The organism is Mesoaciditoga sp. (genome assembly GCF_054006115.1).
Genome location: NZ_JBPNHS010000007.1, coordinates 1 through 57,671, shown reverse-complemented (window position 1 = coordinate 57,671; position 57,671 = coordinate 1). Strand labels below are relative to the sequence as shown.

At 39.4% G+C, this 57,671-nt stretch carries 53 protein-coding genes, 2 tRNA genes and 1 pseudogene (1 of these 56 running past the window's edge); 11 read left to right on the top strand and 45 right to left on the bottom strand.

Going from position 1 to position 57,671, the window contains the following annotated elements; all coding sequences use genetic code 11:
• A protein-coding gene (gene pelF, locus ACXJIN_RS01160; protein WP_456398812.1) for a GT4 family glycosyltransferase PelF crosses the window boundary here: on the top strand, window positions 1-225 show its end. It extends 1,176 nt beyond the left edge of the window; only the last 225 of its 1,401 coding nucleotides appear in the window; the start codon falls outside the window, past its left edge; it ends in the stop codon at window positions 223-225.
• A gap of 6 nt (window positions 226-231) precedes the next feature.
• On the opposite strand, the gene ACXJIN_RS01155 is transcribed toward pelF, so the two are convergent.
• The 15 genes and pseudogenes from ACXJIN_RS01155 to ACXJIN_RS01085 all read right to left on the bottom strand — a co-directional run bounded on the left by ACXJIN_RS01155 (window position 232) and on the right by ACXJIN_RS01085 (window position 13,997).
• The gene (locus ACXJIN_RS01155; protein WP_456398810.1) at window positions 232-1,119 is read right to left on the bottom strand and encodes a hypothetical protein; all 888 of its coding nucleotides are present in this window, start codon (window positions 1,117-1,119) and stop codon (window positions 232-234) included.
• Window positions 1,116-1,436: a hypothetical protein gene (locus ACXJIN_RS01150; RefSeq protein WP_456398834.1), complete on the bottom strand. Its 321-nt coding sequence runs from the start codon at window positions 1,434-1,436 to the stop codon at window positions 1,116-1,118. The genes ACXJIN_RS01155 and ACXJIN_RS01150 overlap by 4 nt, the downstream gene beginning before the upstream one ends.
• A gap of 33 nt (window positions 1,437-1,469) precedes the next feature.
• Window positions 1,470-1,562 (bottom strand): annotated as a pseudogene (locus ACXJIN_RS01145) (anti-sigma factor family protein); the annotation flags it as partial.
• Complete coding sequence (locus tag ACXJIN_RS01140) at window positions 1,559-2,191, bottom strand: RNA polymerase sigma factor (RefSeq protein ID WP_456398809.1); 633 nt, start codon at window positions 2,189-2,191, stop codon at window positions 1,559-1,561. The gene ACXJIN_RS01140 and the pseudogene ACXJIN_RS01145, both read right to left, overlap by 4 nt.
• A gap of 54 nt (window positions 2,192-2,245) precedes the next feature.
• Complete coding sequence (gene rpsT / locus ACXJIN_RS01135) at window positions 2,246-2,515, bottom strand: 30S ribosomal protein S20 (protein ID WP_456398808.1); 270 nt, start codon at window positions 2,513-2,515, stop codon at window positions 2,246-2,248.
• Between the two features lie 47 nt (window positions 2,516-2,562).
• Window positions 2,563-5,205 (bottom strand): TolB-like translocation protein, encoded by a 2,643-nt coding sequence (locus ACXJIN_RS01130; RefSeq protein WP_456398806.1) that lies wholly within the window; start codon window positions 5,203-5,205, stop codon window positions 2,563-2,565.
• Between the two features lie 6 nt (window positions 5,206-5,211).
• Window positions 5,212-7,296 (bottom strand): alpha-amylase/4-alpha-glucanotransferase domain-containing protein, encoded by a 2,085-nt coding sequence (locus ACXJIN_RS01125; protein ID WP_456398804.1) that lies wholly within the window; start codon window positions 7,294-7,296, stop codon window positions 5,212-5,214.
• Between the two features lie 19 nt (window positions 7,297-7,315).
• Window positions 7,316-8,728: an Rne/Rng family ribonuclease gene (locus ACXJIN_RS01120; RefSeq protein ID WP_456398832.1), complete on the bottom strand. Its 1,413-nt coding sequence runs from the start codon at window positions 8,726-8,728 to the stop codon at window positions 7,316-7,318.
• Between the two features lie 142 nt (window positions 8,729-8,870).
• Complete coding sequence (fliP, locus tag ACXJIN_RS01115) at window positions 8,871-9,632, bottom strand: flagellar type III secretion system pore protein FliP (protein WP_456398802.1); 762 nt, start codon at window positions 9,630-9,632, stop codon at window positions 8,871-8,873.
• Window positions 9,629-10,018, bottom strand: coding sequence for a FliO/MopB family protein (locus ACXJIN_RS01110; protein ID WP_456398801.1), 390 nt, complete (start codon window positions 10,016-10,018; stop codon window positions 9,629-9,631). Before ACXJIN_RS01110 ends, fliP begins: the two co-directional genes overlap by 4 nt.
• Window positions 10,019-10,028: 10 nt before the next feature.
• Window positions 10,029-10,391: a chemotaxis protein CheY gene (gene cheY, locus ACXJIN_RS01105; protein ID WP_456398799.1), complete on the bottom strand. Its 363-nt coding sequence runs from the start codon at window positions 10,389-10,391 to the stop codon at window positions 10,029-10,031.
• Between the two features lie 12 nt (window positions 10,392-10,403).
• Window positions 10,404-10,850: a chemotaxis protein CheW gene (locus ACXJIN_RS01100; RefSeq protein WP_456398797.1), complete on the bottom strand. Its 447-nt coding sequence runs from the start codon at window positions 10,848-10,850 to the stop codon at window positions 10,404-10,406.
• Window positions 10,851-10,855: 5 nt separating this feature from the next.
• Window positions 10,856-12,961 carry a chemotaxis protein CheW gene (locus ACXJIN_RS01095; RefSeq protein ID WP_456398795.1) on the bottom strand — a complete coding sequence of 702 codons (2,106 nt, stop codon included), beginning with the start codon at window positions 12,959-12,961 and terminating at the stop codon, window positions 10,856-10,858.
• 131 nt (window positions 12,962-13,092) lie between these two features.
• Window positions 13,093-13,860 (bottom strand): 16S rRNA (adenine(1518)-N(6)/adenine(1519)-N(6))-dimethyltransferase RsmA, encoded by a 768-nt coding sequence (rsmA, locus tag ACXJIN_RS01090; RefSeq protein WP_456398793.1) that lies wholly within the window; start codon window positions 13,858-13,860, stop codon window positions 13,093-13,095.
• Window positions 13,861-13,907: 47 nt separating this feature from the next.
• Window positions 13,908-13,997, bottom strand: a tRNA-Ser gene (locus ACXJIN_RS01085).
• 259 nt (window positions 13,998-14,256) lie between these two features.
• Here ACXJIN_RS01085 and ACXJIN_RS01080 point away from each other — a divergent pair.
• From ACXJIN_RS01080 to ACXJIN_RS01040, 9 genes are all read left to right on the top strand, one after another.
• On the top strand, window positions 14,257-14,778 hold the full coding sequence (locus tag ACXJIN_RS01080) for a TIGR00725 family protein (RefSeq protein ID WP_456398791.1): 522 nt from the start codon (window positions 14,257-14,259) through the stop codon (window positions 14,776-14,778).
• The gene (gene gltX / locus ACXJIN_RS01075) at window positions 14,775-16,172 is read left to right on the top strand and encodes a glutamate--tRNA ligase (protein ID WP_456398790.1); all 1,398 of its coding nucleotides are present in this window, start codon (window positions 14,775-14,777) and stop codon (window positions 16,170-16,172) included. The genes ACXJIN_RS01080 and gltX overlap by 4 nt, the downstream gene beginning before the upstream one ends.
• 15 nt (window positions 16,173-16,187) lie before the next feature.
• Window positions 16,188-17,534, top strand: a complete 1,347-nt coding sequence (locus ACXJIN_RS01070) for an 8-oxoguanine deaminase (protein ID WP_456398788.1) — start codon at window positions 16,188-16,190, stop codon at window positions 17,532-17,534.
• 4 nt (window positions 17,535-17,538) lie between these two features.
• Window positions 17,539-19,032 carry a carboxypeptidase M32 gene (locus ACXJIN_RS01065; protein ID WP_456398786.1) on the top strand — a complete coding sequence of 498 codons (1,494 nt, stop codon included), beginning with the start codon at window positions 17,539-17,541 and terminating at the stop codon, window positions 19,030-19,032.
• Window positions 19,033-19,263: 231 nt separating this feature from the next.
• Entirely contained in the window at window positions 19,264-19,587 is a 324-nt protein-coding gene (locus ACXJIN_RS01060) for an SPW repeat domain-containing protein (protein WP_456398784.1), read from the top strand.
• Window positions 19,588-19,958: 371 nt separating this feature from the next.
• Complete coding sequence (locus ACXJIN_RS01055) at window positions 19,959-20,933, top strand: LacI family DNA-binding transcriptional regulator (protein ID WP_456398782.1); 975 nt, start codon at window positions 19,959-19,961, stop codon at window positions 20,931-20,933.
• Window positions 20,934-20,983: 50 nt separating this feature from the next.
• A complete protein-coding gene (locus ACXJIN_RS01050; RefSeq protein WP_456398781.1) occupies window positions 20,984-22,225 on the top strand; it encodes an ABC transporter substrate-binding protein in 1,242 nt (413 codons plus the stop codon).
• Window positions 22,226-22,285: 60 nt separating this feature from the next.
• Entirely contained in the window at window positions 22,286-23,188 is a 903-nt protein-coding gene (locus tag ACXJIN_RS01045) for a carbohydrate ABC transporter permease (RefSeq protein WP_456398779.1), read from the top strand.
• 13 nt (window positions 23,189-23,201) lie between these two features.
• A complete protein-coding gene (locus tag ACXJIN_RS01040; RefSeq protein ID WP_456398777.1) occupies window positions 23,202-24,032 on the top strand; it encodes a carbohydrate ABC transporter permease in 831 nt (276 codons plus the stop codon).
• A gap of 7 nt (window positions 24,033-24,039) precedes the next feature.
• Here the strand turns inward: ACXJIN_RS01040 and ACXJIN_RS01035 are convergent, their stop codons facing one another.
• From ACXJIN_RS01035 to ACXJIN_RS00940, 20 genes are all read right to left on the bottom strand, one after another.
• Window positions 24,040-24,975: a radical SAM protein gene (locus ACXJIN_RS01035; RefSeq protein ID WP_456398775.1), complete on the bottom strand. Its 936-nt coding sequence runs from the start codon at window positions 24,973-24,975 to the stop codon at window positions 24,040-24,042.
• Between the two features lie 95 nt (window positions 24,976-25,070).
• Entirely contained in the window at window positions 25,071-26,231 is a 1,161-nt protein-coding gene (locus ACXJIN_RS01030) for an iron-containing alcohol dehydrogenase (protein WP_456398773.1), read from the bottom strand.
• Window position 26,232: 1 nt separating this feature from the next.
• Entirely contained in the window at window positions 26,233-26,856 is a 624-nt protein-coding gene (locus tag ACXJIN_RS01025; protein ID WP_456398772.1) for an N-acetylmuramoyl-L-alanine amidase family protein, read from the bottom strand.
• Window positions 26,853-28,115 (bottom strand): S41 family peptidase, encoded by a 1,263-nt coding sequence (locus tag ACXJIN_RS01020; RefSeq protein WP_456398770.1) that lies wholly within the window; start codon window positions 28,113-28,115, stop codon window positions 26,853-26,855. The genes ACXJIN_RS01025 and ACXJIN_RS01020 overlap by 4 nt, the downstream gene beginning before the upstream one ends.
• 18 nt (window positions 28,116-28,133) lie before the next feature.
• Entirely contained in the window at window positions 28,134-28,394 is a 261-nt protein-coding gene (locus ACXJIN_RS01015; protein WP_456398769.1) for a metal-sensitive transcriptional regulator, read from the bottom strand.
• Window positions 28,291-30,501, bottom strand: a complete 2,211-nt coding sequence (rnr, locus tag ACXJIN_RS01010; protein ID WP_456398767.1) for a ribonuclease R — start codon at window positions 30,499-30,501, stop codon at window positions 28,291-28,293. Before rnr ends, ACXJIN_RS01015 begins: the two co-directional genes overlap by 104 nt.
• Window positions 30,502-31,983, bottom strand: coding sequence for a histidine ammonia-lyase (hutH, locus tag ACXJIN_RS01005; protein WP_456398766.1), 1,482 nt, complete (start codon window positions 31,981-31,983; stop codon window positions 30,502-30,504). It lies immediately after the preceding gene.
• A complete protein-coding gene (locus ACXJIN_RS01000) occupies window positions 31,980-33,836 on the bottom strand; it encodes an ABC-F family ATP-binding cassette domain-containing protein (RefSeq protein ID WP_456398764.1) in 1,857 nt (618 codons plus the stop codon). Before ACXJIN_RS01000 ends, hutH begins: the two co-directional genes overlap by 4 nt.
• A gap of 247 nt (window positions 33,837-34,083) precedes the next feature.
• Window positions 34,084-34,749, bottom strand: coding sequence for a hypothetical protein (locus ACXJIN_RS00995; RefSeq protein WP_456398763.1), 666 nt, complete (start codon window positions 34,747-34,749; stop codon window positions 34,084-34,086).
• Window positions 34,750-34,753: 4 nt separating this feature from the next.
• A complete protein-coding gene (locus tag ACXJIN_RS00990; protein ID WP_456398761.1) occupies window positions 34,754-36,079 on the bottom strand; it encodes a flagellin N-terminal helical domain-containing protein in 1,326 nt (441 codons plus the stop codon).
• Between the two features lie 7 nt (window positions 36,080-36,086).
• Complete coding sequence (gene flgK, locus ACXJIN_RS00985; protein WP_456398759.1) at window positions 36,087-37,970, bottom strand: flagellar hook-associated protein FlgK; 1,884 nt, start codon at window positions 37,968-37,970, stop codon at window positions 36,087-36,089.
• Window positions 37,971-38,432 (bottom strand): flagellar protein FlgN, encoded by a 462-nt coding sequence (locus ACXJIN_RS00980; RefSeq protein ID WP_456398757.1) that lies wholly within the window; start codon window positions 38,430-38,432, stop codon window positions 37,971-37,973.
• The gene (locus ACXJIN_RS00975; RefSeq protein ID WP_456398755.1) at window positions 38,432-38,716 is read right to left on the bottom strand and encodes a flagellar biosynthesis anti-sigma factor FlgM; all 285 of its coding nucleotides are present in this window, start codon (window positions 38,714-38,716) and stop codon (window positions 38,432-38,434) included. Before ACXJIN_RS00975 ends, ACXJIN_RS00980 begins: the two co-directional genes overlap by 1 nt.
• 142 nt (window positions 38,717-38,858) lie before the next feature.
• On the bottom strand, window positions 38,859-40,154 hold the full coding sequence (locus tag ACXJIN_RS00970) for an ArsB/NhaD family transporter (protein ID WP_456398754.1): 1,296 nt from the start codon (window positions 40,152-40,154) through the stop codon (window positions 38,859-38,861).
• Window positions 40,155-40,175: 21 nt separating this feature from the next.
• Window positions 40,176-41,132 (bottom strand): tRNA (guanine(46)-N(7))-methyltransferase TrmB, encoded by a 957-nt coding sequence (trmB, locus tag ACXJIN_RS00965; protein WP_456398752.1) that lies wholly within the window; start codon window positions 41,130-41,132, stop codon window positions 40,176-40,178.
• Window positions 41,083-43,035: an ABC transporter ATP-binding protein gene (locus tag ACXJIN_RS00960; RefSeq protein WP_456398751.1), complete on the bottom strand. Its 1,953-nt coding sequence runs from the start codon at window positions 43,033-43,035 to the stop codon at window positions 41,083-41,085. Before ACXJIN_RS00960 ends, trmB begins: the two co-directional genes overlap by 50 nt.
• Window positions 43,032-44,372, bottom strand: a complete 1,341-nt coding sequence (gene dnaA / locus ACXJIN_RS00955) for a chromosomal replication initiator protein DnaA (protein ID WP_456398750.1) — start codon at window positions 44,370-44,372, stop codon at window positions 43,032-43,034. The genes ACXJIN_RS00960 and dnaA overlap by 4 nt, the downstream gene beginning before the upstream one ends.
• A gap of 86 nt (window positions 44,373-44,458) precedes the next feature.
• A complete protein-coding gene (locus tag ACXJIN_RS00950) occupies window positions 44,459-46,177 on the bottom strand; it encodes an ABC transporter ATP-binding protein (protein ID WP_456398748.1) in 1,719 nt (572 codons plus the stop codon).
• Window positions 46,174-46,650 (bottom strand): metallophosphoesterase, encoded by a 477-nt coding sequence (locus tag ACXJIN_RS00945; RefSeq protein WP_456398746.1) that lies wholly within the window; start codon window positions 46,648-46,650, stop codon window positions 46,174-46,176. Before ACXJIN_RS00945 ends, ACXJIN_RS00950 begins: the two co-directional genes overlap by 4 nt.
• A 10-nt stretch (window positions 46,651-46,660) precedes the next feature.
• On the bottom strand, window positions 46,661-47,329 hold the full coding sequence (locus tag ACXJIN_RS00940; protein WP_456398830.1) for a YggS family pyridoxal phosphate-dependent enzyme: 669 nt from the start codon (window positions 47,327-47,329) through the stop codon (window positions 46,661-46,663).
• A 1,106-nt stretch (window positions 47,330-48,435) separates the two neighbouring features.
• On the opposite strand from ACXJIN_RS00940, the gene panD reads away from it, so the two are divergent.
• A complete protein-coding gene (gene panD / locus ACXJIN_RS00935) occupies window positions 48,436-48,786 on the top strand; it encodes an aspartate 1-decarboxylase (protein WP_456398744.1) in 351 nt (116 codons plus the stop codon).
• Here panD and ACXJIN_RS00930 read toward each other — a convergent pair.
• From ACXJIN_RS00930 to ACXJIN_RS00885, 10 genes are all read right to left on the bottom strand, one after another.
• Window positions 48,770-49,660, bottom strand: coding sequence for a DMT family transporter (locus ACXJIN_RS00930; RefSeq protein ID WP_456398742.1), 891 nt, complete (start codon window positions 49,658-49,660; stop codon window positions 48,770-48,772). The genes panD and ACXJIN_RS00930 overlap by 17 nt on opposite strands.
• Before the next feature lies 1 nt (window position 49,661).
• Entirely contained in the window at window positions 49,662-50,825 is a 1,164-nt protein-coding gene (locus ACXJIN_RS00925) for a 2-oxoacid:acceptor oxidoreductase subunit alpha (protein WP_456398740.1), read from the bottom strand.
• Window positions 50,822-51,040, bottom strand: coding sequence for an ATP-binding protein (locus tag ACXJIN_RS00920; RefSeq protein ID WP_456398738.1), 219 nt, complete (start codon window positions 51,038-51,040; stop codon window positions 50,822-50,824). Before ACXJIN_RS00920 ends, ACXJIN_RS00925 begins: the two co-directional genes overlap by 4 nt.
• A gap of 21 nt (window positions 51,041-51,061) precedes the next feature.
• Complete coding sequence (locus ACXJIN_RS00915; RefSeq protein WP_456398736.1) at window positions 51,062-52,216, bottom strand: sodium ion-translocating decarboxylase subunit beta; 1,155 nt, start codon at window positions 52,214-52,216, stop codon at window positions 51,062-51,064.
• A gap of 105 nt (window positions 52,217-52,321) precedes the next feature.
• Window positions 52,322-54,979, bottom strand: a complete 2,658-nt coding sequence (gene ppdK / locus ACXJIN_RS00910) for a pyruvate, phosphate dikinase (protein WP_456398735.1) — start codon at window positions 54,977-54,979, stop codon at window positions 52,322-52,324.
• Between the two features lie 42 nt (window positions 54,980-55,021).
• Window positions 55,022-55,384, bottom strand: coding sequence for a 50S ribosomal protein L20 (gene rplT / locus ACXJIN_RS00905; protein ID WP_456398733.1), 363 nt, complete (start codon window positions 55,382-55,384; stop codon window positions 55,022-55,024).
• A 19-nt stretch (window positions 55,385-55,403) separates the two neighbouring features.
• The gene (gene rpmI, locus ACXJIN_RS00900) at window positions 55,404-55,601 is read right to left on the bottom strand and encodes a 50S ribosomal protein L35 (protein WP_456398732.1); all 198 of its coding nucleotides are present in this window, start codon (window positions 55,599-55,601) and stop codon (window positions 55,404-55,406) included.
• Entirely contained in the window at window positions 55,598-56,140 is a 543-nt protein-coding gene (infC, locus tag ACXJIN_RS00895; RefSeq protein ID WP_456398731.1) for a translation initiation factor IF-3, read from the bottom strand. Before infC ends, rpmI begins: the two co-directional genes overlap by 4 nt.
• A 135-nt stretch (window positions 56,141-56,275) precedes the next feature.
• Window positions 56,276-56,351: transfer RNA gene (locus ACXJIN_RS00890), tRNA-Lys, on the bottom strand.
• A gap of 180 nt (window positions 56,352-56,531) precedes the next feature.
• Window positions 56,532-57,671 (bottom strand): PEGA domain-containing protein (locus ACXJIN_RS00885; protein ID WP_456398729.1); only part of this gene is annotated, 1,140 nt, incomplete at its 5' end.

Sequence of the window (57,671 nt, the reverse complement as noted above, 5' to 3'; positions counted from 1 at the left end):
AGGGAGCTTCTCGAAGATGAAAATGGTCAAAGCGGATTTGTGGTATCGCCTAAAGATTACGTTAATCTTGCCAAAGCCATTTTAAAGCTTCACAATGATAGGGAACTTTCCCTTGTATTTTCTAAAAATGGCAAAGAAGTGGTAAGGAAGAAATACACTTTGGAAAAGATGATAAATTCGTATGAAAAACTTTACGAAGATGCCATAAACGGTTCTTCAAACTAACTCAAACTAAAATGATGATCCCTTTAAAATGGATTTCACCCACTCCTTAAGCTTTTGAACATCCTTTATTTTAGAAACAAAAACCATGTTTATTCCTTTTTCTTCCGCGCTTAAGGAAGAAAAGCCTTTCGATTTAAATTGAGAAACCAAATTTCCCATTGAAATTCTCTTTCCTTCAAACAAATACACAACAACCTCTCCCACGCTTTTGGCCACTCCTTTTACCAAAACAATAGAGATATCATTTACCCTTATTGAAGTGATACTCACGTTGTTAAGATGGTAAATCATCTTCCACACTTCTATTTCCATCGCACTTGGCGGAGTATCTATAACTTTAAATTTGTCTATAACTTTTTCAAAATAAAAAGTGGGAACTTTCTTTATCGAATTGTACGTTATCGTTAATTGACCATTTGCACGTTGAACGCTGAGTTTTACGAGTAAAAAAGATGACTTCAAAAAAATGCCAACATACGTGGCACTCTTGTTTTTTACCTCTACTTTGTAAGCTTTATTTCCGTTGTAATCAACAACCGCAGTAGACAATTCAGTTGGTGTTGAAGAGAGACATTTCATGAACTTTCTTTCCATATCAACTATCATAGCCGGAGATCTTTTCATTTCATTTTCAAAAACCACGTACGTTTTTCCGTTTAGATAAGCCCATTCAAAAAAATCAGGAGCCACAACTTTTATTATTTCGTTGTATCCTTTTCTCAAAATTTTTTCGTAACGCACTTTCGTGCCCTTTTCAGATTGCTCTACAACTATTCTCTGTCCTTCTACAACTTGAGAAGCGTAAGACGAAATTATATTTTCTCTTAAATCTCCAAACACGCTTACGCTCAAAGCAAAAAAGATCGCAACTAAAAACCACACGCTTTTACTCAAAATTGATCACTCACATCTTTTATGTGAATCATGTAAGTGAAATCGTTACTTCTATCACTTCTTTCAACACTCGAAGAGGCTGCCGAAGTGCTTTTTAACATTTCAATGCCGGTGGAAGCCACGCGCTGGTACACTCTTTGACTACTTGTAAAGGGTTTCCAAACAAAAAAAGCACCTATCACTATTACAGCTGCGGTTGAAACGCTCGCCATGTACAATTTTTTAAGTTTTTGACGCTTTTTTACTTTTGAAAGCACCTTTTCTTTTAATTCACTTGAAGGGACGTAATCAATCCTCGCCTTCATGAAGCTTTTCACATTTTCGTACCTCTCAACAAAAATGCGACATTCATTACACTGTTTTAAATGCTCTTCAAAGGCTTTTTTTTCTGCGGGGGTCATTTCGCCATGTATGAATTTTTCTCTATATTCATTACAATTCATCTCTCACTCTCCCCACTTTCGTTTCTTCTTTCCAATATAGCTCTCAATTTCTCTCTCGCGTAGTGTAATCTACTTTTCACCGTGCCTACAGGCTTTTCAACCACCTCTGCGATTTCAGCGTAACTCATATCTTCTATTTCCCTTAGCGTTATGAGAAGTCTATCCTCTTGTGATAGAGCCTCAATTGCCCTTCGTATCTCTTCCGCAGAGATTTCCTTCAAAAGCTCATCGGATGGTTTATTTTCTTCCACCGGTTCTAGAAAGCTTTTTTCGTCATCTTCTTCGAGTCCAAAACTCGTCAAAATCTCCTTTTTTCTGTGCTTCTTTGCACGCATATCTTTGCACACGTTAACAGTTATACGATATATCCACGTCGACAAAGAAGAATCTCCTCTGAACTTTTTAATGTTCTTGTAAACCCTTATGAAAACTTCTTGAACAACGTCTTCAACGTCATCAACGCCAAGATAAGATTTCGCTATTCTTCCTATCCTGTTTACGTGTTGAGCGTACAGTTTTTCGTAAGCTTCTGCCTTTCCTTTTTTTAGATCTCTTATAAGTTTTAACTCATCCAAGTGATTACCACCTATCACCACATATTGGACTAAAAGCACTTCAAATAAGTTCAAAAAATAAAAATCCCCGTCATAATTAACGGAGATCTTTAAATCAAATAGAAATTCTCACTTTGCTTTTTGAAGGGATCTTATCTTTTTTATCAATCTTGCCTTTCTTCGTGCCGCTTGATTTTTATGAATGGCTCCACTCTTAGCGGCTTTATCTATCTTGGAAAAAGCCTCACTTATCTTGTCTTGAAGATCTTCATCACCATTTTCAGCAGCACTCAAGGCCTTTTTCACTGCGGTTTTGAATTTGCTTTTTGCAATTTGATTCATAAGTCTTTTTCTCTCCGAAGCCCTCGCACGTTTCTTGGCGGATCTCGAATTTGCCATCTGCCATCCTCCTTTCATTTCACGCGTGATATTTTACCATATAGCCACTAAAAATTCAAGCCGATCTTGTAAACAAGACCATTTTTCAAGCGATCATAAGCGATCCTTACCTTAAACTTAAACTCGCTGTAAAAAAGGGAGTCAAAATTAAAATCACTTTGAAGCCCAATTTGAAAGTCGTGGTTTGTTAAGTTGAAACTCGAAAACTGCAGAAGATCTACACTTTTGAATCCAAGCGTGCCAGTTAAATTGTACCATCCAACTTCCATTCTTGGAAAGGAGATGGCTTGCATAAGATCCACACTGGAATTTTTATTTCTCATTCCGAGGCTTGAAACCATTCCAAATAATGGAAAAGAAGTGCTAATGGACACATTATAAGTTGGCGTTGACGATCTTAAAGGCGAAAAATTCATATTCCATGTGCAGGAAAGAGAATTCAATCTCACCGAATTATTTGGCACAAAAGATGGATTAAAGATGTATTCGCCGTTGAAGTTAAAGTCATCTGTGATTTTCTCTCTTTCTTTTTTTACGGTGTATTCTATTTCAGGGTAAAGAAGAGCATCTCTTCCCCACATAACAAAAGATATGGGTATGGATAAAGTCGCATCTACTCTCTGTTCGCGCAAACTCATTAAGCCTTCCAAACTTAAATTGTACTTCCCGTAATTCGCCATTCCCACTGCAAGGCTATCCTCCGTACTATCGGTTGAAAGCAATGCCAGCGCGTAAAAGTTGTTCCATCCCAGCTTATCCCTTAAAATATCAAAACCCACAACGCTGTACTTCGCTTTAAGAGTTGTGGAAGAAGCGGTCGAAAAAGAAATACCCGGTATCAATCCCTCCGCTATAGTTTCAAAAGGGGAATGATAAGCTTTCGATCTTTCTTCAACGCTCAGGTATATCTCGGTTAAATTCAAACTATTTTTATACTCTTTTCCACTCCAATCAAAATAGTCTACCTTCTTTAAAGTGGAAGTCCATCTGTCCAGAACAAAAAGATTGTATCCATTCTTCGTGTAAGATGTGTAAAAAAGTTTATTCTCGCTCAAAAGCGGTGAAAAAGCTCCGAGCTCAACATTGGTAACCTGATAAAATTCTTTTTCAACGGTATCAAAGACGTAAACGTTGAAGACACCATTTTTATTGGCGGGAGAAGCGGAAAAGAACACGTATCTTCCATCTTTGCTGACAAACGGATCCATTTTCAAATAAGGACCACTTATTATCTTTTTTACTTTTCCATCTTGGAAAAGCTCGTATATATCTTCAGAAGCTCCATCGTAAGCTGAAAAGTAAATATCGCCTTCATGAGCTGTCATAGAAGTTAACACCAGCGGCGAAAGGTGCATTAGAGTTCTAAACGTTCCATCTTTTAAGTTATACTCTCTTACTGTGTAAAGTCCCCCATCTTCTTTCGAGTAGGCCAACATATCATTCGTTACCCACACCACATCAAGTGGAGATCTTAGGGGAAGTTGAAAAACGGAATGTTTCTTCAAATTAAGCACGAAGCATACACTCTGATTGACAAATCCTTCGTCTTTTGGTACAAATCTAACGAATGCGAGCTTTTGCCCATCTGGAGATATTGCCATAGATCTTACGTATCCTCCTTCGTACAAAAAACCACCTAGAGAATAAACATTTCGTTCAGTTGAATTTGAAATATCATACTCTTTTATTCTCGGAACGTCGCTGGAAGACTCAGAGTAAAAAAAGACACTCTTACCTGAGGGCACGCTAACAAACGCGGTCCATCTACCACTGTGAGTCAATTGAGTTCCAACTATCTTTTCGCCTACTCTTGAAAGCTGTGAAGTTACTTCCTTTTTCACATCGCTTATCCAACTGTTAACCAATTTTGAAAAAGGAAGTTTCGTGGCCTTTGAAAAAGCGTTCGCCACTCCGAGAATATGATGAGATGAAAGAATATCTATTGCTCTTTTTAAAGTGGTGCTTCCAAAGGTGGAGGAGATGTACCTGATAAAACTCCCCCCAATTATGTAGGGAGCGCCCATCGGGTACCAACCATCCGCATTGTAAGTGGCGGCGCCTCCAAAACCGTTAAACCTTTTGGAAAGCACTAAACCTTTGAGATACATTTCAAACATAGGATCGTTAAGACGTCCCTTTTCTTTGTTGAAATGCGTCTCTGAATATTCTGCCAATCCCTCCTGAAGGTAAGCCGGTATAAATGCCGAATTGTAGATGGTCGAAAGCGGATTTCCATAGACTCTGACTTGAGGAAGGCCTCCCATTTGAGTGAGCAAGATGTGGGTAAGTTCATGTGTGAAAACAAAATCAACCCAATTTCCAACGCTTTGCGTGAAAAAGGCCCTTTGGGAAGAGTTGAGAAATATGTATATAACGTTGTCCACCGGATCGGCAACTGAATTCACCAAACTGGTGTCATTTTCAAAGACAACGGTTAATTTGGAAAAAGGTTGAACGTTGTAAAAATCGGTGATTTTTTCATATATGTTGTCACAATTCTTCAAAAATTGGTAAACAGCCCACTCGCTGGATGGTTCGTACACAACGTTAAGGTATTTCGTTGAAACGACCTTGTATGATACATTTGGATTGGAAACAAGAGGAACAAAAGGGTTCATCGCTCCATAAGAAATCACCATACTTCCAATCAAAAACGCCGCCAGCGTTAACGATCGTCTCAACATTTTCATTCTTCTTCACTTCCTCACTTTTAGAGAAATTTTAAAGGTCTTACTTTGATGAGGACCAACGTTGAACTTCCAAGCAGGTGTTAACGATGTTCCCTGATAGACTTTTTCAAATCCTCCTTCTGAATATGAAATGGTGTACACCGGATAAACGAAAAATTCGGCTTTTTCACTTACCTCTAAATTAACGTGAACGCCTTCATATTCCGCGTTAATTCGAACCTTGTTTGCACTGAACGTGCCTGTGTAAGAAGCGTGATGTTTTTCTCCACTCCACTCTAAATACCTATCATCCGCAGATGGAGCCATCAAATTGCACATCATTTCGCTTCCAAAATGAAGATCCACAGTTTTTGAAGAGTCATTCGTTATTTCGTAAGAAACTTCGAGGGAGTTCCATTTTAATTCAAATTCCTTTTTCACGCTTATTGGTACCCAATCTGTTCCTATCCAAACGTGTCCATGCCTTAAAAAGACGTTGTTTTTTACCAATTCGTATGGTTGGTTAACGAAATCACCCTGTTCAGGATATCTTGAATTCGAATAACCATCTAGGGTGAAATTCTTCCCAAAAAAATGATCAATATAGGAGAATCTCTCGTACCAATCCGTGCTCAAAAACTCTTCCAACCCCTTTTCTTTTGTTAGAATCACATCGTGAATCGTCTTAGATTTTCCCTCTTTTTCCATTTCTTCATGTGTTATCGCTTTGGAAATCCATTCGTGGTAAACTTCGTATCTTCTGGTCAAAGAGTTTATCAAATTAAACTCAGCCTTTCTGAGGTCTATTTCCAAAACTCGTGCGCCGTAATCCGCATCCACTACCACGCTTATATCTTCATTTTTAAGCAAAACCTCATCAAAGCCATCTTTGTCATAATCAAGCACTTCTATTCTTTCGCCGCTTTCACTGCTCGATTTTTCCAATTCTTTTTCAGCTTTTATAAGATGTTTGTAAACGGCTGCTCTAAGATGGGGAAGATAAAGACCTCCAAAGACACCGTGCCAATAAACGTCATTGCATTGCCCTTTCCAGTATTCGTCTAACACTTTGGGAGGCACACTTTGAACTTCTTTCATCTTTTCATGAATGTGAAGAAACTTCTTGTGCATTAAATTAGATTCGGTGTACTTTGCTAAGAACGTTCTCCATATTCCACCCTTTAAAAACATTTCCATCTTTTCGTACTTCTTTTCTTCTTTGAGTGATGAAACAAGCGATTCAAACTCAGCTTTTGCCCTAGTTGGAAGGGCCCATTCCATCATTTCACTGTAGGAAGAAATCGGAAGGTAAACTCTTCCTTTAGAAGGAAATTTATCAACGTATTCAGAAAATGTAATTGTTTTAAGCCATTCTTCATTTTCCTCCAAGGCTGAAAAGAATTCATCTAACCAGCCTTCGTTGTAAACCCGTTCGTAAGTTCCAGGCCAAACTCCAAATTTTTCTCCATCGTCAAACATGACCATAGCATTGCTTCCATCTTCTGTTGAAGAGCTTTTAAGCAGTTGCAAACTATCTTGTATTCCCTCAAATGGAATTAGGTAACGCATTTTTTGGGAAATGGGAAAGATCTTCAAAGTGTATCCTTCTTCCTCAGTTACGAAATAACCCGTAAGCTCGTCTTCGTAGTACCCGGCATTTTTGAAATGATTGTCATCTACCACGATGTATTCCACACCAGCTAATGCCAAAGATTTTGCGATTTGCGGTTCCCAAACACGCTCTGCCAACCACATGCCACGTGGCCTTTTACCAAAAAGCCCTTCAACGTAATCGGAGAGTTTATTTATCTGCCCTATTCTGTCTTCTTCAGGAATAACCGGTACTATTGGTTCGTAGAATCCTCCGGTAAACACTTCAATTTGACCTTTTTGAACAAGATCGCGTATTTTGTAAATGTAATCGGAATGACTTTGAACTATTCTTTCAAGCAACCATCCCGTGAAATGTACTGCCATTTTCACTTTAGGATGTTTTTCAAGCACATCTATAAAAGGTTTGTAAGATCTTTCAAAGGCATCCTCAACCACAAAATCAAAGTTTCCAATCGGCTGATGATTGTGAATTCCAAAAAGAAAATTTATCTTTTCCATACTAGCCTCCAATAACACCCTATTTTTTCGCTCTTTTGTTCTTATTTCTTTTCTTTACATGTTTGTAAGCGATCGTATAAGTGAAAGGAACGGGATTATCGTACGAAATATTTATGCTTATCTTCAAATCTTTGGAGAGCTCTTGCATTCTTTTATCATCTATGAACGCCTTTAACGCTTCGTGTGCGCTGATATTAACGGCATTTATGGAGTTTTCTTTTTCCAATTCTTCCAATTCATGGATCAAATTTCTAGCCTGATGTATTGGGGAAAGCACGCTTCCCAGACCATTACATGAAGGACATTTCATCTCGTAAAATTCTCTCAATGGCGGAGAGGTCCTTTTTCTCGTCATCTCAAGAAGACCCAATTTTGAAAATTCAACTATTGACGTTTTAACTTTGTCTTTTTTCAATTCTTCTTCTAAAACGTGCATAACCAATTGCCTTTCCGATTCTTGAGCCATATCGATAAAATCAACTATTATGATTCCACTTTCATTTCTAAGCCTTAACTGTCTCGGAATTTCCCTGGCGCTTTCTATGTTCGTTTTCAATATCAAATCTTCAGAATCCGCTCCAGAAATGTTGGAACCACTGTTAACATCTATGACCAACAGCGCTTCTGTTGCATCAAAATAAAGCACTCCTCCACTTGGAAGCCTTACAACTCTTGAAAGAGCGCTCATTATTTGCTTTTCTACACCCATCTTTCTAAATGCGTCTCCAGCTATGAGACGAATTATGGGTTTGTGCTTTGGCTTGTAAGATTCGACAACTTTTTTTATCATCTCATACGTTCTTTCGTCATCCGTTATTATCTCATCAACGGTATCATCAAGTCGTTCTCTTAATATGTACTCTATCATTCCAGGATCTTCATACAAAACCTGTGGTTTTCTTGCGTACTTAAAGCGCCTTTGAATATGTTCCCACTTTTTTCTTAAATTTTCTATCTCTTCTTCCAATTTTTCTTTTTCAACACCTTCGGCCACAGTTCTAACGATAACGCCCTGTCCTTTTGAAATTTCTCTGGCAATGTTGTGAAGTCTCTTCCTTTCATTTGCATCCTCTATCTTCTTTGAAACTCCTATGTTGGATATCTGAGGCATCAAAACCACATATCTTCCAGCTAGACTTATATAAGAAGTAACTTGAGGTCCCTTTAATCCCATAGCGTCCTTTTTGACTTGAACCATTATCTTCTGCTTTGGCTTTAACATTTCAACTTTTAAAAAACCACCATTTCTTGGTTTAGGCGCATAAAGATCTTTTTCCCTCAAAAAAGCGTTTCTTCCTTCTCCAATATTAACAAAAGCCGCCTGGAGATTAGGCACGACGTTTTCAACCCTTCCAAGATAAATGCTCCCAGTTAAAGATTCTTCGTCGGCCTCCTCAAGATAAACTTCAAACAATTGATCATCTTCCAGCATTGCCAATCTCAAGCCCTCAAATTCTGAATTGCTTACAACGATCCTTTTTAAAGATGTCCTACTCGTTACGATGGTTACCACCTCTTGTTTATATACTTGAGTTCATTTACTTCATCACATCACTGTGCACAGAATTATAACATTAAAAACTGTTTAAAAGGCCCGAAATTACAAGATCCCATCCATTTACCAAAACAAACAAAAGCAATTTAAAAGGAAGAGATACCATTACAGGAGGTATCATTATCATTCCCATGGCAAGCAATATGGATGCCGTGACCATATCGATCAATATAAATGGAATGTAAAGCAACACGCCAATTTTGAACGCGATCTTCAACTCACTTATCACGAAAGCGGGAATCAAAATAGAAGTCGGTATGTCTGAAAGTTTCTTCGGATACTTCATCTTTCGGTACCGAGTGAATATCATTATGGCATCACCATTTTTATGTCTCACTATTTCCTTGTACATGAACTCTCTAAAGGGTTGTATGCCATCTTTTATCGCCTGTTGATAGCTTATTTTTCCATTCATGTACGGTTTAACAGCATTGTTGTAAGCGGCCGTAAAAGTTGGCTGCATTATAAAAAAAGTCATAAACAACGCTAGTCCTATGAGAATTTGATTTGGCGGAGATTGTTGAGTACCCATTGCGTTTCTCAGCAAGGCAAAGACAACGACGATTCTCGTAAAAGAAGTCATTAGCACCAAAATCGCCGGTGCTAACGATAATACCGCTATTACAAATAGAATGGTAAGCGTGGTTGTAAGCTGACCGTTTGTCGGCGTTCCGCCGACGGTAATGTTCAAACTTGGAAGGGGAGAGGTTCCAGCCGCATTGCCCAAAGTGGCCAGCGTTCCCACAATAAGAAGGGATAAAATCGCTTTTTTCCCTTTCACTTCAATTCATCTATCCTATCTATTTGATCTTTTAAGAATCTCTTTCCCAGCTTTGAAAAAAGAATCTTCGAAAATCCTTCTTCATTTTCTCCGATCTCAATGTCCTTTATATCATCTTCATTCTCTAATTCCATCAACACTTGCGTGTTTGATGGAGTGCATGCCATAAAAAAATATCTGTTTTTTAATCTAACCAGATATATGACGGTGCCCTTTCCCACAGGCAACGCATCCAGTATCTTCATGTACTTAGATTTTACATGCTTTACACCAATTCTTTTAACAAAGTAAAGAACAAACAACAAAGCCGCTATTATTATTACAGTTGAAAAAAAGAAGATCAAACTTGGGCCTACCAAGGTGGAGGTTGGCGTGGCAGAAGCCACATCTAACACCTCACTTACTTATCTTAGAGAGCGCTTCTACCACTCTTCCTTGTTGGAAGGGCTTTACTATAAAATCTTTTGCCCCTGCTTGAATCGCTTCAACAACCATCATCTGCTGTCCCATAGCGCTGCACATTATGATGTTGGCATTTGGATCTATCTTCATAATCTCTTTGGTAGCCTCTATTCCATTCATTTCTGGCATCGTTATATCCATCGTAACTATATCGGGTTTTAACTCCTTGTATTTTTCAACGGCTTCTGCCCCATTTGACGCTTCTCCAACCACTTCATACCCTGCTTTTGTTACGATGTCTTTGAGTAACATTCTCATGAATGCCGCGTCATCCACTATAAGTACTTTCTTAGCCATTTCCATTCCTCCTTAAATTTCGTTTACTTCGTCGTTTATGAACGCAGAGACGTCTATAAGAATAAGAAGCCTTTCTCCCTTTTTTACAACACCCTTGAAGTACTTGGATTCCTCAACTTTTATTCCGGAATCAATTTCATTTGGATTTACCCACATAACCTCGGTAACCCCATCAACCAGAAAACCTATCTCGGTTCCATCTATTTTGGTAACGATAACGTTCGCATCTTTTTTGTCTTCGTAATACTCTAAATTTAAAATGTTTCTGAGATCCACGACTGGCACTATTCTACCACGTAAATTCATCACACCTTTTATGAAAGACTTAGAATTCGGTACAGGTGTAATTTGATTCTCTTCAACTATCATTTCCACGATGCTTATTTCTATCGCATATTCATGTTCGCCAAATTTGAAACCCAAAATTTCAAATGGAGCCGTCATGTCTTTTACATTCACCTTCATCACCTCGAAAGTGCTTTCTGGATTAAAGAAGGAACGTCAATAATGAGTGCTATAGACCCATTACCGAGTATTGCCCCCCCACTGAATTCTTTAACATCTTTGAACAGTTTTCCCAGTGCTTTTATGACTATATCCTGTTGGCCAAGCAATCGATCCACGATGAAACCGTATTTCTTTTCTTTGTATTTGGTAACGACCAGATCGGCTTTTTCGTTTTTAACTTCTGAATTGAATATTTCTCTCAAGTCGATAACCGGTACTATTTCACCTCTGATAAGGACGGTTTTTCTCCCTTCAACGTCTCTTATATCCTTTTGTTCAATGGCAAGTGTGCTATCAATGGCAGAAATTGGAATGGCATAAACGTTTTTTTCAACTTCAATGAGGAGCGCCTGAATTATCGAAAGCGTCAACGGTAACTTTATGATAACCTTTGTTCCTTTCCCTTCCACACTTTCAAGGTAAACATTTCCGTTTAACGATTCTATAGTCTTTTTAACAACGTCCATTCCCACTCCTCTACCGGAAACTTCCGTGGGATTATCGTTCGTTGAAAAGCCCGGTTCAAATGTCAAATTGAAGATCTCTTCTGGAGTTAAACTCGCAACTTCGTACTCTTGAATTATCCCCTTTTCCAACGCTTTTTTTATTATTTTTTCCTTGTTAAATCCCCTGCCATCGTCATCGACTTCTATTATAACGCTATCACCTTCCTGCCTGGCAGAGAGGGTAACCGTTCCCGTCGGTGGCTTGCCGGCCCCTATTCTTTCCTTTTCAGACTCAATACCGTGATCTATGGCGTTTCTTATCATGTGAACAAGCGGCTCACCTATCTCATCGGCAACAGTTCTATCGAGTTCTGTGTCTTCACCTCGAATCACAAAATTTATCTTCTTATTCAATTTCTTTGAGAGATCTCTAACCATTCTTGGAAATCTGTCAAACACAAAAGAAACAGGTATCATTCTTATCTTCATCACGATGCTTTGAAGGTCAAGCGTAATTCTTCCAAGCTGTGAAAGACTTTCATCTATTTCTTTGATCTTGTACTTCTTAAGAGTTTCTTCTATTCTGCTTCTGCTTATGACCAACTCGGCCATCAAGTTCATAAGCGTGTCCAATTTTTCAACATCAACTCTTACACTTTGAGTAAGTTTAGCCCTTCTTTTAGCGCTGTCCGTAACTTTTGGAGTCGCATTAGATTTAACTTGAGATGGATTCTTTTTTTCTTCAGCTTTCTTTGGTTCATTTTCCTTGGAAATGTTTTTGTTTTCATTTAAATCAAATGGCTTGATAATGACCTTTTCCACCTCTGAAACGTTAGAAATAAGATTTTGAAATTCTTCTATTTTCATAGAGGTTATAACCACAAGCTCCACAGTCGTGTCAAAATTCTCTTTTTCTATTTCTTCAGTTGAAGGAACGGAATGTATTATCTGGCCACCATTTTCTTCTATTCTATGAAAAATTATATACATCCTTGCCGATTTCATAACGGAATCCTTTACCAGATGAATGACCACCTTGTAAACATTTAATTTTTCATCCAATGCCTTTTGTGCGACGTCACGCACAGCTTCCAATTCGTCGTCAGCAAACTCCATTTCTTCGCTCTCGGTTTTTTCAACTTCATTTGAATTTTCTTTCACAGAGTTTTTGGCACTTTCCCCTTGTGGTTCTTCTTTAGCTCCTTCGGTTTTTTCAGGTTCAGACGAAGCAGACGCCGCTTTGCTGTTTTTGGAAATTTCTTCCATTATCTCATCAACGTCCAATTCAGAATCGTCCCCACCATTTTCTATGTTTTCTACCGTGTCGTTCAGCATATCAATTCCAGAAAAGAGCAAATCTATCAAATCTTCAGTTACCTTTTGTTTACCACTTCGCACCTTATCTAAGAGATTTTCCAAGGCATGGCACACCTTCGACATCTTTGAAAATCCCATCGTTGCCGAAGAACCTTTCAAAGTATGCATCAAACGAAATATCTCGTTTATGGCATCTTGCGAAGATGGATCTGATTCAAGTTTTAAAATCGCGTCATTTAGCCCCTGAAGATTTTCCTTTGCCTCATCTACGAAAACACTTAAGTACTGACTCATATCCATGGAGAATCGCACTCCTCCCTATTTACTTTTTTTAATATCTTCGTTGTAATTATCGGCACACGAGTCGTTGTAAAATAACTTTTAAATTTGTTTTATTATATCATTTTGACTTTTTTCGCAAAAACACAACTTTAGAATTCTTCACGTTCTTTCATACAGACAGCATTTGAAATGTGAATGAAATCTTCTAAATTTAACTCTTGAGCCCTCAAATTCGGTGAAATTCCAAGATCTGTTAAGAATGTTTTATCTATCCCAAGAGAAGAAAGATTGTTTTTCAACATTTTACGTTTATGAGAAAAGGCCATTTTTACTATCTCTTCGAATTTTTTTACATCCTTTATCATTGAAACCCATTTATTCGTCCTCTTTAATTTTATCACTGTTGAATCAACGGAAGGTGAAGGAAAAAATGATCCTTTCTCGACATCAAAAAGCTTCATCACCTCATATCTCGCTTTCACAAAAACAGTTAAAGAACCGTAATCTTTCGTTCGCGGAAGGGCTAAAATCCTATTTGCGTACTCTTTTTGAACCATTAAAGTGATATCGTTAGTTTTCCAGGAAAACAATTTCTTTATTATGGGAGTCGTTATGTTGTATGGGATATTCGAAACACATCTATCAAAAGAGAGGAATTCATCGTACTTCAAAAAATCTTGAAAGATGAATTTCACTTCTTTGCCTGTAAATTCCCTTCTTAATCTCTCAAAAAGATCCCTATCAATTTCAAAGGCGATCACTTTAGCACCAGCGTTTAAGAGTTCACGTGTTAAAATTCCCTTGCCGGCACCTATCTCTAAAATCGTTTCTCCTTTTTTAACACCAGCTTTTTCTACAATTTTTTTTGCTATTGAAGGATCGGTTAAAAAATTCTGTGAAAATCTCTTTTTTGGCACTTGGTTCCTCCCTGTAAACAAAAGATGAGGGCCTTGAGCCCTCACTCTGGCGGAGAGAGTGGGATTTGAACCCACGGAGCGGTTTCCCGCTCATACGCTCTCCAGGCGTACGCCTTCGACCCCTCGGCCATCTCTCCATAACTTGCACAAATTTGCGTTGTGATTATACCTGAAAACGCCCTTACGCGTCAAGTCTTTGCAGTGAAAATTATTACCCTTCCATGTCGTTTTTGAACATTATAGAGTTCATATTTTCTGACAAATACTTTAAGGGTGAGATTTAATCTCTTTTAAAACGATCTGTAGCATTGATACACATGTCAGGATATCCGCATTTAGTGGAACAGCCTTTGTCTCTATTGTGGTAAAATCTTAACGTAAATGGAGGTGTTACACGTGCGAGTTGGAGTTATAGGATATTCCGGAAATGTAAACGAAGAACCCGTGAAGTCTCTTGAAAACATCTGTGAAGAAGTTGGAAAGTCAATAGCAAAAAACGGTCATGTACTTGTAAGTGGAGGAAGAGATGGAATAATGGAATTAGTGTCGAAAGCGGCAAAACAAGAAGGAGGACGAGTTATAGGCATACTACCAGGGTTGGAAAGTGGGAATGATCATCTTACTTTTGCCTTGAGTACTGGTATGGATTTTTCAATGCGCTCAATACTCATGATGTACAACATCGACGTTGTGATAAGCATAGGCGGAAAATCCGGAACAGCCCTTGAACTTTTCGCTGCGTACAGTCGTTCTATTCCAATATTCCTGTTAAGAGGAAGCGGTGGATGGACCGATAGAATCACAAAAGTTCTATTAGAGGGAAAATATCTGGATGAAAGAAAAAGCGTTGAATTGAAAAGTGTATGGAGTGTTGAGGAAATAATGGAAGAAATCAGAAATCTGGAGGAGAATCCATGATCAGAGTGAGATTTGCTCCGAGCCCAACTGGATACCTTCATGTGGGAGGAGCAAGAACGGCCCTTTTTGATTGGCTATTTGCAAAGAAAAACGGCGGAAAATTCATACTTAGAATAGAAGACACCGATACTGAACGCTCCACAAAAGAATCCGAGGATTCCATTGTAAACGATCTAAAGTGGTGTGGGTTAACTTGGGATGAAGGACCAGATGTGGGAGGAGAATATGGTCCTTACAGGCAAAGCGAGAGAGTTAAAAAAGGAATTTATCAACCATACGTAGACAAACTGGTAAGTATACAAAGGGCTTATTACGCCATTTATGACAAAGAAGATACGAAAAAGATCGTAAAGAAAACTTTTTCTTTGCAAGAAGCCACTCTTTATAAAGAAAAAGGACACAGTGTAACTGTCAATTTCATCGTTGAAGAAGGCAAAACGCTTTTCCACGATCTGGCAAAAGGAAAGATGGAATTTGACAATTCTACCTTTGACGATATAGTTATAATCAAATCCAATGGTTATCCAACTTACAACTTTGCTGTGGTAGTTGATGACCATCTTATGAATATAACGCACGTTGTTAGAGGAGAAGATCATCTTACAAACACACCAAAACAGATAATGATATACAAAGCTTTAGGCTGGAAATTGCCTGTTTTTATGCATATTCCATTGATTCTCGGACCAGATAAATCGCCTTTAAGCAAAAGACATGGTGGCACATCTGTTGGTTATTTTAGAAATTACGGTATAACAAGCAAGGCATTTATAAACTATCTTGCATTGCTTGGCTGGGGAAGAAAAGAGGAAATCTTCGATCCTTTTGAAAAGATAAAAGAGTTCGAACTCGAAAAGATTTCCAAGAAGCCATCTATTTTCGATTACTCTAAATTAGAATGGATAAACGGTCAACATTTAAGAAAAATGCCTCTTGATGAAGTTGTAGAAGAGTTTAAAAAATGGGCGTTGATAAACGCAAAAGAAAGTCTTTCTTGGCTTGAAAATGAAGAGTACGCTCAAAAGGTTTTCGAAATATGCAGGCAAAAAGTGAACACATTGAAAGTACTCCACGAATTTTCATACCCATTTTTCTGTGAAGAACCTCCTTTTGAAGAAAAGGCAAGAGAAGTTTTGAAAAATGAGTGCGCTCCAAAATGTTTAGGAGTTGCCAAAGAAAACCTAGAGAAACTGGATGAGTGGAGTATTGAAAATATAGAAAATAAAATGCGAGAAGTTGCCGCAAGAGAAGATATCCCGAAAAAGAAATTCTTTCAAGTTTTGAGAGTTGCACTACTTGGAAAAACGGTCACTCCGGGTCTTTTTGAAAGCATCTACGTTCTTGGAAAAGCTCGAACCATTCAAAGGCTTTCTATTGTCATGAAAAGAATCTAAAAAGGAGATGGTAAGATGAAGTACCTTTTCAAAGATATCGCCCATTTAGAAACGTTTGGATCAATGGGAAGATTGGAAAACGCCTATGTAACAGTCGAAAAAAACGTCATAACTTACGTTGGAAAAGAAGAACCAAAGGGAGAATTCGACAGAGTTATAGACTGTTCAAATATGGTTATGCTTCCTGGATTCGTAAACACACATCATCATTTGTACCAATCTCTTACTCGAAACGTGAAAAAAGTTCAAAATTCGAAATTATTCGATTGGCTTGTAAACCTTTATGAAATATGGAAAAATTTAGACGAAGAAGCCTCTTACGTTAGCGCGGCAGTGGCAGCCGCTGAAATGGCCCTCAGTGGTGTAACGACGACAAGTGACATGCTTTATTTGTATCCAAAGGGAAGGAATGAGATCTTCGATGAAGAGATAAAAGGTGTTTCCCATATCGGTCTAAGATTTCATCCCACACGAGGATCTATGTCTATGTCTAAAAAAGATGGCGGCTTACCACCAGACTCTGTCGTTCAAAGTGAAGATGAAATTCTTTCCGAGTACGAACGGGTAATTTCGAAATATCATGATCCTTCCAAGTACTCCATGCTCCGCATAGCTTTGGCTCCATGTTCACCATTTTCCGTAACCGAAAAGCTCATGATCGAAACACTGGAAATGGCAGAAAAAAAGGATGTCCTTCTTCACACCCATCTCTCCGAAACAAAGGATGAAGACGAATTTTGCGTTGAAAAATTTGGTCTAAGACCTGTAGATTACATGGAAAAGCTTGGATGGCTGAATCCAAGGGTTTGGTTTGCACATCTTGTTCAATTAACGGATAAAGATATCGAAAAACTTAAATCTAATGACGTGGGAGTGGCTCACTGCCCATCTTCTAACATGCGTTTAGGTTCTGGAATCGCGCCCATTACGAAGATGAAAGGAATGAGAATATCGTTAGGCGTAGACGGAAGCGCTTCAAACGATACGGGAAACATGATATTGGAAGCCAGAAATGCCATGCTCCTTCAAAGGGTAAAATACGGCGCGGATGCCATAACTCCGGAAGAAGCACTGGAATTTGCAACTCTAGGAGGAGCCAAAGTACTCCGAATGGATGATTACATTGGAAGCATAGAAGTTGGAAAAGCGGCTGATATAATCGCGTTCGACATGAATAGACTTGAATTCGCCGGTGGTCTTGACGATCCGGTCGGGGCGATTTTAATGTGCGACGCGAAGAAAGTGGATTTCAACATGATTAACGGTAACGTGGTGGTGGAAAATGGTGATCTCGTTGTCAATGACATTCAAGAGCTTGTAAAACGTCACAACGAGATTTCTAAAAGATTGTTAGAGGGGTGAAAATATGGAAACGAAAGAAATGTACGACTACATGAAAGAAATCACCAAGCTTCACAACGCCGTTTCTTTGGTTGAATGGGATTTGAGAACGAAAATCCCTCCAAAAGGCGCTGCCGCAAGGGCGGATGTGGTTGGAAAACTCGCAAGAATGATATTTGAAATGTCAACAGCACCAAAAGTTGCAGAATTTGTAGAGTATTTCAATCGTCCAAGGGTATATGACAAACTTAACGAGTTTGATAGAAGAAACGTAGATCTCATGACGAAAGAATATAGGAGACAAAAAGCGATTCCTCCTGAAAAATTCGAGAAATTTTCCATAGCGTGCTCAAGAGGTGAAAGTATCTGGCAGGAGGCAAAGGCGGAAAAGAATTTTTCCAAATTCAAACCCGTTCTGAAAGAGATAGTGGATTATCTAATAGAATTCGCTGAAATGTATGGATATGAAGAAAATCGTTACGATGCTTTAATAGAAGGTTTTGAACCCTCCACCACTACAAAAGATCTCAAAAACGTTATAGAAGGCTTGAAAAAAGATCTGATTCCCTTTATAAGAAAAATTTCAGAGGCTAAGGCTCCAGACGAATCGATACTTACAGGAAATTTTGACAAATCCCTGCAGGAAAAGTTGTCAATAGAAGCTTTGAATGCCATGGGATACGATTTCGAAGGCGGGAGGTTAGATGAAACCGAACATCCTTTCACAATAGGAATAGGATTGGGAGACGTTCGAATCACCACGAAATACGATCAAAAAGATTTGCGTCCATCTCTCTTTGGTACTATGCATGAAGGTGGTCATGCCCTTTACGAACAAGGCATAAATGAAGAGTACTACGGAACCCCTGTTGGAACCGGTGCATCCATGGGCATTCACGAATCGCAATCGAGAACATGGGAAAATCTCATAGGAAGATCGAAAGAATTCTGGGAATTCTTCTATCCAAAATTCGTGAAAATATTTCCCAGATATTCTTCCATCCCAATGGAAGATTTCTACAAGGCAATAAACGTGGTCAAGCCTTCTCTCATAAGAATAGAGGCAGATGAGGTTACATACAATTTGCACATAATTCTGAGATTTGAAATAGAAGAAGCTCTCATAAACAAACGCGTCAAAGTAGATGATTTACCAGATGTATGGAATGAAAAGATGGAAGAGTATTTTGGAATAAAACCGTCTAACGATGCCGAAGGCGTCCTCCAAGACGTTCACTGGGCAGGAGGACAAATGGGGTACTTCCCCTCTTATATGCTTGGCAACCTTTACGCTGCCCAATTCTTTGCCACCGCGCAAAAGGAAATACCAGATCTTTCTAAACGTATAGAAAACGGAGATTTGAGAACTTTCAGAGAATGGCAAAGAGAAAAGATACACAAGTACGGGGCGCTTTACGATCCCAAAGATCTTATCGTTAAAGTTACAGGCGAACCTCTTAATCATAAATATTTCATGGATTACGTGACCAAAAAATTCTCCAAGATTTACGAACTTTAATTTAAAGAGCTTAAGTGCGAAAAAAAGCTACGCACCAAAAAAGCACAAATAAAAGTAAAAAGTCAACCAAGTGCGATGAATCTGTTCGCACTTGGTTTTTGTATATAGAAAATACTACGCTATAAATCCTTATTTTATAGGCATATTCATTTTTCTTAAGTTTTGGCACGCTTTTTGCTTAATCAAGATGGAAGGAAGTTCTTGAAAATAAAATTTGAGGAGGTGTTTCAAATGTCTTGGAAAGGTTGGGTTGCACTTATTCTGGGTATCTGGTTTGTGGTTGCGGCTTTCATTCCAGGAATGCTCGGAATTGGGAACCTCGTTAACGATTTGATCGTGGGTATCGTACTTGCAATCGTGGGATTCATGATGATACCATCTGGTTCCGCGTGGCAAGGTTGGATCATAGGTCTCATCGGTGGTGTGTGGATGATAATCGCGGCGTTTATACCGCAGATTACGCACAGCTACACCATCAATATGACCAACGATTTAGTCGTAGGTATATTGGTTCTCATAATTGCTCTTTTCGAAAGATCAAAGAAAAAAGCTTAACGTCAAAAATACTGATTTTTTTGAAAGGCTGGCGCATACCAGCCTTTTTGTTTACTTAATGTTTTTATGAAAACGTTTCCATAATCAACTCTAAAGATCATTTTTTTGAATTTTAAAATTAACTTTATCATCGCTCCTAAGAAACTTATTTAAAAGATGAAATAAATAGATATATGTCATAAAACGGAGATATTTAAATAAAATATAAGATATTTGTGTTTAATTATGAAAAATCATAAATAAATAAGAATAATTGTGTTTTTCATTTAAAAATAAGGCTTGGAACTTTTCAAATTTTGTGTCAAAATGTAATGTAAATGTTTTCATTAAATATGTTCGTTTTCTAAAAAATGAAAGTATGGAAGTGAAAAATGGCAAGTATAAAAGATGTGGCTAAAGAGGCAAAAGTTTCAATTGCAACAGTCTCCCGTGTTTACAACAACCCAGAAATCGTAAGCAGAGAAACAAAAGAAAAAGTTTACTCCGCCGCTAAGAAATTGGGTTACACGCCGAATTTTTTGGCGCAAAATTTAAAAAAAAGCGTGGTTGGCACAATTATCGCCGCAATTCCTGATATGTCTAACACTTTTTTCATAGACATAGTGCTTGGCATTCAAGATTACGCCGAATTAAGAGGATACAACGTTTTAATGGGAAGGTTCGACCCAGAAAAATTTGACATAAGTAAGTACGTTAAAATCGTTAAATCTAAAGCCGCGGATGGCATCGTTTTGGCTACTGGTCATAACAGATATTACAAGGCTATTTCCGAAGCGGAAGATGTTCCCATAGTTACAATAGAAGAAGAATTCATGGCCAAACCACACATATACGTGGACAACTTAGAAGCTGTAAGAAAGATAATAGATTACCTTCTCTCAAAAGGTAGGAAGAAAATGTCTTTTCTGGGTTACAAAACAGAAATTGAACGCGCTAAAGCTTTCGAATTGGTTATGAAAGAGTATGGTTTAGAATACGATAAAAAAATGATGTGGAAGTGTGATGAGAGGGAAGAAGAAATCCCAGCTCAAACAAAAGAGTACGTCGATCTTTTGATGAAAAAAGATCTTCCAGAGGCAATTGTGTGCGCTTCAGATTTGTTAGCAGCCGGCACGATAAAGTGGCTGGCAAAAAAGGGAGTTAGAATCCCCGATGATGTTGCTGTTACAGGTTTTGACAACGTAGAAATAGCGGCCATATTCAATCCCGGAATAACAACCGTTGAACAACCAAGAAAAAGTATGGGGCAAGAGGCCGCTCGTATGCTTATAAACATGATCGAAGGTCATGAAATAGCCAAGAAGATCACCTTTCAGACGAAAATCGTGATAAGAGAGTCAGCGTAACGATATCAAAAGCCCACCGGGCTTTTTAAAAATCAAAGGGAGGGATCAACGTGAAGAAAAGTGTTTTTTTGGTTCTTGCAATGATAGGGGTGTTAGTATTCGCTTCCTTTGCAACTACCATAGTAATGACGGCGGGTGCTGTTGGACGAGAATACCAAGTCCTTCAACAGCAGATAAAAGTTTTTGAAAAAGAAAATCCCGGCATCAAAGTTGTTTTAATGCCCATGCCAAATTCTTCAACCGATCGTTATAACTTGTACGTAACTTACCTAAGTGCGGGAATGCCACAACCAGATGTTTTGATGTTGGACGTTATTTGGCCACCGGCGTTTGCAAACTTCCTCGTAAACTTGAACCCATACTTCAGTAAAGACGAATTGAAGGATTTCTTTCCGGGTGCCATAAGGGCGGATACCTACAACGGGAAATTGGTGGCTGCACCATGGTTTATAGATGCAGGACTTCTCTACTACAGAAAAGATCTTCTCAAAAAATACGGTTTTGAGCCACCAAAAACATGGGATGAACTTATACACGAAGCACAAGTTATATCTCAAAAAGAAGGAATAAAAGGCTTTGTATGGCAAGGTGCCGCATATGAAGGTTTAACATGCGACTTCATGGAATACGTTCATTCTTACGGCGGAGCTATCTTAAACGATAAAGGACAGGTCGTTTCTGATTCTCCAATGGTCAAAAAAGCCCTTCAAACGATGGTAGACATGATATACAAATACAAGATCAGCCCCGTTGGTGTAACGACGTACATGGAAGAAGAAACAAGGCACATATTCCAAAATGGTGACGCGGTATTCATGAGAAATTGGCCTTATTGTTGGCCGCTGCTCAACGGAAAAGATTCAAAAGTTGCCGGAAAAGTTGGCGTTGAACCACTTCCAGAAGGAACTGGTTTCCCAGGTGTTCATCATTCTGCAACACTCGGTGGTTGGCAGCTTGGAATAAACAAAAATAGCGAACATATAGCGGCAGCCGTGAAGCTTATTAAATTCTTGACTTCACCGCAACAAGAAGCTTACAAGGCTATCAATGCGGGCCAGAACCCATCAAGATTATCCGTTTACAACAATCCAGCCGTCATCAAAGCAAATCCATTCTACAAATCCCTGTGGCCCGTTTTCAAAAATGCAGAACCAAGGCCTAAATCTCCTATATACGCCCAAATCTCCGAAATACTTTACACTAACGTCAACGCAGCGCTCACAAAACAATTAACGGTCGATCAAGCCGTTGCCAAAATCACAAAACAACTTAAAGATCTTCTTGAACAATAACGATGAAGAAGCGGGTCCTACCCGCTTCTTTGTTTATTAAATTTGCGAAGGGAGGACGAAATGTTTTCCAGAAAAGATCCCTTACACCGTAGCGATCCAATTTACGCAGCTGCCTTTATAATTCCCACCCTTGCGGTTATAGCTTTTATAGCTTTCTGGCCTTTAGGACAAACACTCTACAACAGTTTTTTCAAATTTGCCTTGATGTATCCACAAAGTAAGGTCTTTGTGGGTTTGTCGAATTACGGAAAGCTATTTCACGATCCACGTTTTCTAAACGATCTGTGGAATACAATTCGTTTCACAATTTGGTCAGTTGGAATAGAAACGATCTTGGGTATACTCATTGCTTTAATGTTGAACAAAGAATTCAAATTGAGAGGCTTTGTTAGAGCCGCAGTGCTCATTCCATGGGCAATTCCAACCGTAGTTTCTTCACAGATGTGGAGATGGATGTATAATGACAATTACGGAATAGTGAATACTCTGCTCATGGAATTTCACATCGTGAAAAATCCAATAGTGTGGTTAGGATTTCCTTCTACCTCCATGCCGGCAATAATAAGTGTTGATGTGTGGAAAACAACTCCTTTTATGATTCTTTTGATATTGGCCGGTCTTCAAATGATTCCAAAAGAGCTCTACGAAGCTGCTAGAATAGACGGCGCCAACGCGTGGCAAAGATTTTGGTCCATAACGTTTCCAATAATACGTCCAACGTTGGGAATAGCTCTTATATTCAGAACGCTAGATGCCATGAGAGTTTTTGACATAGTTTACGTTATGACAAAAGGAGCTGCCAACACTGAAACTATCTCTGTTTACAATCAATGGGTACTCTTCACAAAAGGATTCATCGCTCCATATTTTGGATACGGAAGCGCAATATCGGTAACCATTTTTCTAATTATAAGTGCTTTCGCGTTTTTGTACGTCAAAATGATGAAGATCAAACTCGACTGAGGTGTTTGCATTTATGAAAAAGAAAAAAATTAGGAAAATACTTTTCTACATTGGAGTTATCGTTGTCTTGGTTTACTTTCTTTTTCCATTTTACTGGGCGGTTGTCTCTTCCTTGAGAATACCCTCGGAATTATTTTCATCGCACCAAAGCCTCTTTCCCCTTAAAATACAATTTAAAAGCTACGTTCAAGTCTTCACAGAGCGCCCTTTTGCGCGTAATATTCTAAACAGTACCATAGTTGCTGGCGCGGCCACTTTGCTTTGCTTGGCAATAGGATCTTTAACTGGTTACGCGATAGCCCGATTGAAATTTGCTGGCAAAGTTGTGGTTATGCTGTTTATACTATCTGTAAGCATGTTCCCACAAGTATCAATTCTTGGAGCGCTCTTTCAAATTCTCAGATCGGCAAAGCTTATAAACACCTATCCTGGTCTCATAATACCGTACATAGCGCTTACAATTCCTTTGACTGTTTGGACACTCCAGAATTTTTTCAGAGAGATGCCAAAAGAATTGGAAGAAGCGGCTTACATAGACGGAAGCGGAAAATTTTCTACGTTTTGGAGAATAGTGCTTCCCCTTTCAGCACCAGGATTAGTGGCAACGGGACTTTTAACGTTTATATTCTCATGGAACGAATTTCTGTTCGCATTAACGTTTGAGCAACTTCCGCAGATGTACACAGTTCCGGTGGCGATTGCGATGTTTACCGGATACTACATCGTGCCATGGGGACAGATAATGGCAGCTTCCGTTATAGTAACCGTGCCTCTAGTCGTATTAGTGCTTGTCTTTCAAAATAAAATCATATCTGGTATGACGGCTGGTTCTGTGAAAGGATAACCAAATATCATTTTGCTTTCCAATTCAGGAATTCACGTATGGCTTTGGCGTAGACGCCACGAGTCTTTTCCTCAAGGGGCTGATACCAACCGTTAAGACCATATTCATCTATAATCGAAAGGGCATACTCGTATTCTTCCTTTGTTATCTTACGATCCAATTCTGGTATTTTTTTAGCCTTGTAAACCGGAAAGTATTGAGACATGAGCGAAATAGGTACGGACGTTGAAAGCTCTTCTGCAATAAACCTCATCGCTTCTTTGGTTCCAGAAACACCGTTTGGAAGGATCAAATGTCGAACTATAAGCCCTTTCATTTTTTCCTCGTTAAAAGCGCCAACTTGCCTGTACATCTCTCGTAAGGCTTTTTTTGTTACCTTCCAATAATCCGGCACCATTGAGTACTTAAAGGAAAATTCGTCGTTGGTGTATCTAATATCAGCAAGGTAGATGTCTACTATTCCTTCTAATTCTCTCAGAGTTTCCGCATTCACATAACTGGAAGTATTGAAGACAACGGGAAGATCAAAACCTTCCTTCAAAGCTTTTAGCAAAGCAGAAAGTATGGAACGAAGATGAGATTCAGGCGTAACAAGATCCAGCGTCTTCGCTCCAGCTTTTTGAAAGGCAAGGAATATCTCCGCCAACTCTTGATCGCTTACTTCTTTTCCGTTGTTCAAATGACTGAAAGCAAAATTTTGGCAGTACACGCATCTCATTCCACATCCGCTAAAAAAAACTGCGCCAGCACCTTTTTCACCAACAAGCGGAGGTTCTTCACCAAAGTGGAGAAGTGCTCCGCTGATCTTTGCATTCACTTTTTGACCGCAAAATCCCACTTGAAAAAGCCTATTTACGTGGCAATTTCTCGCACACATGGTGCAATCTTTTATATTTTCTTCAAAATAGCTTAAAGCCTCTTCTAAACTTCTCTCATCAAGCACGTAAGAAATCTTCTCCTTTTTAATTTTGCATGTACATCTAGAAAAATGCGCCCTCTGCGATAAGAGGGCAAAAGAGTCCATATTTTTTGCTTATTTTACATACAGAGCTTCAGAATTTCTCTCACATCATCCGGATACAACCTTTTTAATTTTCCAAAAGGCGTTCTCATCGAAGCGTTTTCAACGACTTTTTCTATCTCATCTTCAGGTATCTTCGCCTCTTTCAAAGTTACAGGAAGCCCTATAGATTTGAACCATTCTTTAAGTTCTTCTATTCCTTTCAAAGCAGCTTCCTCATCATCTTTTGCTGAAACGTTGAAAACTTTTCTGGCCAATCTGGCAAACTTTGCCACATCTTCTTTGTAAACGTACTTCATCCACGCCGGAAAAACAACGGCTAAGCCAGAACCATGCGCTATATCGTAAAGGGCGCTTAAAGAATGTTCTATGGCATGGCTTGACCAATCCCCACCATTTCTTCCCGTTCCATTTATACCATTCAAGGCAAGCGTGGCGCTCCAGACCAAGTTTGCCCTTGCATCGTAGTCTTTGGGAGACTTTATCAATGTTTCCGTAGAAGACATTATGGTTCTAATTATTCCCTCTGAAAGTTCATCGAGTACCAACGTATTTGGAGTACCGTCAAAATACAATTCTAAAACGTGAGCAATGGCATCAGCTGCGCCATTAAGCGTTTGGATTGGTGGTAAGCTGAATTGAATACTCGGATCCAATATCGACACTTTTGGATAACTGGCGTTTGTCCAAAAAGAAAACTTCTGCTTCGTTTCTTCATTTGTGATAACAGCCCCACCATTCATTTCTGAACCGGTGGCCGAAATGGTGAGAACAACGAAAATTGGAAGCGATCTTTCCACTTTGTACTTTCCCACAAACGCATCCCATATATCTCCATTGTAATAAAAACCTGCCGCTATAGTTTTACACGTGTCGATAACGCTTCCGCCTCCGACAGCGACGATTGCCTCAACATTTTCCTTTCGGGCAATTTCTATTCCCTCTTTTACCTTGCTCAAAACGGGATTGGGTTTAACTCCGGACAATTCCACAAAGGCGACACCATTGTCTTTCAGCGACTTGGTCACTTCGTCGTAGACACCATTTTTTTTCACGCTTCCTCGCCCGTAAACCAAAAGCACTTTGGAGGCGTACGATTTCACTTCTTCACCCAATTTTGAAATTTTTCCTTTTCCAAAAATTATCTTTGTGGGGTTTTGAAACACGAAATCTCTCATATCATTTCACCTCCGTCATCTCAAAATACGTAATTATCCCATAATCTATGGCTAACGCCTCTTTCCAAATGTTCAATGGGTTTCTCAACCATTTTTCTCTACTAACACATGAGATAAAGCTACTTTCTATTAACACAGCTGGAACTTTTGCAAGCCTTAAAACTTTAAAATCGTTCCTTATAACTTTCCAACGTAAGTTCAAAGCTTTTCCAACTGCGCTTGCCAATTCCTCCGCGGCAAATTTGGAAGTATCATTTTTATTCCAATAGTAAGCCTCGGTTTCGTCAAAATTGGGATACCCCTGCAGTGAATTGTGATGTATGCATACGAAAAGATCAGCGTGTTTTTTATTTGCCAATTCTATCCTATCTTGTAAGTAAACGTACTTATCACTCGTCCTTGTCATGTACACGGTTGCCTGCTGCGCCCTTAACAATTTGGCTAGATCCAAAGCCAATTGCAAGTTGATAACTTTTTCTAAAAGCCCGCCTGGTCCCGTCGCTCCGTTATCAACACCGCCATGTCCGGGATCAAGAACTATGATTTTCCCGTACAATCCTCCGCCAAAAATGGCGGTATAAAACAAAGAAGAAAAAAGCAACAAGAATGCGATTGTTCTTTTCAATGTTTCAGATCCCTTGGAAAGAAAATGTGCGATTTTATTTCAGGAATTATCACTTCTAAAGCTTTCCGCAACTGTGCGTCCTTTTTTGGATTCACCGTTGCCGTACTTTGGGTTGAACTCACAACGCTTTCTATAAGGGCCTTGTAACTCTCGCTCTTTGTCGGAGTGGAGCTTGACTCCTTAACAACGTAGTCTGGTGTTATTCCTTTCAAGTTTATGTCCTGACCGTTTGGGGTAAAGTAGTGATTGGTCACCAACAAGAGTAAACCGCCGTTTGAAAGCCTGAACTCAGTTTGAACTGCGGCTTTTCCGTAAGTCCTTTCTCCCACTAGCACGGCATAACCGTTATCTCTCAGCGCTGCTGAAACTATTTCAGAAGAAGACGCGGAACCGTGGTTGACAAGTATCACTATGGGCAGCCTCTTAAAGAGGTTTCCGTATGACCTGTATGGTCTTTCAACACCGTATCTGTTTCGCATCGTTACGATGAGATCTCCTTTTGGCAAAAAGTCACTTGCCACTTCCAAAGCCTGCGAAAATAAACCACCGGGATCGTCTCTTAAATCTATTATCAAACCGTCAATTTTTTCGTCGTAAAGCTTGTTCAAAGCCTTTTCGAATTCCGTTCCAGTTGTCTCACTGAAATTTGTTATTCTAACGTAACCAATTTTCGTTCCAGAAGCCTGCAAAGTGGTGTACTTTACCGTCTTCAATTTTATAAGAGCACGAGTTATAACAATGTCCAATGTGGCTTTCTCACTTGGGCGATAAATTTCAACTTTTACTTTCGAACCAGGTTTTCCCCTCAACGCGTTAACAGCCGAAATGTATCCCATTGCTTTAACAGACGAGCCATCTATTGAAATTATGAGATCTCCACTTTTCACTCCTGCCTTTTCCGCTGGAGAACCATACATTGGGCTTATCACTTCCACAGCATCTCTTGTTGAATTGTAGGTAACTTCCGTTCCTATTCCACCGTACTTAGAAGATGTCTGTATGTCGAATTCTTTTACCTCATCCGGTGAGAAGTAGTACGTAAATCTGCTACCTAAAGCTTTTACAATGGCCTTTATGGCGCTATCTTCCAATTTCTGGTAATTCACGGAAGTAGCGTTGTAGTAATAATTTTGAATAAGCTGCATAACCTGAGAAACCGAGTTAGTCCCACCGTTCAATACTCCTTGAGTAGCCCAAGAGACGGTTACCAGACTAGCAAGAAGTATCACCATTACCAAAGTTTTTTGGTACTTTTTCATCTTTTAGCCCTCCATTCTTCAAAGGTGCTTGAAAAGCAACCTCATGAGTTTTTCCATTCTCTCTACGCCCTCATCTGAAGACATCTCTTTAACGCATGAAACGGCGTAGTCTTTCACGACTATTCGTGCAACTGATTCCAGAGCCGCTCTCGCTGCAACTATTTGAGTTAAGATTTCAGTGCATTCCCTTTCTCCTTCTACCATTGCTCGAATGCCTTTTATTTGACCTTCTATTTTTTTTAGACGATTTAGGATCTGGCTTTTTTCGTTTTCTTTCATCTTCTTCCTCCAACACGAAATCGATCTGTCCCTTTGTCTTGTCAACGGATAAAACTTTCGCTTTTAGCTTATCTCCCAATTTGAAAACTTTGCCTTTTCTTTCTCCTATCAAAGCACCCATCTTTTGATTGTAAACGTAGTAATCATCTAAAGAAGAGATGTGAATCAAACCGCTTATTGCTTTTTCGGTTATCTCAACGAAAATACCGAATTCCGTCACATCCGTTATCACGACTTCAAAAACCTCTCTTACATGTTGACTCATGTACTCCACTTTTTTGAGAGATATCAAGTCTCTTTCAGCCTGATCCGCCACAATCTCCCTTTTTGAACTCTGATGGGCAACTATTGGAAGGATCTCCATGTACTTTTTGATTTGTTTTCTTTTGAAACCTTTGTTGTCTATGTATGTTTTTAACAACCTGTGCACAACCAAATCAGGGTACCTTCGAATTGGGCTTGTAAAATGCGTGTAATTCAACGAAGCAAGTCCAAAGTGACCAACGTTTGTTTCAGAATAAACGGCCTTTTTCATAGATCTCACCAACAAACGCTGGATTATAGATTCAAGTGGATGGCCTTTAATCTGTTCTAAAATTCTTTGCAACAAAATTGGTTGTATGTCTTCTGTGAACTTGAACTTAAGGCCTATAGCTTTTAAATATTCAGAAAGTTTTTCTAAAGCTTCAGGATCAGGTCTGCTGTGGACCCTGTAAATAAATGGAAAATGTTGAATATCGAATATTTCGGCCACCGCCTCGTTGGCCAAGATCATGAACTCCTCTATCATAGCTTCTGAAATGCTTTGCCTTCTTAAAACTATATCTTTAACATTTCCATCTTCATCAAAAATCACCTTAACATCATTGGATTCAAACTCCATGGCACCCCTTCCGAGACGACTCGTTTTAAGCGTATGGGCAAGCTTCGCCATGGTTTTCAATTCTTCTTCCAAAAATCCTATCTCTTCTCTCAACTTGTCATCTGGATCTTCCAGCAATTTGGTGACTTTTTCATACGTAAGTCTTTTCACAGATCTGATCACGCTTTTAAAGAAATCCTTCTTAACAACACGACCATATTCATCTATCTCCATTTCAACCGAAACGGTTAACCTATCTTTTCCTTCCACCAGACTGCACAGGTCATTTGATAGCTCAAATGGAAGCATTGGTACGACGGTATTCAAAAGGTAAACACTCGTTCCCCTTTTGAAGGCTTCTCTGTCTGTAGCGCTCCCTTCTTTTACGTAATACGAAACATCGGCAATGTGTACACCTAACAAATAATTACCATTTGGAAGCATTTCTATGGAAACCGCATCATCAAAATCTTTTGAATCTTCACCGTCTATCGTAAAAATGTGCTTTTTTCTTAAATCCCTTCTTTTTCTCAGCTCTTCTTTATCTATTTTCTTTGGGAGCTTTCTAACTTCCCTCAAAACAGAAGTTGGAAATTCTCCAGGAGCTGGAAGTTGGTATTTTGCGAGAATACTTGGAACATCGACTTCATGAGAATCCGCCTTGCCAAGTACAGCCGTAATCTTTGCCATTCCTTCAGACTCTTCGCTTGGATATTTTGTTATCTCTCCAACCACTTTATCTTTATCAGTTGCATTCATAGAATCATCTTTTGAAACCCTGAACTCGTATATTATCTTTGAATCGTCCGGAGCAATGTAGCCAAAATTGGTTCCCTGAGCTTTGTAAATACCCACTATCATCTTTAAAGCCCTCTGAAGAATCTTCACAACTTTGCCGTGAGGAATATCATCATTCTTAACTTCAAAGAGTTTGACGAGCACTTTATCTCCGTTAAGCGCCCATGCGGTATCCACCACTTCGACTAACGCTTCTTTTCCAGAAAAAGAGGTTACAAAAGCCTTCCGTCCCGAACGTGTGAACTTAATCTCTCCGATCAATTCGCCATCTGAAACAACGTGCCACTTCCAATTTTTTGAACGATAAATTAGATCTTCTTCTTCTAACAATTTCAAGATCTTGTTTACCTCTTTCGGATCTTTACCGATCTTTTTGGCAATCACGGATGTTGTGGATGGAACGTATTGCGGTGACTTTAGATATTCAATTAGCTCTTCTGTCTGCATTCAACCCCCTCTTTTCATTCCTTCTTTTACAAGGTTAAGAATTCTTTCAAATTCATCTCCCAAATACGCATCCCCTTCTGTTTCCTTTAAACTCAGCTTTTTAACATAATCTTGCAAAAACGCACTCGTTTTCAAAGGTTCGTGAAATTTTATAGCCCTGGCAGCGAGCATGGCTTCAATGGCGACAACCTTAGCGGTGTTTTCAAATATCATCCTCGCTTTTCTCGCAGCGATAGTGCCCATTGAAACGTGATCTTCTTGATAGGCAGATGTTGGAATAGAATCCACACTTGCGGGATGGGCGAGCACCTTATTTTCACTCACCAACGAAGCTGCTGTGTACTGCCAAATCATCATACCAGAATTAAGACCTGATTTTCCACTTGCCAAAAAGGCTGGCAATTCCGAAACGAGTGGGTTAACAAGTCGATCTATCCTTCTCTCAGTTATGTTAGCAAGTTCACTCAAGGCTATTCCAAGAAAATCGCTTGCCAAAGCTACTGGCTCGCCATGGAAATTTCCACCACTCAAGGCTCCATCATCAAAGATAAGAGGGTTATCGGTAACGGAATTCATCTCCGTGACCACAACACTCTCAACGTAATCAATGGTATCTTTGACGGCTCCTAAAACTTGCGGAGCGGCCCTTAAACTGTAAGCGTCTTGTACTTTTGAACAATTCAAATGTGAAGCCCTTATTTCACTTCCATCCAAGTATTCAAGAAGTTTTTTTGCCACGTAAGCTTGCCCCTTGTGTGGTCTCAATTCATGAATTCTTGCATCGAATGGAGTTGTCGATCCCTTTAACGCGTCTATGGCAATTGCGGCACTTAAAAGCGCGGATTCAAACAAAATCTTTGAATCATGAACCGTTAACGCTAAGACCGCAGTTATGGCTTGCGCGCCATTTGTCAGAGCCAATCCTTCTTTTGCTTCGTATTTAACAGGTTTTATTCCAGCTATCTTTAATGCTTCTGAGGCTTTCATCTTCTTTCCCTTATAAAAAGCGTATCCTTCACCCATCATACAGAGCGCTATGTGTGCCAGAGGCGCCAGATCTCCACTTGCACCAACTGAACCTTGAGATGGAACAAATGGTGTTATTCCCTTGTTCAACATGTTGAGCAGTCCATTAACGACTTCCACTCTTACGCCGGAATAACCTTTTGCCAGAGAAAAAGCTCTTAAAAGCATCATGGCCCTAACTTCGTCTTCTCTAAAAACCGGGCCCACTCCAGCAGAATGGCTTCTTACGAGATTTACTTGAAGTTGATCTATGTCTTCTTTGTCTATCTTCACATTTGCCAGAGCTCCAAATCCAGTGTTTATCCCGTACATCGGCTTATCAGAATTCAAAAATTTCTCAACTCGTTTTCTGGATTCTTCTATTCTCTTTTTTGCCTCATCGGATAGGCGAACTTCCTCAAATTCTCTCGCCACTTTTACAAGATCAGAAATATTCATTTCATTCCTTATTATCATGCTTCCTCCTCCAATCTTTTCATTTCTTTTTCTAAATTCTCTATTTTTCTTAAAAGCTCTTCCATTTTCTTTTCCACTTCTTCTCTTTCAAGGTTCAGCACGTTTAATTTAACGTGATCTCTCGCGTATCTGTGCATTTCACCTTCTAATTTTTTCAACTTTTCGTCCAGAGAATCGAAACACCTTTCGCTTTCTTTTATCTTCCTTTCAAGAGACTTTTTCTTGTTTTTTAAAGCCTTTTTCTTTTCGTAATCGTTCTCCCTTTCAAAATTTTCCACATTCCTTCGAGAAAAAGCTTCTTGCATGAATTCGACCGCTTTTTCATGTTCTTGAAAATAACTGATCTTTCCGTCTGACATAACGAAAAAACGATTTGCCGTTTGTTTTGCGAATTCAAGATCGTGGGTGCTGAAAAGCAAAGTGCCATCATATTTCTTTAAACTGTTTTCCAGAGCTTCTATCATGTAAACATCAAGATGATTTGTTGGTTCATCCATTATCAAGAAATTTGGTTTCTTCAAGAGAGCCTTTGCTATCTCAAACCTTACGAACTCTCCACCACTTAAATCACACACATTTTTGAATACATCTTCTCCTTCGAAACCAAATCTTCCCAAATATCTTCTCACTTCGTAATCGGGCCTGTCTTTCATAAATTCCCATATTACAGATATCAAAGTTCTCTTTTCTCTTTCAGAACCTACTGTATCGACGTAGGCAACTCTGGTATTAGGCCCAAACAGTACATTTGGTGGCCTTTCATTTATTTTCTTCAGCAAAGTCGTTTTCCCTACCCCATTTTTTCCAAGCAACGCCACTTTTTCCCCATTTTTTATCTGAAAAGAGAAGGTTCCTATGTACTTTTCTCCAGCCAAAACTTTAAGAGAATTAACGCTTAATACAACATCTTCCGTTGCTTTCTTTACACTCAAATTCAACCTGTTGAACTTTTTACTCGAATTTAAAACGTACCTTTCTTTCTCAATTGAAAGCTTTTCTATGAGCTTTTCTTTTGATTTTGCCTGCTTTACCGCTTTTTCTCTACCCCATTTTTTGTACTTTTCAACAACTTCATGAAGACGTTTTATTTCTTTTGAAATGTTCTTTTTTTTTGCCCTTACGCTCTTAACGTAATTCTCCTTCTGAATCAAGAAATCAAGGTATTTCCCTTTGTAAACTTTCACAGTGCCAAAATCCATGTCCCAAATCTCGTCTGCCACGCTTTCCATAAGACTCCTATCATGGGTCGCCATCAAAACTGCGCTTTTAATCGAAAGAAGGGCATTTTTTAAAAAAATCATGCCATAAATGTCTAAATAATTTCCCGGTTCATCTAAAACGAGTAAATCTGGTTCGTTTATCAACAACTTTGCCAATTGAAGGCGTGTCATCTCACCTGCACTCAAAGTGGAAACCTTTCTCCCAAACTCTTTTTCTGTGAAACCAACACCCTTGAGCATCATTCTTACTTTCTTTTCAACAGCGTAAACATCCAGCATTTCCGCTTTTTCGAGATGTTCATCGTACGATTCCAAATTCAATTCGCTTGCACTTTTTAAAGCCTTTTCATAAGCATCCAAAGCCTCTTTGAAAGTGGATAATCCTTCTTCGTACAAAGTTCTATCTTTTTCCAAACGAAATTGCCTAATATATCCAAGCCCTTTGCCAAAAAAGGCTACGTTTCCTTCCAATGGCTCTATTTCTCCAGTCACTATTTTCAAAAAAGTTGTCTTTCCACATCCATTTGGTCCAAGCAAAATGGCTTTACGTCCACTTTCCAAAGATAAATTCACATTTGAAAAAAGCGTTCTCTCTCCAAATGCCATACTCAAATTTGATATACTCATTATCATATTTTAATTATACCATCGTCCAGAGCGCGCACGCTTGCTTTGAAATGAATTTTCTTTTTTTCTCATGTTTTTGCGAACGTTTTACGAAAGATATTTTTTAGAAGTCCGTCAGAATGGATGCTCATATTTTCAAACAAGCACTTCAAAGGGTTAAAAAAGCTCATCCAGCAAGCAACTTTACCCTTTCGTTGAGTTCTTAAATTAACGCACGTTGAGAGTTAAAAAATTCGAAAGATTCATAGCGAATTCAGAAATTCTCCTGAAGCTCTTTTAAATCCGTGGAAAGAGATATCCCAAACTCAAAGATTGGCGATTTGAAAATAAAGGCATCTGAAAAATAGAAAGTACCGTTGGCCAACAAGGAAAGTCTAAAACCCTTTTGAAGCAAAAAAGAATACGCCGTTCCCATCATTACAGCGTTAACTTCTTCACCATTGGAATTGGGAGGTGAAAGGAAGAAAATACCCTTTGACAGGTTTTTTGCAATGCTTGAAAAAAACCTCGAGTAAGAAAAAGAAGCTTTTAAATTTTCTTCATGTATAGCCATCTCAGCCCAAATGTAATTTCTTCCAACTTCACTTATCTTTTGTGTACACAGAGGATACGAAATCTTTCCTATTTTTGTCTTTGCGCCGAGCGATAAAGAAAAAAAAGCATTTTTCCAAACCTTTAAGCCCATCTTCATGTAAAAAACGGGAGTTGATTCTCTGAACATAAGCTGAGCGTAATAATTTTCGCCAATTCTTAAAGAGGAATAGGGGTAACCAACATTTAAAGTGAGAATGGAGGAATTCACATTAACAGAAGTTTCAAAGTTAGAAAGATAAAAAGTTATTCCCGCCGCAAATGAACTCGCCGCAGCAAACAGCAAGAAAAGCGATAAAAGAAGTGAAAAACGTGTTTTTACCTTCATAGTATTACCTCAAAAAATCTGCAAGAGTGGGCAAAAGGGCCTTTGCACTTGATTCTAACGCAGCTTTGTAAACATTCTCTTGCATCGAAAGATCTGAAATCACCTTCACCATATCGGCATCCTGCGTTTTGGAAAGCAATTGCGTGATGTACGAGTTGAAATTTGCGTTTTCGTTTATCAGTTGGGAAATTATTTGCTCCCTCGAACCTATATCCGCTGTCACTTTCTCGAGCGAATTTTCATAGCTTTCCAGGTCTTTAAGGTCTTCTCCTCGCACTTCCTCAACGTTGTTATCATCTAGATCTTTTATTATCTTGTCCAACAATCCTTCTCTTATTTGGGCACTCTTGGTATTTTTAGACAAAGTCGTTACACTGCTTCCAGACGCTTGATTAAGAGTTACATTTGAAGAAGTGATAACGGCTTCATTTTCTCCCGATTCTCCTGACAAATCTACACTCCCACCAACTATGGTTAACGATGCCCCAGCGGAAAGTATTTTAGAACCGCTCCCCGAAGTGATCACCTTACCATTTATGACTACGGAAGTTGCTCCTGAATAGCTCACAGTTACGCTCGCCCCACTTGCGTTCCCGACCACCAAATTTATGGTGCCACCACTTTCATGAATCTTTCCCCCGCTTGATAGATCTATTTTCATGGCACCATTCAAAGTTATGGCACTATTTGTAGTCACGTTAAAAGTGCTCAAAGTGGTCCCGCCGGCGGTGGTATAAGACAACAAACTGTTTGAAACGCTTCCGTTGTAGTGAAAGAGATCTGGCAAAGTCAAATTCGTCCTCACTATAGAAGTTCCAACTTTTAGATAGTTGGCATTTGAAGTTACAGAATTGCTAACGTAATAATAAGTTTCATTTGTTCCGGACCCAGAAGCAACTATGGGAACACTTGCCTTCGAACCACTGTAAAGGTACGAATCTCCAACCTTCGTATTTCCAACTTCTACTATGAATTCCCTTATTCTCTTTATCTCATCTGCTATAGCCTTTCTATCCGCTGGAGTGTTTGTATCGTTAGACGCTTGAACTACTAAAGCGTGGACCCTTTGAATAGAAGATGTTATTTGGCTAAGCATCGAATCGTATCCTTTCAAATTTCCCTCAACCTGTTCAAGTGAGTTTTTGTAAGCGTCTAACTGCCTTAAAGATGAATCGTAAGTTGACGCGAGAAAAGCCCCGCTTGGATCTTGCGATGGAAATTCAAATTTCTTCCCAGTTGCCGCTTGATGGTGCAAATTTGCCAATCTTTTTAGTATGTTATCAACATCGTTTATAAGCATGTTTTTCATCATACTCTGGCTAACTCTCATCTTCTCATCACCTGACCATATTAACCAACGTTTGAATCATTGAATTAACCGTTGAAATAACCCTTGCAGATGCCGTGTAAGCGTTCTGATACAACAGCATTTGAGACATCTCATCGTTTATAGATACGCTTGAAACTTCTTGGCGATCGTGCTCTATTTGATTGACAAGCGAGGAGGTATTGTTGTACATTGCCGATGCGTTTTGACCTTCAATTCCCATTTGACTCACGAAATTTCCAAAAAAACCGTCCATTGAGGTAACGTTGTCGTAATCATAAGTTTTTAAATCCACTATCAGCTGCATGCCTCCTGAACCTTGTTCACCCGTTGGAGAAACCGTTCCCACGGCAGACGAAGACAAAAATTGTGGTGAAAAATCCGTAGCCACTCTGCTCGGATCGGAAAGTAAAGAAGAATTCACACTCATGTGCAAAACGGGATTATTAAAAGAAACGCTCAAAGCTTGAGTTTCATCGGCAACTTCGGCGTAATGTTTTAAATCTACAGAATAATCACTTTTCAACGTAAATCCAAGAGACTTCAGCAAGGCTTTCGCACCATCACTTACAGCTTTTATCTCTACTGGATTTTCGTTTCCATTTGCCTGTCTTAACAGATCGTAGTTATCACCTTTAGTTGCCCTAACAACCAAATTTCCACGTGGAGCGAGAGAAAATTCCACGCCAACTTTTGCGGCGTTAACTTTAGATATCAAATCATCCAGAGAATCGTCTGCACTTACCTTTATCACCGCGCCATTCACGTTTAGAGTAACATCCCCGGATATTCCGGCAAAGAGTTCTGAAAGCTTCTTTTTCGGATCGTAAACAATTCCATCTGGAGGATTAGCAGACTCTATTCTGTAAAGTGCGTTGGTCTGCCCTGGAACGCTTTCAAAGTTAAAAAGAGACTGTCCATGATTTCCGTTCTGATCGTACGATTGATTTAAAATCGTATTCACCTTGTCACCCAAATTGAGCATAAAACCATTCAAAACACTTTCGTAATTCGATACAACTTTGTCTCTCAAATGAAATAGCGCGCCTATCTTCCCTTCAGTTGGAATAAGGGGAATATTGTTAACGGATAAAAAAGATTTGTTGGGCTTCCCATTTATGCGTTGGAACTTAAGCGGTACGTACTTTTGACCTGAAAGCACGTTTATTCCATTTATCGTTATCGCTATTTCACCATCTTTGTACGTGACCATCTTGAAATTCGTTTCCTTTGATAGCTTGTCTAAAAGCAAATCCCGTTTGTCGAGCAAATCGTTTGGTTTATTTCCCAAAACCGATGATTCCCTGATCTTAACATTCAAATCCGCAATATTTTTGAGAATGGAATTAACGTTTTCCGCCTCAGCTTCAAGTTGATGGGTGTAATTGCCTTTCATGGCTTCAAGCGATTTGTAAACGCTTTGAACCTTTTCCAACAAAGCTTTCGCAGACTGAACAAACTCCGCCTTTGCTCCCACGCTCGAAGGGGTGGTGGCAACTTGTTGAGCGGCTTTCCAAAATTCATCGTATTGACTTCTTAAGCCGGTACTTCCAGGCATACCAACAAGTTGCTCTATGTACTGAAATTGAGTATTAACCTCATCCCAAAAGCCAAGCTTCGAGTTTGCCTGCCTGTATTGTAAATCTAAAAAGGAATCACGTATTCTCTGAACGTCTTTTACCTTTGAACCAGTTCCAAAGGAAATGGGCATATTAGTTTGGGTGAGTGTTTGCATTGGAAGAGGTGGCATGGTCGTTATTACGGCGCGCTGACGCGAAAAACCCGGCGTGTTGGCATTCGCAATGTTGTGCGCAACAACAGACATTGCCATCTGTTGGGTGTACATTCCAAGTACACCCGTGTTTAAACTCATGAACAAACCAGCTTCCGGCATTTAAGCCCTCCTGTTGAAAACCGTTCCGCTCTTCCCTTTTTCGTACTTATCGTAAGTTATCCTTTTTCCTCTAATTGCATCCATTAAAACGTCAAATTCCTCAAGCCTGTAAGCTATCATTTGCTGGATACCAAGATTCAAAAGGCTCACTTCGTTGAGCAATTCGGTCAGCCTCGCTGCCATAAGAGTTAGATCGTGACGCAGGGGCTCACCAATGTGTGCCAATAGTTCTGATATGGTAGGTTCCACATTGTATTCTTTTGCTATTTGCTTGGTAACATCTAACCTTTCACTTTCCATTTTGTTTAAAGCATCCACAGTCTTCTTTTCTTTTTCCAAAATACTTTTCAACGAGACTGTATCATTTTTTTCAATGGCCTCTCTCTTATCTTTTAAAACCCCTATCAATTCTGTAACCTTTTCTTTTTCCTCTTCCATCATCTTCATCAATTTTTTTTCCATCATAGCTTCCCACCCATCGCGTCGATCATCCTTCTTGCCAGCTTTTCCGTATCAACGCTATATTTGCCCGAAAGGACCAACTCTTTGATCTCCATAACGCGCTTTTGCCTATCCCCTTCACTTTTCATGGAATACTTCAAAGCCTCCATGAACGATTCAAAATCGACGCCTTTTCCACGCGTGTGTGTGAAAACCTCTCCGTTGTATTTTTCTGCTTTGGAAGAGTGTTTTCCTTTGTTGTTTTCAATAGGTTGTGGAGCAGATGGCACACCATCTATTCGCATCTCATGTCACCTCCATTTTTCTTCCATAAAGATAATCGGCACTATCGAGCTTTTCTTTACCTTTTGTCTTTTGCAAAAAACAAAACGGCCTTAAAAAAGCCGTTAGTCATTTGCGATATCTCTTTAATGTTCATGCACGACATCAAAGCACATACCTTGCGATCAAATAAGCGCTTGCCGTTGCCCCAGATAGCACAACAGCCGGAAGTGCGTATTTAAAGTAAGAACTGAATTCCAGTCTTCCCCTTTCGAGTTTCTGAGTCATTCCGGCAACAACCATATTCGCCGCGGCTCCGACTATCGTTAAGTTTCCTCCAAGGCATTGTCCCATAACCAAAGCCCACCATACTAAAGAATTAGAGCCAAATATCTTTTCAAAACCATGGATTATGGGAATCATTATCATAACCGTTGGAACCGCGCTTAAAATCGATGCCATAACCAAAGCAAGCCAGAAAACAACCATCGTCAGAACAAAATTGTTGGGAATGAGTATGGATAAAGTACTGGATATCATATCAGCTATTCCCGTTTGTTCTAAAGCGTACACCAATGCAAACATTCCAATGAAGAAAAAGATCGTGGGCCAATCTATCCTCGCATAAACTTTTTCCATGGTCTTTGAATCGGCATCTATTAAAAGGAGAAGCACAGCAGCGGCAACAATGGCAACCGTTGAAGGTGAAATGTTCCAAGATTGTGGAAGAACAAAACCCACTATCGCGCCTAAGAACGTTAAACTTGATTTAATGGCAAGCTTTTTATTGGTAATTGCCGAAAATGGATCCATATTTTCGCGTTTTTCTCTTTCAGGCATTTTGAAGTAATTCTTTTCCTTTCTAAGCCACAGGAAAAGTACCACCACCATGGCAATAATCACGCCTGGCGTAGCATTGATGGCGAAGTCAATAAAGGAAAAGTGGTTGGCAAAACCGACGATCATGTTTGGAGGATCCCCTATTAGGGTCATGCCACCACCAAAGTTCGCAGAAAAAATTATCATCATCAAAAAGGGGAATGGGTCCTTATCCAGAGATTCCGTAATGGCTAAAATAACCGGGACAAACACCATAACTGTTGAAACGTTGTTCAAAAATGCGGAAGAAAGCGCCACGGTGAAAGCCGTTAAAATGTAAAGCAATTTGAGGTTTCCTTTACTTATTTTCAGCACCAAAACGGCCAAAAATTGAAATACCCCAGCGTCACCCATAAACGGAATAATGACCATCAACCCAAGTAAAAGCGCTATCGTATCAAAATCGACAAACTCTCCGACATGATTTATGGCCAGCTTTGGAACCATGCCGGTAACGGAATTCACTCCTATGATCAAAGCACCGGCAACAAAAGAAACGCCAGCTTTATCCATTTTTCCAGTTATTATGAAATAATACGCAAAGATGAAAAGTGCCACCGTTACGAGTTGCATGGCAAGCATTTTATTTACACTCCATCTTTATCAGTTTTTTAAGGCGTTAGCAACGTATTCTATGCTCCTTTTCACAGCAGGAGTTTTGAAAACTTTTGCAACGTCATCGAGGCGAACCAACCAGCCATCTCTTCTGCGTTTCACGGTTATGTAGTACAGTTGCGGAAATTTACCATCAACTCCGATCACTCTCAAGACGTACTCATCTCTTCCCTTAAAAAAGCCTTTGAATTCAACAAACAATTCGTTTTCATGAAAACTCATGACAGAGAGCGTTTCAAGTTTCTTACTTACCGCTTCTTCAGAAATTGCTTTGATGTGAGCGTGAGGCAACTCTTGTCCCTCCAGTATCCTATTTATTTCAAAATTTTTTGGACGAGAAATTATAGACCAGCTTTTTCTGCCTAGCCTTTCCCATTTTCTTCCGTACTTGGTGGCTTTTATCGGTTTTAATGTATGGGTAACATGATCTATTTCCAGCTCTTTTAAGTTATTAACAGTCCATTTAAAATAAAAAGCGTCGTCTGTAACCGCTACGAATCTTCCAGAATCTTTTAAAATGGAAGAAACAACCTTCAAAAAATCTTTCTCAAAAAGCCTCTTTCCCTCTTGAGACTTCTTTGGCCATGGAATTGGGTAAAAGGCAAGGAACAGATCAACACTCTTATCACCAAAAAGCTCTCTTGCCAGAAACTTTGCATCTCCCCTTACAAATTTCACATTTTCAACCTTCATATCGTAAGCCCTTTTTACAGCCTTTTCGCAAGATATTTCGGAGTTTTCTATTCCTATGAAAAGATCTTTTTTTCTGGCCTTTGCCATTCTTGTGATCAATTCTCCGTTACCGAATCCTACTTCTACCACGATTTTTCTGTTTATGGAATACGAACTATCAAAGAATGGAGTTTTCAAAGTGTAAGGATCCAAAATATATTTTTCAAACGCTTTCGATATTCTCAAAGTTCTGGAGACGGTAGAGTTTTGCATAAACTCCTCCTAATTTAAGTAATTCGCTGTGACTTCCTTCTTCAACTATCTTTCCATCGTGAATAACTATTATTCTACTGACGTCTCTTATTGTGGAAAGTCGATGGGCTATTATCAATGTTGTTCTTGACGTGGTGAGCTTTTTTATCGCTCTTTGAATCATTGCTTCCGTTTCAACATCTATATTGGCAGTGGCCTCATCCATTATAACAACTTTAGGATCTCTTACAAAGGCCCGAATGATTGAAATCAATTGGCGTTGACCTGTGGACAAATTTGTTCCTCCTTCCCTAACCTTCGTTTCAATTCCATCGGGAAGAGAACTGATGAATTTTTCTAATTCCAAATCCTTTACAGCTTTTAACACCTTTTCTCTGCTTATACTTTTATCCCAGAGCGTTATGTTGTCCTCAACGCTTCCTGAAAAAAGCATCACTTCTTGAAGAACTATGTTCACTTTCTTTCTAAGCTCTTCAAATGGGCACTCTTTTACTTCTACTCCTCCAATCTTAACGCTTCCACGTTTGTACTCATACAAACCCGTTAGGATGGATGAAATGGTCGATTTACCGGCTCCCGTATGTCCAACGATAGCCACTTTTTCCCCATCTTTCATTTTGAAAGAAATGTCTTTCAAAATCCAATCATCGTCGTTGTAAGAAAACCAAAGATCTTTAACTTCTATATCCCCACTTTTAATAACAAAAGAAGTTCTTGGATTCTGAGGAAGAGGCCTATTCAGCAATCCCTTTATTCTTTCAACAGATGTCATAGATGACTGAAGATTTGAGAAATTTTCTGCCATGTCGTTTATAGGATGAAATAGCATTCCAATGTAACTTACAAACGCGAAAAGCGTCCCTATTTCCAGGTTTCCAGCGATTATGGATTTGGCCCCAAACCATATTAAAAGCGTTATGGCAAAGTACCTCGTAAAATCTATTGTTGGTCTAAAGATGGCGTAAATGAAAACCATTTTCATAGATGAATGGTAATAATCGTTGTTGATAACGTAAAATTCTCTGGACTTCTCTTTTTCTTTGTTGAAAAGAAACGTTACTATCATACCGTTTAAATGTTCTGCAAGAAAAGCGTTTAACGCTGCCAGCTTTGCCCTCATGATTCTGTAAGCTTTTCTAGAGAAAAACCTGAAAACGTAAATTATAAAAGCCACAAATCCGAAGACTGGCAGCAGTATCAAAAACAATCGTGGATTCATCATAAACATCACGTAAAGAATGCCGGCTATCAATACCGCATCTTTGAACGTGGAAGCGATTATCTTTGAGAACATATCGTTAAGATTTTGAACGTCGTTGGTAACTCTCGTAACAAGACGTCCACTTATATTCGAATCAAAGAATTTCATTGGCTGTCTGAGCACGTGCGAAAATAAAGTGTTTCTTACATCATTAACGGTTCTTATGGCAACAAGCTGTGATGTCCACTCCTGAAGATAAGTTATGATAAAGATGAAAAGATATATCAAAAACACTTCAAACGCTATAATGCTCACTTCGTAAATTCTCATTCTATCAAAAGAAGAAACGTTAACTTTATATCTAAGATTTTTCCCTACAATGTACATTTGGCCTTTCTCTTTTTCGATTTTGTACTGACCATTTTTCTTTGGCACGAAGTAATTATTCCCACATTTTACTGCGTAAGGGTTTGGATGCGAAATCATCATGTAGGTTGTAGGATGAAGATAAAAATTTATGGCATTTTTCATCAAAAAAGGCGGTATTAAAGAAAGAAGACTCACGGAAACCATCAATATTATGGACAGGGTTAACATCTTCCAATACGGTCTTATGTACTTAAAAGCCCATCGAAAAAGATCTATATTCTCAAAAAACGAAACTGTGTACTCTTCTCTTTCTCTTTGATTTGATGCATTCATCCTGCCGACTCACCGCTTTGCTTGTGTAACAATTTCTGAAGGATGAATATCTTTTCTCTGACCTTTGGATTTCCCTTTCTAAGGGATTCTTCAACCTTTTTACACGAGTAAACGACTGAAGAGTGATCTCTTCCAAACCATGCACCTATGTCGGAAAAAGTTTTATGAAGGTATTTTCTCGCGAAATACATACCAACTTGTCTGGCACGCGAAAGATTAGCGGTTCTTATCTTCGCGTCTAATTCAGCCGGCAATACGTCAAAAACGCTGGAAAGCATTTGGAAAAAAGCTTCTTTTTCAGAAACACTTTCCTTCATAGTGGGAACATTTCCAACTATGTCCCTTACCGCTTTCATGACGGTTTTTTCACTTACTCCCTCTTTCATGCTTTTAAAGGCAAGCTTCGTTACTATACCTTTAATTGTTCTGACGTTGTTAGAGGATAAAGCTATTTCCCTTGCCATTTCATTACTTAAAAGAATTCCGTTTCTCTGCGCAAAAGTTCTCGCTATCTGCATGGATGTTTCAACGTCCGGATCGTAAACTTTTACCACCAAGCCCATTTGAAATCTTGAAACAAGCCTCGGTTGAAACTCCGAAAGTTGGGTAGGAGTTCTGTCGCTACACAGCACTATCTGCTTTGAATGATCTAGAAGATGGTTTAAAGTGTGAAAAAGTTCAGACTGAATACCATTCTTTCCCATTAAAAATTGTATGTCATCTATCATCAAAACGTCTATCTTTTCCCTGAAGTTCTTTCTAAATTCTTGCGTTGAATTGTTCCTTATTGCCATGATAAGATCGTTCATAAATTTTTCGGCCGTTACATACATCACTCTCACGTCGGGAGAGTTTTGCAAAAGATAATTACCCATGGCATGCAAAAGATGCGTCTTTCCAAGCCCCACTCCACCGTAAATGAAAAAGGGATTCATCTTTCCGGGTGTCTTCGTCACTTCCAAAGTTCCGTCGTAAGCTTCCTCGTTAAAAGGACCAACAACGAAGTTCTCAAAGGTGTACTCCTTGTTGAATTCACTGTATACAACTGGCCTTTTTCTTATAAGCCTTTCAACCTTTTTTTCTCTTTTTGGTTCTTCGTTTACCAGTTCGTCTTCTATTACATAAGGAATATCTCTTCCAAAAACCTCTTTTATTGTTTCTTTGAATTGCTTATGGTACTTTTGATTCAGCCAGTCTTTTATGAATATGTTTCCAACGGAAAAAGTGATCAGCGTCTCAGAAATATCTTTCACGCTGAAGGTTCCAAACCACATCTCCCACGACTTTTTTGAAAGTTTTGACTTCAGAATCTCTATTATCTCTTCAGATTTTTCCATTTTTATATGTCCTTTTTAAGAAGAGTTGTGAAGCGAATATTATAATACCAAAAAATTCTTCTTCAAATGAAAAAATAAGATGAATTTTAGGCACCAATTTCCCTTTCAAGCTGCTGAATCATGAACAGCTCGTAGTACAACCCCTTTTTTCGCATGAGTTCTTCATGTTTTCCGCTTTCAACTATATGTCCTTCGTCCATAACGAAAATGAGGTCGCTGTTCTTTATAGATGCCAAATTGTGTGTAACAACAACTACTGTGGAATTTTTTAAAGATTTTGACAGATCTGTCAGTATTTTTGAGGCGGTTTCTGAATCAACAGCGGAAAGAACGTCATCCAATACTATCATTTCGGCTCCTTTGAATACACCTCGTGAAAGAGCCAAGCGTTGACGTTGCCCACCCGACAAGGTGACACCACGTTCCCCTACCACTGTTTCGTACGATTTATCGAACTTAACAACTTCTTCATGAAAATGAGCCGTCTTTGAAGCTTCCTCAACATCATGATAAGAAAATTCTTCAAATCCAAATGCTATGTTCTTCGAAACGGTGCTGCTGAAGAGAAAAGAATCTTGAGGAACCAACAACACTTTTTCTCTTAAGGATTTTTCATTCAAATCCACAATGTCAACATTGTTGTAAAAAATGTGTCCTCTTTCCACTTCGTACAGCTTAAGTAAAACCTTTACCAACGTAGATTTTCCACATCCCGTTCTCCCAACTATCGCAACTTTTTGCCCTTTTTTTATATTCAAATTGACATCGTCAAGAACTTTTATGCCATTACCATACGAAAAAGAAAGCGAATTGACTTTGAGCTCTTCAAACGAATTTGGAAAAAACTTTTCTCCATCTTCTTTTTCTTTTTCTTTCATCAAATCGTTTAATCTTTCGAAAGATGCTCGTCCCCTTTGAAGCACGTTAACAACGTATCCCAAAGCTATAAAGGGCCAAACAAGCATACCAAGATATGCTATAAAAGCAACGAAATCTCCCAAGCTTACAGTACCTGCTATGACCATCCTTCCACCGTAAAAAAGGGCTATTGCAGAAGTCACAGCCGCTAGAAAATCTATTAGCGGATCGAAAACGGCGGATATCTTCAACAAAGAAATGTTGTTGTTGACAAAACCGTCGCATTCTTTTGAGAACAATTCTTCAAAATTCTTTTCTACACCATATGATTTTATTGTTTTAACATTGGAAAAACTTTCCTGTGCGCGCTCGCTTATGGAAGAAAAAGACTTTTGAACCTTCTTAAATCTTGAATGAATTTTTCCACCAAAAGACCACGAGGCCAATGCCACAAAAGGAAGTGGGATTAAAGAGATCAAAACCAACCTGTAATCAACACTTGTAAGCATCCCTAAAAAAACAAAGATCGTCATTGCCACAGAATCAGTGGTCATCACGACGCCTTGACTCAATGAAGCCCTTACGGCCATGATGTCGTTGCTGAAGTAGGCCATCAAATCTCCTACCCCTTTTTTCTCAAAAAAGGCGATGGGAAGCCTTAGAAATTTATCGAAAAGCTCCTGATGAGCGAATCTCTCAAACTTTCTCGCCCCACCTATTATCAACAATCTCCAAACTAATCTTCCCCCCATAACGCCACCCGCTATTGCAAGAATGCTCATAGCATAAATAAAAATGAGATGAACGTTTATGGGAGAAATGGTCAAAAGATTAACGGTTTTTCCGATGAACTTCGGCACCAATATTTGAAGGTAATCTATGAAAACCAAGAACGCCATGCCAATGGCATATCTTATCCAATTTTTCTTAAGAAAACGCCATATCAAAGTTCTATCACTTCGTACTTTCCATTTTCAGCATTTAAAAGAACGCATGTCGATTTTCCGCTTAGATATCCACAGAGCTCGCCGGGATTTACAACAAGAGTTTTTCCAACTTTCTCGATGGAAAGTTCGTGGGTGTGCCCAAAGAAAACGTAATCGTAAATTTGAGAAGATTTGGCCGCTTCCAACGCAAATGGCTGATGCATCATAAAGATCTTCTTACCTTCAAACTCCACTTCGGCGGGGCTTCTTCTTATCTTGTTTGCCGCCTTTTCTTGAAGAAATAAAAGATCTCCATCGTTGTTCCCAAAAACGCCAAAGAATTCGTAATTCCCCTTCAACAAATGTGAAAAGACAAAAGGAGAGTTGAAATCCCCCATATGGAAAACCGCACTCACGTTGTTCTTTATCGCCACCTCCACGGCTTTATCTATCTTTTCAAGATTATCATGAGAATCGGATATAAGAAGCCACATCTTCAACCCCTCACTTTTTGTATATTCTTTCTCCAAAGATCTTTGTGCCTATTCTTACCACGTTAGCGCCTTCTTCTATCGCAATTTTGTACGAATTGGACATTCCCATTGACAAAAATTTCATGCTTACATTTGGTATTTGCGCCTCTTTTATCTCATCAAAAATTTCCTTTGTCAATTTGAAATATGGGCGCGCCTCTTCCGGTTCCCCCGTTCGCGGTCCCATCGTCATGAGCCCCAAAACCCTAACATTTTTCAAAGTGGAAATGCGAGTTACGACTTCTTTCACATCTTCCGGCATGACACCAGATTTTTGTGGCTCTCTTCCACTGTTCACTTCGATAAGAATGGGCATTATCCTACCTATTTTCGCACATCTTTTATCAACCTCTTCAGCCATTTCAAAGGAATTTATGGTCTCTATCATGTCAAAAATACGAATTATCTTGTTTATTTTGTTCTTTTGCATGCTTCCTATAAAATGCCATTCCGCTTTTTCTTTGACAAGCGGAAAAACATTTTGAGCTTCTTGAACGTAATTTTCTCCTATTATCTTCACACCTGCCCTTATGGCTTCTTCTATCTCTTCAGCCGTCCTTGTCTTTGCGGCAGCCACCAAGTGAACATACTCTGGTATTTCCGATAGAATTTCCTTGACATTATGCGTTATATTAGACATTCTTATCACCTCTCTCACATTTTCATTTTCCACTTTCATTTTTGAAATCACAAAGTGAAGAAAATCAAAAAACAGGAAAAGTTTTAAGAAATTCTCTTTCGTTCCAAACCTTGATGAAATTCCGTGCTCAATGGCATGTCTGTTCAGATCATGATTCAAATCGTCGTACTCCGCAAACTTAACCCACCTGTAAAAAGGAACTTTGTCTTCTCCGCTAACCATGTTCATGATCATCCTCATAACGGCTTCAACCGTGACGAATTTTCTATTTTGAAACTTTATCATCTCTTCCATCTCACCTTCCATCGGGTTGGTGTGAGACAAAAAATCCCACACAACTCCTTCGGTTTGTGGAAGAAGGGCGTATATTGCGAGTTCCAATTCTTTTCTCTCATAGGCGTTTATTATCGATCTTATTATCTTTTTTCTCCTGGAAAAATATTTCACATCAAACCACTTTTTGCTCATTTCAACCAATTTCTCTGAAGAAGAATACATTTTTCTGACCTTTTCGTAAATGCTCCTGGAACTGATATTAGAAGATCTGAAACGCATCTTTGAAATCACATCTGGTGAAAAAAACCACCCCAGCTTCGCCGAATTTTGAATTATTTTGATACGTTTTTCCCCATCGATCAGATCTTTGTATTCCTTTACAGCCATCTTCAATTTCTCACTGAAATTTTCCCTCCACTTTTCCACCGCATTTTGCCACATTCTCTCGCTTTCAGCGGCTCTTTTCACCCTCAACGCATTTCTGAAAGAATTGTAAAAAGGTTTTCCCTCTTTTGGTGAATAACTCTCAAAAAAACCGTTGGCTTTCGCCAGAGAAAAAGATAACTCTCTAAGATATTTTTCTTTTACATTTTCAAGTTTTTCTTTGGTTAGATAAACGGAAAGAAGTTCTACCAAACGAAAGAAAAATGCCTTTGCCTTTTTTTCCTCGTTGGCTTTGTTGTAAGAAACACTATCTATATTTAGGTCTATCGTAAACTCTCCCAAATTCGTTTTCCATACACTCAGCAGCATTCATTCATCCCTCAATGTTGATTATACACCACCGAAAGTGCTAAAATTGACGTGAAAAGTAAAAAAAGAGGTGAATTATGAAAAGATTTTTTCTTCACGCGAAAATTCACAGAGCAAGAATAACAAATAAGAGTCTTGAATACGAGGGTTCCATAACCATAGACGAAACGCTTATGAAAGCTGTTGGCATAGAAGAAGGAGAATTGGTTCAAGTTGTCAACATAGAAAATGGCAAAAGATTTGAAACTTACGTTATAAAAGGTCCGGCCGATTCCGGAGCGATCGAATTGAATGGCGCAGCTGCAAGAATGGGAGAACTTGGAGATAGAGTCATAATAATGGCTTACGGCCTCTTCGATGAAAATGAAGAACACAAAGCAAAAACCGTGGTTGTAGATGCGAAAAACAGGATCAATCGGATACTGTAAGGTCTTCTCTTCTCGCTAATCTTTCTCCGCGAATAACCCCAAACATTATAAGTGCCCCTCCGATGTAAACGATAAAAGGAGGGGAATTTTTAAGCATCAAAGAATCCGCAGCGACGGAAACAACAGGTATTAAATACAAAAGATTGTTTGTCGTGCGCGAACCTAACGTTTTTATACCGTGATTCCACGTAACGTATCCCAATCCTGAGCATAAAATCCCCAAAAACAAAAGCCACAAAAGAATATCAGGTCGAAAAGCATACGACAAATGTGGTTTAACGATCAAGTATTCTATTGTGGAAAACGGAATGAGAAAGATGAATCCCCACTTGGTCATGGCAAGGGTTGAAAGAAGGTTATCGGCCCTTTCAAGCTTATTTACGTAAAGCGTGTACATTCCCCATGAAAAAGCCGCGATGAGGATAAAAGCATCACCCACCATGCCGTAACTGAAAGTTAAACCGTGAGAAAAAACTATGAGTGCGACGCCCACAAGAGAAACAAACGACAAGAGGTATAACCTAAATGAACTCGCTTTTTTTCGTTGCACATCTTGAATTATTATGGTAAATATTGGCACGGAGCTTATGATCAAAGAAGCTTGTGAAGGAGTGGTGAACTTGACTCCCATATTTTCGAAGATGAAATACATGGTTACTCCCCAAAAACCGGCAAGAATGGCGTTTTTTCTTTCTTCTTTTGAGAGTTTTGTCTTTTTAGATGAAGTTTGAACAACTATTTTCAACACTAACAGAGAAATTAGAAATCTGAATGTTGCCAAAGTTATAGGAGGGATCTCCTTCACGACAACTTTTGTTGCCACGAAGGAAATCCCCCAGAAAAATATCGTTATCAACGCCAAAAAAAGCGCCAAATCAGTCCTCGCTTTCTCCCAACAGGTTGGTTAAAGCATTAACTATATCAAATGGAGAGATCAATTGACCATCTTCTCTTAACACCGTTTGCATCGGTACTTGACGCTTGTTTATTCTACTCACTTCATGTGAGAATTGTCCCATGTTCATCTCTGCAACCACAACACCGGAAACATTGTTTAATATCTTTTTTAACGGAACTGAAGGGAATGGCCAGATAGTTATAGGTTTGAATAAGCCCACCTTTATCCCATTTGCCCTGGCAAGTTTCATGGCCCTGTAAGCGCTTCTTGCGGTTATACCGTAAGCAATTATGACGTACTCAGCGTCTTCCATCATATATGTATCGTAGATGAGAATGTCATCAAGATGAAGTTTTATCTTGTTTATGAAATGTTTCATAAGTTGAGACGCAATTTCTGACTCTCCGACGGGAAAACCACTTTCATCGTGGAACAATCCAGAAACGTGAAATCTCGATTTTCCCATGGAAACAAGGGGCTGAATGTCATCGTACAATTCCGAATCCTCTAAAAAAGGCTGATAGACCGTTTCGTTTTTCAGCTCATTCGTTTGAATTCTTTCAACAATATCGAATTCCATAGGAGACGGAAGGTAAAAACTTTCTCGCATATGTCCCAACGTTTCATCCATCAAAAATACAACGGGAGTCCTGTAAAGTTCAGCGAAGTTGAAAGCCGTCACTATGTATCTGTAAACTTCTTCAACACTTGAGGGATACAAGGCGATAACCGCATGATCCCCATGTGTTCCCCATCTTGCCTGCATTATGTCACCCTGCGCTGGTTTCGTTGGAAGACCTGTGCTTGGACTTCCACGCTGAACGTCAACGAAAACCGTCGGAGTTTCCGTCATAGAAGCGTACCCAAAAGCCTCTTGCATAAGACTGAACCCCGGTCCGCTCGTTGCGGTCATCGATTTGACACCTGCCAAAGAAGCGCCTATTATGGCTGCAGCGCTTCCAAGTTCGTCTTCCATTTGAATGAAAGTACCTCCAACTTTTGGGAGCTCTCTTGACATAACCTCAGCTATGTCTGTCGCAGGAGTTATGGGATATCCTGCGAAGAACCTGCATCCAGCCACCAAAGCTCCCATTGCACACGCTTCATCGCCTTGCATTATCACGAATCTTTTCTCATTCATTTCTTTTCCACCACTTTTCTTTGCGTAACTTCTATGGCAAAATCCGGACACAAATTAACACATTGCATACATCCAATGCACTTATCCATATCGGATATCTTTGGAGCCTGCAATTCACCTTCTATTATTGTGTGTGTTGGACACACCCAGTAACATATTCCGCACGATTTGCATGAATCGTAGTCTATATCCACGCTAAAGAGTTTTTTCGCCATAAGCGCACCTCCTCCTCGTCTCTATTTTAACATTGAAAGGAACACTCCTGCAACCAAAGCTGAGCCAATGACACCGGCAACATTTGGCCCCATCGCCTGCATCAAAATGAAATTATGAGGGTCTTCCTTCTGAGCCACTTGCTGCGCTACCCTAGCGGCATCTGGTACGGCCGAAACACCGGCTGCTCCTATAAGGGGATTTATCTTGTTTTTCAAGAAAAGATTCAAGAATTTCACAAATAAAACCCCACCAGATAGCGAAGCCGCAAATGCTATTATTCCAAGCAGTAGCACTTTAAGGGTGCCGGGAGTCAAAAAAGTTCCAGCCTTCGTCGTACCACCAACTGAAAGCATCAACAATATTTCAACTATGTCGAGCAAAGCATGACCAGCAGTATCGGCAAGTCTTTTTGTGAGCGGGATTTCATTTAAAAGGTTACCAAGCATCAAAAAACCTATCAAAGGCAACGCTTTAGGAACCAACGTACCCGCGATTATTGTGGTGGCTATTGGAAATATAATTCTTTCTTTTTTTGAAACCACCCTCGCCTGTTTCATCCTTATTCGTCTTTCCTTTTTCGTCGTGAATAGTCTTTGAATAGGTGGCTCTATAAATGGAATAAGGGCAATGTAGGTATAGGCCGCGACTGCAACTGTTCCCAAGATATCAGGTGCAAGACGCGATGTTAAAAATATCGAAGTAGGACCATCTGCCCCACCGATAATTCCTATTGAAGCTGCTTGAAATATGTTAAAACCCATCATCTTCGCCACTATAAATGCGGTCATAATGCCTATTTGTGCCGCACCACCTATTAAGAACAATATTGGTCTGGCCAGAACAAAGGAAAAATCGGTTATGGCTCCTATTCCAAGAAATATCAAAGGAGGATAAACACCAGTGTACATTCCCTGCTGAATGTACCACATAACACCACCAGATATATGAACCCCATTTACAACAGTGGGAGGTGCGAAAAGTCCAGATGAAATAGCCGGAATATTAGAGACGATCATTCCAAAAGCCAGGGGTATAAGCAGCAAGGGCTCAGCGTGGTATTTGTACGACGCGTATATCATGAAAATGGCTATTCCTATCATAACCAGATTTCCAACCGTAAAAGTGTACAGCGCGCTTGTTGAAAAAACCGTTTGAAGTGAGGCCAAAATGTTCATAAGATCATCATCACCTCTTCGAATTATTTAAAAAAATAACTTGTTTTTTTCATGAAAAATGGCACACGTCAAAGTGTGCGTGTGCCATTTCATTTAATGAAGTTATTATCCATTTTTAGATTCGACAACCGCTTGAGCCGCTGCCAATCTCGCTATAGGAACTCTGTAAGGAGAACAGCTCACGTAATTCAAGCCTATTTCGTTCACTATCTTTATTGAAGCCGGATCCCCGCCGTGTTCACCACAAATACCCAGCTTGAGTTCTGGCTTAACACTTCTTCCTTTTTCCTTGGCCATTCTCACGAGTTCTCCAACCCCATCTTTGTCCAATGTTTTAAATGGATCCACTTTCAAGATTCCCTTATCAAGATAATCTTTAAGGAATTTACCGCTGTCATCTCTACTGAATCCAAACGTCATCTGCGTAAGATCGTTGGTTCCAAATGAGAAGAAATCAGCTTCAGTTGCAATCTGATCTGCTGTAACAGCTGCGCGAGGGACTTCTATCATCGTTCCAACGAGATACTTGAGATCCACTCCGCTTTCTTTGATAAGTGCATCCGCGGTTTCCACTATAACGTTTTTAACGTATTTCAATTCGTTGACATGTCCAACAAGTGGAACCATTATCTCGGGAATAACTTCGATATTCTCTTCTTTCTTCAATTCAATGGCAGCCAGGATAATGGCTTTTGTTTGCATGACCGCTATCTCAGGATAGGTAATCGCCAAGCGGCATCCTCTATGTCCCATCATTGGGTTGAATTCTTGAAGAGATTCAACTATTTCCTTAACCCTTTCAAAGCTTATTCCCAAGTCTTTGGCAAGTTTTCTCTGCGCTTCTTCCTCTTTTGGAAGGAACTCGTGGAGAGGTGGATCTATAAGCCTTATGGTAACTGGTAATCCTTTCATTTCCCTGAAAAGGCCTTTGAAATCTTCTTTCTGCATTGGAAGAAGTTTGTCAAGTGCCTTTTCTCTCTGTTCCTTTGTTTCAGAAGCGATCATTTCACGCACAACAGGGATCTTTTCATTATCGAAGAACATGTGTTCCGTTCTGCACAATCCAATTCCCTCTGCTCCGAAAGCCCTCGCAACTTTGGCATCCCTTGGAATGTCCGCATTGGTTCTTACACCCAATTTTCTTATCTCATCAGCCCATTCGAGAATGGTGGCGAGATTTCCTTCGAGTCCTTGTGGTTTTATGGCCTTTATATTTCCAAGGAAAACTTCTCCGGTTGAACCATCAATGGAGATCCAATCTCCTTCCTTAACGGTTATATCACCAACATGGAATTCCTTTTTCCCTTCATCAACTTCTATGGCCTCACATCCGACAACGGCGCACTTGCCCATTCCCCTCGCGACAACCGCTGCGTGTGAAGTTCTTCCGCCTCTTGCGGTAAGGATTCCCTGAGCGGCAACCATTCCGGCAACATCTTCAGGAGAAGTTTCTGGTCTAACCAACACAACAGGTTCCTTTTCACCGAGCTCTTCAGCCAATTTGGCAGAGAAAACTACCTTTCCAGAAGCCGCACCTGGAGAAGCGGGTAAGCCCTTGGCTATCAGTCTCTTTTCCTCAATCGCTTTCTTCTTTTCATCAGGAACAAACATCGGATGGAGAAGCTGATCAACGTGGTCTGGTGTTACCCTCATGATGGCTTCTTCTTTGGTTATGAGTCCTTCGTTTACCATATCTACGGCCACTCTGACAGCTGCCATTGCCGTTCTCTTGGCAGATCTTGTTTGGAGCATGTAAAGCTTTCCTCTTTCAACGGTGAACTCAACGTCTTGCATATCCCTGTAATGTTTTTCGAGGATATCGAATATTCTAAACAATTCGTTGTACGCTTCTTCTGAGACTTTCTTCAAACCTTCCAAGCTCTCAGGCGTTCTTATACCAGCAACAACGTCTTCACCTTGTGCGTTTCTCAAGAATTCTCCGTATCTTCTCTTTTCGCCAGTAGAAGGATCTCTTGTAAACGCAACACCAGTTCCACTCGTGTCACCCATATTACCAAATACCATCGAAACGACGCTTACAGCCGTTCCGAGAAGGGCATCTTCTGGAATGTGGTTGAGTCTTCTGTAGTCAACTGCCCTTTTGTTCATCCATGAACCAAAAACGGCATCTATGGCTATCCACAGCTGTTTCATAGGATCCTGAGGAAATTCTTTTCCTTCCCTCTTGTAAAGTTCCTTGTAACGTTCAACTAACTCTTTGAGATCTTCTACGGTCATTTCGGTATCCAACTCTATGCCGCGTTTTTCTTTTATCGCTTCTATTTCTTGTTCGAATTTCCTATGTTCTATTCCAAGTGCGACATCCCCAAACATCTGAATAAAACGCCTGTAAGCGTCATAGGCGAATCTTTCATTGTTCGTTAATTTTGCCAACCCCAGCACGCTTTGATCGTTCAAACCGAGATTCAAAATCGTATCCATCATACCGGGCATCGATATGGCTGCACCGGAGCGAACAGAAACGAGCAATGGATTGTTAACATCCCCAAACTTCTTTCCACTCACCTTTTCCAATCTTTTCAGATGTTCCTCTACTTCATCTTTCAATCCATCCGGATAAGTCTTATCATGTTTGTAATAATAATCACACACTTCTGCACTTATCGTGAATCCAGGTGGAACGGATATACCCAAATTCGTCATTTCAGCCAAATTCGCACCTTTCCCACCTAATATGTCTTTCATTTTTGCATTTCCTTCAGCTTTTCCTTCTCCGAAAAAGTATACGTACTTCTTTGCCATTTTTACACCTCCTACTTCAATGCGTTTCAAAAACAATACCGCTCATTTCTGAGCGGATAAATGTTCTTTTGCGATTTCAACGTACGAATTGAACATATCCGGATCCGATACCGCCATTTCTGAGAGCATCTTCCTGTTTATGGTTACGCCCGCGAGATTCAATCCGTGTATAAGATCACTGTATTTCAATCCGGCATTTCTGGCAGCAATGTTTATCCTTGTGATCCACAAGCTTCTCATATCCCTTTTCTTAACTTTTCTTCCTTCGTAAGCGTAAATGCCTGCTCTCGTTGTGGATTCTTTTGCCAGTCTGTACAATCTTCCTCTCGCGCCACGATATCCTTTCGCGGCTTTGAGAACTTTGTTATGCTTTTTTCTCTTAATCGTACCTCTCTTAATTCTCATGACAAGATCACATCCTTCGTTAAATTCCTAAAGCTCTTCTAATTCTCTTTTTATCAGCCGGTTGAAGTTCAGAACCGATGTCTAATCTTCTTTTACGCGACCCGCTTTTATGATAATTCTTATGGCTTCTATTGGCAGATGCGTGTAATATCTTTCCATTTTTTGTCACTCTAAAGCGTTTTGCCACGCTTTTGTTGGTTTTAACCTTATTTTTCATTTTTTCTCCTCCTCCTTGGCGGAAACTTTCTTAGGTCTTAATCCCATCCTCATGTCCCTACCTTCAAGAACAGGTGGTGAATCCACTTCAGCTATTTCCTGGAGATCTTTCGCTATTCTATCTAAAATTTCTCTTCCTTTATCCGTAAAGGCCATTTCCCTACCTCTGAACATGATCGTGATCCTCACCTTATTTCCACTTTGCAAAAACCTTTTAACATGTGATAACTTGGTCTGATAATCATGTTCATCGATCTTCGGCCTGAACTTCATTTGTTTTAAAACATTTCCACTTGCTTTGTTGTTTTTTTGTTTTTTGCTCTGTTCGTACATGTACCTGCCAAAATCCATTATCTTACAAACTGGAGGTTTTGAATTTGGCGATACCAACACAAGATCCAAGCCATATTCGTTTGCCTTTTTGAGGGCTTCTTCTCTTGAAACTATTCCAAACTGATTGCCCTCGGGCCCAATCAGCCTTACCGTGGAACTCTTAATTTCTTCGTTTTTTAAAGGCCCTGTTTTTTTTATGTTTATCACTCTCCCTTTACAAAAAAAATTGGATGGCGCAGCCACCCTTTTTCTTCACTTGAAGAAAATCATCTTCACTTTTACTTATACACTTACCTCTTCCCCGTAGGTGGAGGTGAGAAGCGGTGGCTTCTGCTTTTTCGCTGGTGGGCCATGCAGGGTTCGAACCTGCGGCCTACTGATTAAGAGTCAGTTGCTCTACCAGCTGAGCTAATGGCCCTATACAGACGTTATTATTCTACAACAAAACTCATATCATGTCAAGCCTTATCATGTACATCTTCAGAGCATTTCAAAAAAATTCTCTTCATAATGCTTACAAAAATGTCTTCCTTCACTTCATATAAAATTTGTAACAATCAAACAAAAGCATCAATTTAATATCTTCGCATAAGCACTTCTAAAATTCAGATGTAAAGCCTACATATCCAACATACAGAGTACCACAGCAAAACAGATTACTAAGGCTTATAGTTACATCTGGACCGATTCTGAGATTCCCAATCTTAAACATTGTCCAATAAATGTGAAAAGCCACATCAGGTCCGCTTTCCCAAAGGGCAAGTCCTCCAGAAATCCCTCTATTATCGTTTCCATATCCTATTCCGGCGTATATTCCCATACAATCATACCATGTACCCCATGGATTCTTGTAATGATCGTCTCCGACAGAATACTCTACAAAAGTGTTTTTGCTTAAGAAATGCCTATATCCAAGACCAATGTGCAATGATACATCACCTATATCTGTCATATCTACAAAGAGTTGTGGATAATATCCTCCAGTAATCCAAAAAGCGTTTTTCTTGAAACTCTGAGTTTTTTCTTTCAAAGAAGAAAGACTCTTTTTCTGTAAAAGAATTTCTATGTTCGCTATTTGAGGAACACTTATCTCTTTTTCATAATCTTCATATTCATCCTTTTTAGCGCTTATTTTACACGTGCCTACAGGTACCCTTATCGAAAGAGTGCTTTCATTTCCAATGTATTTCCTATCCACGTATACATACGCATTCAAGGGATTGTCTATCTCCAAAGAGTACATCTTCAATTTCTTTAACGTGTATGTGAAGCTTTCCGTGATTCCTTTTTTTAATTTAACCAAGATGTCGAATTCTTTGTATCCATACTTTTCTACTTTTATTTCATACTCTTTATTCACTGGACCTTCTAATGTGTACGGCGCTTGTCCCACGTCTTTCCCATTTACGTATATTTCCGCTCCCATCGGCGTTGTCAATATGTTCGCTTTTCCAGTCGCAACTTCCGCGTCTACTTCTACTTTTACAAGCTCGTTTTCGTAGTCTATTTCTATTTCTTTTTTCCACGTGTTTATTTTGTCACTGTCTATTTTTATTTCATGTTTTCCTAATGGTAATTGTATGTACGTTCCAGCCAATGTGAGTTTCCCATATGTTTTGCCGTCTATGTATATTTCCGCCCCTATTGCCAAATCGTTTCCTTGTATGGCTATTATTCCAGTTTCGTTTTTATTCTCTTTTTCTTTGTTTTCACTTCCATTGTTTGTCCGCGTGCTATT

Excerpts from the sequence above, each read along its gene's own strand:
- rpsT (WP_456398808.1), bottom strand. The coding sequence starts at position 2,515 with ATGGCAAATTCGAGATCCGCCAAGAAACGTGCGAGGGCTTCGGAGAGA.
- ACXJIN_RS01130 (WP_456398806.1), bottom strand. The coding sequence starts at position 5,205 with ATGAAAATGTTGAGACGATCGTTAACGCTGGCGGCGTTTTTGATTGGA.
- ACXJIN_RS01125 (WP_456398804.1), bottom strand. The coding sequence starts at position 7,296 with ATGGAAAAGATAAATTTTCTTTTTGGAATTCACAATCATCAGCCGATT.
- ACXJIN_RS01120 (WP_456398832.1), bottom strand. The coding sequence starts at position 8,728 with ATGCTGGAAGATGATCAATTGTTTGAAGTTTATCTTGAGGAGGCCGAC.
- cheY (WP_456398799.1), bottom strand. The coding sequence starts at position 10,391 with ATGGCTAAGAAAGTACTTATAGTGGATGACGCGGCATTCATGAGAATG.
- ACXJIN_RS01095 (WP_456398795.1), bottom strand. The coding sequence starts at position 12,961 with ATGGATATGAGTCAGTACTTAAGTGTTTTCGTAGATGAGGCAAAGGAA.
- gltX (WP_456398790.1), top strand. The coding sequence starts at position 14,775 with ATGATCAGAGTGAGATTTGCTCCGAGCCCAACTGGATACCTTCATGTG.
- ACXJIN_RS01070 (WP_456398788.1), top strand. The coding sequence starts at position 16,188 with ATGAAGTACCTTTTCAAAGATATCGCCCATTTAGAAACGTTTGGATCA.
- ACXJIN_RS01065 (WP_456398786.1), top strand. The coding sequence starts at position 17,539 with ATGGAAACGAAAGAAATGTACGACTACATGAAAGAAATCACCAAGCTT.
- ACXJIN_RS01060 (WP_456398784.1), top strand. The coding sequence starts at position 19,264 with ATGTCTTGGAAAGGTTGGGTTGCACTTATTCTGGGTATCTGGTTTGTG.
- ACXJIN_RS01055 (WP_456398782.1), top strand. The coding sequence starts at position 19,959 with ATGGCAAGTATAAAAGATGTGGCTAAAGAGGCAAAAGTTTCAATTGCA.
- ACXJIN_RS01045 (WP_456398779.1), top strand. The coding sequence starts at position 22,286 with ATGTTTTCCAGAAAAGATCCCTTACACCGTAGCGATCCAATTTACGCA.
- ACXJIN_RS01040 (WP_456398777.1), top strand. The coding sequence starts at position 23,202 with ATGAAAAAGAAAAAAATTAGGAAAATACTTTTCTACATTGGAGTTATC.
- ACXJIN_RS01030 (WP_456398773.1), bottom strand. The coding sequence starts at position 26,231 with ATGAGAGATTTCGTGTTTCAAAACCCCACAAAGATAATTTTTGGAAAA.
- ACXJIN_RS01020 (WP_456398770.1), bottom strand. The coding sequence starts at position 28,115 with ATGAAAAAGTACCAAAAAACTTTGGTAATGGTGATACTTCTTGCTAGT.
- ACXJIN_RS01015 (WP_456398769.1), bottom strand. The coding sequence starts at position 28,394 with ATGAAAGAAAACGAAAAAAGCCAGATCCTAAATCGTCTAAAAAAAATA.
- rnr (WP_456398767.1), bottom strand. The coding sequence starts at position 30,501 with ATGCAGACAGAAGAGCTAATTGAATATCTAAAGTCACCGCAATACGTT.
- hutH (WP_456398766.1), bottom strand. The coding sequence starts at position 31,983 with ATGATAATAAGGAATGAAATGAATATTTCTGATCTTGTAAAAGTGGCG.
- ACXJIN_RS01000 (WP_456398764.1), bottom strand. The coding sequence starts at position 33,836 with ATGATAATGAGTATATCAAATTTGAGTATGGCATTTGGAGAGAGAACG.
- ACXJIN_RS00995 (WP_456398763.1), bottom strand. The coding sequence starts at position 34,749 with ATGAAGGTAAAAACACGTTTTTCACTTCTTTTATCGCTTTTCTTGCTG.
- ACXJIN_RS00990 (WP_456398761.1), bottom strand. The coding sequence starts at position 36,079 with ATGAGAGTTAGCCAGAGTATGATGAAAAACATGCTTATAAACGATGTT.
- flgK (WP_456398759.1), bottom strand. The coding sequence starts at position 37,970 with ATGCCGGAAGCTGGTTTGTTCATGAGTTTAAACACGGGTGTACTTGGA.
- ACXJIN_RS00980 (WP_456398757.1), bottom strand. The coding sequence starts at position 38,432 with ATGGAAAAAAAATTGATGAAGATGATGGAAGAGGAAAAAGAAAAGGTT.
- ACXJIN_RS00975 (WP_456398755.1), bottom strand. The coding sequence starts at position 38,716 with ATGCGAATAGATGGTGTGCCATCTGCTCCACAACCTATTGAAAACAAC.
- ACXJIN_RS00970 (WP_456398754.1), bottom strand. The coding sequence starts at position 40,154 with ATGCTTGCCATGCAACTCGTAACGGTGGCACTTTTCATCTTTGCGTAT.
- trmB (WP_456398752.1), bottom strand. The coding sequence starts at position 41,132 with ATGCAAAACTCTACCGTCTCCAGAACTTTGAGAATATCGAAAGCGTTT.
- ACXJIN_RS00960 (WP_456398751.1), bottom strand. The coding sequence starts at position 43,035 with ATGAATGCATCAAATCAAAGAGAAAGAGAAGAGTACACAGTTTCGTTT.
- dnaA (WP_456398750.1), bottom strand. The coding sequence starts at position 44,372 with ATGGAAAAATCTGAAGAGATAATAGAGATTCTGAAGTCAAAACTTTCA.
- ACXJIN_RS00945 (WP_456398746.1), bottom strand. The coding sequence starts at position 46,650 with ATGTGGCTTCTTATATCCGATTCTCATGATAATCTTGAAAAGATAGAT.
- ACXJIN_RS00940 (WP_456398830.1), bottom strand. The coding sequence starts at position 47,329 with ATGTCTAATATAACGCATAATGTCAAGGAAATTCTATCGGAAATACCA.
- panD (WP_456398744.1), top strand. The coding sequence starts at position 48,436 with ATGAAAAGATTTTTTCTTCACGCGAAAATTCACAGAGCAAGAATAACA.
- ACXJIN_RS00925 (WP_456398740.1), bottom strand. The coding sequence starts at position 50,825 with ATGAATGAGAAAAGATTCGTGATAATGCAAGGCGATGAAGCGTGTGCA.
- ACXJIN_RS00920 (WP_456398738.1), bottom strand. The coding sequence starts at position 51,040 with ATGGCGAAAAAACTCTTTAGCGTGGATATAGACTACGATTCATGCAAA.
- ACXJIN_RS00915 (WP_456398736.1), bottom strand. The coding sequence starts at position 52,216 with ATGAACATTTTGGCCTCACTTCAAACGGTTTTTTCAACAAGCGCGCTG.
- ppdK (WP_456398735.1), bottom strand. The coding sequence starts at position 54,979 with ATGGCAAAGAAGTACGTATACTTTTTCGGAGAAGGAAAAGCTGAAGGA.
- rplT (WP_456398733.1), bottom strand. The coding sequence starts at position 55,384 with ATGAGAATTAAGAGAGGTACGATTAAGAGAAAAAAGCATAACAAAGTT.
- rpmI (WP_456398732.1), bottom strand. The coding sequence starts at position 55,601 with ATGAAAAATAAGGTTAAAACCAACAAAAGCGTGGCAAAACGCTTTAGA.